The organism is Bacillota bacterium (genome assembly GCA_040755295.1).
Classification (GTDB): Bacteria; Bacillota; Desulfotomaculia; order Desulfotomaculales; family Ammonificaceae; genus SURF-55.
The window spans coordinates 173,015-230,685 of sequence record JBFMBK010000002.1 but is presented as its reverse complement, the minus strand read 5'-3'; the positions used below and the strand labels follow the sequence as shown (position 1 = coordinate 230,685).

Annotated in this window: 52 protein-coding genes and 3 pseudogenes (1 of these 55 cut by a window edge); 41 read left to right on the top strand and 14 right to left on the bottom strand. The window is 55.2% G+C overall.

Annotation, left to right across the window (positions count from 1 at the left end; genetic code table 11):
- Window positions 1–447 carry the 5' portion of an ABC transporter ATP-binding protein gene (locus AB1500_03005; GenBank protein MEW6182133.1) on the bottom strand. Its footprint begins 264 nt before the window's first position, so 447 of the gene's 711 nt are visible here — the first part of the coding sequence; it begins with the start codon at window positions 445–447; the stop codon falls past the left edge of the window.
- Window positions 448–589: 142 nt separating this feature from the next.
- Between AB1500_03005 and AB1500_03000 the strand changes: the two genes are divergently transcribed.
- The 3 genes from AB1500_03000 (at window position 590) to AB1500_02990 (ending at window position 5,275) form a co-directional block, all read left to right on the top strand.
- Window positions 590–1,273 carry a TetR/AcrR family transcriptional regulator gene (locus AB1500_03000; GenBank protein ID MEW6182132.1) on the top strand — a complete coding sequence of 228 codons (684 nt, stop codon included), beginning with the start codon at window positions 590–592 and terminating at the stop codon, window positions 1,271–1,273.
- Window positions 1,274–1,623: 350 nt separating this feature from the next.
- Window positions 1,624–3,420 (top strand): stalk domain-containing protein, encoded by a 1,797-nt coding sequence (locus AB1500_02995; GenBank protein MEW6182131.1) that lies wholly within the window; start codon window positions 1,624–1,626, stop codon window positions 3,418–3,420.
- 415 nt (window positions 3,421–3,835) lie between these two features.
- Window positions 3,836–5,275 carry a stalk domain-containing protein gene (locus tag AB1500_02990; GenBank protein ID MEW6182130.1) on the top strand — a complete coding sequence of 480 codons (1,440 nt, stop codon included), beginning with the start codon at window positions 3,836–3,838 and terminating at the stop codon, window positions 5,273–5,275.
- A gap of 144 nt (window positions 5,276–5,419) precedes the next feature.
- Here AB1500_02990 and AB1500_02985 read toward each other — a convergent pair whose 3' ends face one another.
- Window positions 5,420–5,977 (bottom strand): exonuclease domain-containing protein, encoded by a 558-nt coding sequence (locus AB1500_02985; GenBank protein ID MEW6182129.1) that lies wholly within the window; start codon window positions 5,975–5,977, stop codon window positions 5,420–5,422.
- Window positions 5,978–6,181: 204 nt separating this feature from the next.
- Between AB1500_02985 and AB1500_02980 the strand changes: the two genes are divergently transcribed.
- The 11 genes and pseudogenes from AB1500_02980 to AB1500_02930 all read left to right on the top strand — a co-directional run bounded on the left by AB1500_02980 (window position 6,182) and on the right by AB1500_02930 (window position 11,039).
- Window positions 6,182–6,790 (top strand): TetR/AcrR family transcriptional regulator, encoded by a 609-nt coding sequence (locus tag AB1500_02980; protein MEW6182128.1) that lies wholly within the window; start codon window positions 6,182–6,184, stop codon window positions 6,788–6,790.
- A 52-nt stretch (window positions 6,791–6,842) separates the two neighbouring features.
- A complete protein-coding gene (locus tag AB1500_02975) occupies window positions 6,843–6,986 on the top strand; it encodes a hypothetical protein (protein MEW6182127.1) in 144 nt (47 codons plus the stop codon).
- Between the two features lie 15 nt (window positions 6,987–7,001).
- Window positions 7,002–7,205, top strand: a pseudogene (locus AB1500_02970) (cobalamin-dependent protein).
- A 12-nt stretch (window positions 7,206–7,217) separates the two neighbouring features.
- The gene (locus tag AB1500_02965; GenBank protein ID MEW6182126.1) at window positions 7,218–7,682 is read left to right on the top strand and encodes a radical SAM protein; all 465 of its coding nucleotides are present in this window, start codon (window positions 7,218–7,220) and stop codon (window positions 7,680–7,682) included.
- A gap of 18 nt (window positions 7,683–7,700) precedes the next feature.
- Window positions 7,701–7,883 (top strand): hypothetical protein, encoded by a 183-nt coding sequence (locus tag AB1500_02960; protein MEW6182125.1) that lies wholly within the window; start codon window positions 7,701–7,703, stop codon window positions 7,881–7,883.
- A 12-nt stretch (window positions 7,884–7,895) separates the two neighbouring features.
- Window positions 7,896–8,150 (top strand): hypothetical protein, encoded by a 255-nt coding sequence (locus tag AB1500_02955; protein ID MEW6182124.1) that lies wholly within the window; start codon window positions 7,896–7,898, stop codon window positions 8,148–8,150.
- Window positions 8,147–8,482, top strand: a pseudogene (locus AB1500_02950) (PEP/pyruvate-binding domain-containing protein). The gene AB1500_02955 and the pseudogene AB1500_02950 overlap by 4 nt, the downstream one beginning before the upstream one ends.
- Before the next feature lie 46 nt (window positions 8,483–8,528).
- Entirely contained in the window at window positions 8,529–9,191 is a 663-nt protein-coding gene (locus AB1500_02945; GenBank protein ID MEW6182123.1) for a PEP/pyruvate-binding domain-containing protein, read from the top strand.
- Between the two features lie 84 nt (window positions 9,192–9,275).
- Window positions 9,276–10,271, top strand: coding sequence for a hypothetical protein (locus AB1500_02940; protein MEW6182122.1), 996 nt, complete (start codon window positions 9,276–9,278; stop codon window positions 10,269–10,271).
- Window positions 10,272–10,275: 4 nt separating this feature from the next.
- Complete coding sequence (locus AB1500_02935) at window positions 10,276–10,572, top strand: PEP-utilizing enzyme (GenBank protein MEW6182121.1); 297 nt, start codon at window positions 10,276–10,278, stop codon at window positions 10,570–10,572.
- Window positions 10,573–10,709: 137 nt separating this feature from the next.
- Window positions 10,710–11,039: a hypothetical protein gene (locus AB1500_02930; protein ID MEW6182120.1), complete on the top strand. Its 330-nt coding sequence runs from the start codon at window positions 10,710–10,712 to the stop codon at window positions 11,037–11,039.
- A 131-nt stretch (window positions 11,040–11,170) separates the two neighbouring features.
- Here AB1500_02930 and AB1500_02925 read toward each other — a convergent pair whose 3' ends face one another.
- Window positions 11,171–12,496 carry a radical SAM protein gene (locus AB1500_02925; GenBank protein MEW6182119.1) on the bottom strand — a complete coding sequence of 442 codons (1,326 nt, stop codon included), beginning with the start codon at window positions 12,494–12,496 and terminating at the stop codon, window positions 11,171–11,173.
- A 407-nt stretch (window positions 12,497–12,903) separates the two neighbouring features.
- Between AB1500_02925 and AB1500_02920 the strand changes: the two genes are divergently transcribed.
- Both AB1500_02920 and AB1500_02915 read left to right on the top strand, forming a co-directional pair.
- Window positions 12,904–13,290: a hypothetical protein gene (locus AB1500_02920; protein MEW6182118.1), complete on the top strand. Its 387-nt coding sequence runs from the start codon at window positions 12,904–12,906 to the stop codon at window positions 13,288–13,290.
- Between the two features lie 233 nt (window positions 13,291–13,523).
- Window positions 13,524–15,323 carry a chloride channel protein gene (locus AB1500_02915; protein MEW6182117.1) on the top strand — a complete coding sequence of 600 codons (1,800 nt, stop codon included), beginning with the start codon at window positions 13,524–13,526 and terminating at the stop codon, window positions 15,321–15,323.
- A gap of 99 nt (window positions 15,324–15,422) precedes the next feature.
- Here AB1500_02915 and AB1500_02910 read toward each other — a convergent pair whose 3' ends face one another.
- The 3 genes from AB1500_02910 to AB1500_02900 are packed head-to-tail and all read right to left on the bottom strand — an operon-like array spanning window position 15,423 to window position 16,768.
- A complete protein-coding gene (locus tag AB1500_02910) occupies window positions 15,423–15,854 on the bottom strand; it encodes a hypothetical protein (GenBank protein MEW6182116.1) in 432 nt (143 codons plus the stop codon).
- Window positions 15,826–16,191, bottom strand: coding sequence for a hypothetical protein (locus AB1500_02905; GenBank protein ID MEW6182115.1), 366 nt, complete (start codon window positions 16,189–16,191; stop codon window positions 15,826–15,828). The genes AB1500_02910 and AB1500_02905 overlap by 29 nt, the downstream gene beginning before the upstream one ends.
- 40 nt (window positions 16,192–16,231) lie before the next feature.
- Window positions 16,232–16,768: an RNA polymerase sigma factor gene (locus AB1500_02900; protein ID MEW6182114.1), complete on the bottom strand. Its 537-nt coding sequence runs from the start codon at window positions 16,766–16,768 to the stop codon at window positions 16,232–16,234.
- A gap of 651 nt (window positions 16,769–17,419) precedes the next feature.
- On the opposite strand from AB1500_02900, the gene AB1500_02895 reads away from it, so the two are divergent.
- The 3 genes from AB1500_02895 to AB1500_02885 all read left to right on the top strand — a co-directional run bounded on the left by AB1500_02895 (window position 17,420) and on the right by AB1500_02885 (window position 20,005).
- On the top strand, window positions 17,420–17,905 hold the full coding sequence (locus tag AB1500_02895; protein ID MEW6182113.1) for a hypothetical protein: 486 nt from the start codon (window positions 17,420–17,422) through the stop codon (window positions 17,903–17,905).
- Window positions 17,906–18,808: 903 nt separating this feature from the next.
- Window positions 18,809–19,117, top strand: a complete 309-nt coding sequence (locus AB1500_02890) for a protease inhibitor I42 family protein (GenBank protein MEW6182112.1) — start codon at window positions 18,809–18,811, stop codon at window positions 19,115–19,117.
- Window positions 19,118–19,294: 177 nt separating this feature from the next.
- Window positions 19,295–20,005: a thymidylate synthase gene (locus tag AB1500_02885; GenBank protein MEW6182111.1), complete on the top strand. Its 711-nt coding sequence runs from the start codon at window positions 19,295–19,297 to the stop codon at window positions 20,003–20,005.
- A 56-nt stretch (window positions 20,006–20,061) separates the two neighbouring features.
- Here AB1500_02885 and AB1500_02880 read toward each other — a convergent pair.
- From AB1500_02880 to AB1500_02865, 4 genes and pseudogenes are all read right to left on the bottom strand, one after another.
- Window positions 20,062–20,958, bottom strand: a pseudogene (locus AB1500_02880) (M14 family metallocarboxypeptidase).
- Between the two features lie 209 nt (window positions 20,959–21,167).
- Complete coding sequence (locus AB1500_02875) at window positions 21,168–21,362, bottom strand: hypothetical protein (protein MEW6182110.1); 195 nt, start codon at window positions 21,360–21,362, stop codon at window positions 21,168–21,170.
- Between the two features lies 1 nt (window position 21,363).
- A complete protein-coding gene (locus AB1500_02870) occupies window positions 21,364–21,576 on the bottom strand; it encodes a hypothetical protein (GenBank protein ID MEW6182109.1) in 213 nt (70 codons plus the stop codon).
- A 172-nt stretch (window positions 21,577–21,748) separates the two neighbouring features.
- Window positions 21,749–22,837: a M42 family metallopeptidase gene (locus AB1500_02865; GenBank protein ID MEW6182108.1), complete on the bottom strand. Its 1,089-nt coding sequence runs from the start codon at window positions 22,835–22,837 to the stop codon at window positions 21,749–21,751.
- Between the two features lie 382 nt (window positions 22,838–23,219).
- On the opposite strand from AB1500_02865, the gene AB1500_02860 reads away from it, so the two are divergent.
- The 6 genes from AB1500_02860 to AB1500_02835 all read left to right on the top strand — a co-directional run bounded on the left by AB1500_02860 (window position 23,220) and on the right by AB1500_02835 (window position 32,347).
- Entirely contained in the window at window positions 23,220–23,711 is a 492-nt protein-coding gene (locus tag AB1500_02860) for a hypothetical protein (protein ID MEW6182107.1), read from the top strand.
- Window positions 23,712–24,500: 789 nt separating this feature from the next.
- Complete coding sequence (locus AB1500_02855; GenBank protein MEW6182106.1) at window positions 24,501–25,724, top strand: hypothetical protein; 1,224 nt, start codon at window positions 24,501–24,503, stop codon at window positions 25,722–25,724.
- Entirely contained in the window at window positions 25,717–26,391 is a 675-nt protein-coding gene (locus tag AB1500_02850; protein ID MEW6182105.1) for a hypothetical protein, read from the top strand. The genes AB1500_02855 and AB1500_02850 overlap by 8 nt, the downstream gene beginning before the upstream one ends.
- 854 nt (window positions 26,392–27,245) lie before the next feature.
- Window positions 27,246–28,427 (top strand): PKD domain-containing protein, encoded by a 1,182-nt coding sequence (locus AB1500_02845; protein ID MEW6182104.1) that lies wholly within the window; start codon window positions 27,246–27,248, stop codon window positions 28,425–28,427.
- A 165-nt stretch (window positions 28,428–28,592) separates the two neighbouring features.
- Entirely contained in the window at window positions 28,593–30,635 is a 2,043-nt protein-coding gene (locus AB1500_02840; protein ID MEW6182103.1) for a hydantoinase/oxoprolinase family protein, read from the top strand.
- Window positions 30,635–32,347 (top strand): hydantoinase B/oxoprolinase family protein, encoded by a 1,713-nt coding sequence (locus AB1500_02835; protein MEW6182102.1) that lies wholly within the window; start codon window positions 30,635–30,637, stop codon window positions 32,345–32,347. Before AB1500_02840 ends, AB1500_02835 begins: the two co-directional genes overlap by 1 nt.
- On the opposite strand, the gene AB1500_02830 is transcribed toward AB1500_02835, so the two are convergent.
- A complete protein-coding gene (locus tag AB1500_02830; protein MEW6182101.1) occupies window positions 32,344–32,784 on the bottom strand; it encodes a hypothetical protein in 441 nt (146 codons plus the stop codon). The two genes, AB1500_02835 and AB1500_02830, sit on opposite strands and share 4 nt — an antisense overlap.
- Window positions 32,785–32,972: 188 nt before the next feature.
- Here AB1500_02830 and AB1500_02825 point away from each other — a divergent pair, with 188 nt between their 5' ends.
- Complete coding sequence (locus tag AB1500_02825) at window positions 32,973–33,758, top strand: DUF1189 domain-containing protein (protein MEW6182100.1); 786 nt, start codon at window positions 32,973–32,975, stop codon at window positions 33,756–33,758.
- Between the two features lie 192 nt (window positions 33,759–33,950).
- On the opposite strand, the gene AB1500_02820 is transcribed toward AB1500_02825, so the two are convergent.
- The 3 genes from AB1500_02820 to AB1500_02810 form a co-directional block, all read right to left on the bottom strand.
- Window positions 33,951–37,058, bottom strand: a complete 3,108-nt coding sequence (locus tag AB1500_02820; protein ID MEW6182099.1) for a DNA polymerase III subunit alpha — start codon at window positions 37,056–37,058, stop codon at window positions 33,951–33,953.
- A gap of 325 nt (window positions 37,059–37,383) precedes the next feature.
- Window positions 37,384–37,626, bottom strand: coding sequence for a DUF6504 family protein (locus tag AB1500_02815; protein MEW6182098.1), 243 nt, complete (start codon window positions 37,624–37,626; stop codon window positions 37,384–37,386).
- Window positions 37,592–38,110 carry a hypothetical protein gene (locus tag AB1500_02810; GenBank protein ID MEW6182097.1) on the bottom strand — a complete coding sequence of 173 codons (519 nt, stop codon included), beginning with the start codon at window positions 38,108–38,110 and terminating at the stop codon, window positions 37,592–37,594. The genes AB1500_02815 and AB1500_02810 overlap by 35 nt, the downstream gene beginning before the upstream one ends.
- Window positions 38,111–38,666: 556 nt before the next feature.
- Between AB1500_02810 and AB1500_02805 the strand changes: the two genes are divergently transcribed.
- The 15 genes from AB1500_02805 to AB1500_02735 all read left to right on the top strand — a co-directional run bounded on the left by AB1500_02805 (window position 38,667) and on the right by AB1500_02735 (window position 57,351).
- Window positions 38,667–39,557 (top strand): S24 family peptidase, encoded by an 891-nt coding sequence (locus AB1500_02805; protein ID MEW6182096.1) that lies wholly within the window; start codon window positions 38,667–38,669, stop codon window positions 39,555–39,557.
- A gap of 212 nt (window positions 39,558–39,769) precedes the next feature.
- On the top strand, window positions 39,770–40,831 hold the full coding sequence (locus AB1500_02800) for a glycosyl hydrolase family 18 protein (GenBank protein MEW6182095.1): 1,062 nt from the start codon (window positions 39,770–39,772) through the stop codon (window positions 40,829–40,831).
- 232 nt (window positions 40,832–41,063) lie between these two features.
- Window positions 41,064–41,843: a DUF72 domain-containing protein gene (locus AB1500_02795; protein MEW6182094.1), complete on the top strand. Its 780-nt coding sequence runs from the start codon at window positions 41,064–41,066 to the stop codon at window positions 41,841–41,843.
- 188 nt (window positions 41,844–42,031) lie between these two features.
- The gene (locus AB1500_02790; protein MEW6182093.1) at window positions 42,032–43,387 is read left to right on the top strand and encodes a TrpB-like pyridoxal phosphate-dependent enzyme; all 1,356 of its coding nucleotides are present in this window, start codon (window positions 42,032–42,034) and stop codon (window positions 43,385–43,387) included.
- A 3-nt stretch (window positions 43,388–43,390) separates the two neighbouring features.
- On the top strand, window positions 43,391–44,713 hold the full coding sequence (gene lysA, locus AB1500_02785) for a diaminopimelate decarboxylase (GenBank protein MEW6182092.1): 1,323 nt from the start codon (window positions 43,391–43,393) through the stop codon (window positions 44,711–44,713).
- Window positions 44,689–47,331, top strand: a complete 2,643-nt coding sequence (locus tag AB1500_02780; protein MEW6182091.1) for a CBS domain-containing protein — start codon at window positions 44,689–44,691, stop codon at window positions 47,329–47,331. Before lysA ends, AB1500_02780 begins: the two co-directional genes overlap by 25 nt.
- Complete coding sequence (locus AB1500_02775) at window positions 47,315–47,968, top strand: site-2 protease family protein (GenBank protein MEW6182090.1); 654 nt, start codon at window positions 47,315–47,317, stop codon at window positions 47,966–47,968. Before AB1500_02780 ends, AB1500_02775 begins: the two co-directional genes overlap by 17 nt.
- Window positions 47,969–48,198: 230 nt before the next feature.
- Window positions 48,199–49,170 (top strand): tryptophan--tRNA ligase, encoded by a 972-nt coding sequence (trpS, locus tag AB1500_02770; GenBank protein ID MEW6182089.1) that lies wholly within the window; start codon window positions 48,199–48,201, stop codon window positions 49,168–49,170.
- A 199-nt stretch (window positions 49,171–49,369) separates the two neighbouring features.
- On the top strand, window positions 49,370–49,864 hold the full coding sequence (locus tag AB1500_02765) for a DUF2953 domain-containing protein (GenBank protein MEW6182088.1): 495 nt from the start codon (window positions 49,370–49,372) through the stop codon (window positions 49,862–49,864).
- Between the two features lie 102 nt (window positions 49,865–49,966).
- Window positions 49,967–50,305: an Mth938-like domain-containing protein gene (locus AB1500_02760; protein ID MEW6182087.1), complete on the top strand. Its 339-nt coding sequence runs from the start codon at window positions 49,967–49,969 to the stop codon at window positions 50,303–50,305.
- Window positions 50,306–50,558: 253 nt separating this feature from the next.
- The gene (locus tag AB1500_02755; protein MEW6182086.1) at window positions 50,559–52,538 is read left to right on the top strand and encodes a PAS domain S-box protein; all 1,980 of its coding nucleotides are present in this window, start codon (window positions 50,559–50,561) and stop codon (window positions 52,536–52,538) included.
- On the top strand, window positions 52,499–54,532 hold the full coding sequence (locus AB1500_02750) for a response regulator (GenBank protein ID MEW6182085.1): 2,034 nt from the start codon (window positions 52,499–52,501) through the stop codon (window positions 54,530–54,532). Before AB1500_02755 ends, AB1500_02750 begins: the two co-directional genes overlap by 40 nt.
- A gap of 480 nt (window positions 54,533–55,012) precedes the next feature.
- A complete protein-coding gene (locus AB1500_02745; GenBank protein MEW6182084.1) occupies window positions 55,013–55,531 on the top strand; it encodes an MEDS domain-containing protein in 519 nt (172 codons plus the stop codon).
- A 150-nt stretch (window positions 55,532–55,681) separates the two neighbouring features.
- Window positions 55,682–56,677, top strand: a complete 996-nt coding sequence (locus AB1500_02740) for a sensor histidine kinase (protein MEW6182083.1) — start codon at window positions 55,682–55,684, stop codon at window positions 56,675–56,677.
- Between the two features lie 14 nt (window positions 56,678–56,691).
- The gene (locus AB1500_02735) at window positions 56,692–57,351 is read left to right on the top strand and encodes a response regulator transcription factor (GenBank protein MEW6182082.1); all 660 of its coding nucleotides are present in this window, start codon (window positions 56,692–56,694) and stop codon (window positions 57,349–57,351) included.
- Window positions 57,352–57,671: the final 320 nt, after the last annotated feature.

Here is a 57,671-nt window from a genome sequence, read left to right as displayed (position 1 = left end):
CCGCTGTTGCTCGCCCCCGCTGAGCTGGGAGGGGAAGTGGTCCATCCTGTCGCGCATGCCGACTTCCTCCAGGACTTCTTCCGCCGACAGCGGGTTCTCGGTCAGGTTGGCCGCGAGTTCCACGTTCTCCCGCGCGGTGAGGTCCGGGATCAGGTTGAAAAACTGGAACACGAAACCCACCTCGTTGCGCCGGAAGCGGGTGAGCCGCGCTTCGCTCGCGCTGCTGAGCTCCTCCCCGCCCGCATAAACCTGTCCGCTGGTGGGCGAGTCCATGCCGCCGATGATGTTCAAGAGCGTGCTCTTGCCGGAGCCGCTGGGGCCCAGGATTACCAGCAGTTCCCCCGCGAAAATCTCCAGCGAGGTATCCTTCAAGGCCTCAACGGCGACCTCGCCCATGATGTAGGTCTTCGTGACCCGGTCCATTTTAATTACGGTCCGTTCGTTCATACTCCCGCCTCTTAAAACAAGCTTTTCCGGTTAATTATCTGGTTGACCCTACAACCAATATCATAATAAAATACCTACAGTAAGTAAATACCTACCGTCGGTATGTACCTGCGGTCAAATGGAGCGGGGGGTGTGCGCATCATTGTGGATCTCGAAAGACGGTGACGTGCGAAAACGGGAACTGCTTGACGCAGCGATCGAGCTGTTTTACGAAAAGGGCTACGACAATACTTCCATCAACGACATCATCGACCGGGTCGGCGTCTCCAAAGGAGCGTTCTACTATTACTTTGCCTCCAAGGACGAGGTCTTAGGGACGATCGGCAAGGAATACACCGCAAAAGCGATGGAAATCGCCGACAACATCGCGGCCGACGAAAACTTAAACGCCGTCGAAAAGCTTAACGCCATGGTATCGCAGGTTGCAGAGTACAATTCCGCTTATGATAAGGAACAGACGATGTTCCTTAAAATCCTGTCCCGGGAGGAGAACCTCAAGCTCATCCGCACCATCTTCGTAAACATGATTGAGTCGGCGCACCGGCTGTACCAAAGGATCATCGAGCAGGGCGTTAAGGAGGGCGTTTTCAGGACCTCTTCGCCCGAAGAGACGGCGGAACTGTTCATTCACATGTCGATGATCATGAAATCCAAGCTGGCCCAGTGCATCCTGGAGCCCCAGGGCGCCGGCGTGTTGGAAAGGAAACTCGCGTTTTACGAGGAGGTCTTCGAGCGGATCCTGGGCGCTGAAAAAGGTTCCTTGAATTTTACTGAACCCGTCCTGAAGTACGCCAAACCGCGCCCCGAAACACCCCCCGGGGAGTGACTCCCCTGTACGGGTGTATTTTTCAGGATTTTTCAGGCGGGCTTCCGTACAATTCACCTTAAGGACCACGGCAGCCGGCCGTTTAGGCTCGGAATGAACGGTCCTTCACCCCTTGGCAGCCCTTTCTCCCTGTCTTAGATTGTCATAATAATGTTCTGTTGACAATGACGGTTGTAGGAAACTTGAAAGCCGCGCTGTGTTTCATCTCTTCATCGACCCTCCGCCTCCAACCCCCAAAAGCACGAACGAATCCGCCGGACGCATCAGGGACACGTAAATCTTCTCAAAGAGGAAGGTTTTCCGCTTCCGCTGCGCGAATTTATTATGCAAATTTTGTCGGAGGAGATTTTATGAAACCATGCTTGATTATCCTGTCTTTGCTGTGCGGCTTGTTGTTCGCAGGAATGGGGTTGACCGGGAAAGCCGAGGCCATCTACATTGTTCCGGTTTATAACATAGACATCGCCCAACCCAACGGAAGCACCGTCTGGGCGGCTGAGACTACTAATTCTATAACGGTGACCACAACAAACAGCAAACCGACTGGCTGGGTCAAGTTATACTACCGGACCGGCACCAAAGATTTCTGGACCTACATAGGGTGCGTGGACATGTCGTACAGTTTGATAGGAAACTACTCCTGGACCGTACCGCCGGTCCACACCGACAACGCCCAGATCAAGGCGGAGTGGGTGGGCGACTGCGGTTCTTCCAACGTACTCGCTTCCGATGTGAGCGACACTTTTTCCATAACAACCCCGACTATCGCCGTAACCTCCCCTTCGGCCGGCGAGACCGTGATCGCCGGATCCGGATACACGATAACGTATACGACATCGCCCGCGCCTGCCGGCGGCAAGGTCCGCTTCTCATACCGCCTGAACCCCTCGGACGGCTGGAGGTCTATTGGATGCGGCGATAAAACAGGCAGCTACGCGTGGACGGTCCCGTACGAAATAGACGGCACGCCGGTAAACACCGGCAGGGCTCAGATACTCGCCCATTGGGCGCCGGCCTGTGAGGGCGACTCATACAATTTCGTGATCAGCCCCGAATTTACCATCGCTCCGGAACCGCGGTCGATCCAGATTACGCTTCCGCAGCACGACGCGTACTGGCTGCCCGGCAGCTGGCAGGTTATAGCATGGGAAGCGTCGGGGGCGTCGGGTTCTTCCCCCGGGGAGGTTCAGGTCCTTTTCAGTACGGGATCGGATACGGAACAGGGAACGATCTGGGCGGACAGGGACGGGGTCCCGTACCTGTGGCGCGAGTTGGCCTGCCGGCAAAATCCGGCGGCGGGGGAGCTTCTGTGGCAGGTCCCCTCCGGGTTCGGCTGGAAACCGGCCTGGATCAAAGTCGAATGGTGGGACAGTTGTTCGGGCAGGTCGCACCTTTACGCCGGCGATGAAGAGACAGTGATAATAACCGCCCGTCCGAAGCCGCCGTCGAACCTCATGGCCGCCACCCTTCTGGGAACGGGGATCAAGCTGAGCTGGACCGACAACGCCTGGAACGAAGAAGGGTTCAAGGTCGAGAGGAAAAGACATTTCGGCGGAGGCGACTACGAGGAGATCGCGGAGGTGGGCGCCAATACGGCCGAATATACCGACACTTCAGGCCTCTGGCCTTCAAGTCAATACCGCTACAGGGTCTGCGCGTTCAACAGTTACGGCGAGTCGTTGTATTCAAACGAGGCGGAAGCAACCTACGGGTATACAATAGGGGAAAACGTGTTCGTGCGTTTCAGCATCGACAAGCTTACGTTTTACGTGGATAATGCGCCGAGGACGATGGATGCGGCGCCTCTCATCAGGGAGGGCCGGACGCTGCTTCCCGTGAGGTACGTCGCGGAAGCCCTCGGGGCGGCGGTCGATTGGGACCCCGCGCAGAAGAAGGCTACTGTGAAGTCCGGCAACAAGACCATCGAGCTGTGGGTGGGCAAAAGCACGGCCATGGTTAACGGGGCCGTCAAGTCGATCGACGCGGAAAACGCTAAGGTGACGCCGGTGGTGGTCCCGCCCGGAAGGACGATGCTTCCCCTTCGGTTTATAATGGAAAACCTGGGCTGTAAGGTGGACTGGGACGCGACTTCTCAAGAGGTTATGATAATGGGTCCTGCTGCCGCGCCGGGGGGAACGGGAGACTAATCCGCACCCGGCTGCCCCCGAACGGGATGACAGTATAATCGAAGAGAGCCGGCAAGCCGGCTCTTTTTATTAAAAGATCGTTCGCGCTCTGGACGCTTTGCGGGTACGGTAAAGGAAATATTTTTAAAAGAGTAAAAGAGGTGTTACTTTTCAGCCCCTGATGGTGTTTAAAAGATAGCGGTTTGCAGTCGAATGAAGAGGGCGGGCGCGGTGAGCCCCGCTCTGATCTTGGTTTAGCGGGGAGGTGTTAGCTCTAGTTTTTGTGTTGATGCGCCAAGGTCTGAAAACATAACCCGTAAGCGTGTTGCTTAGCTGCAGAAGAGTAGCATACACGGAACGCGACGAGAAGTGGTGCAGCAATGCGTTGCTTACTACGCGTCTTGCGAGAGAAGGCTTATTTTCAAGGAGGGATAACATGCGGAAAACAGCCGTGATGGCTGCGGTGTTGGTGATGATGCTTGCGGCGGCGGGCTCTGCATACGCCGCGCCGAGTGTCGTGGTGGACGATATGACGTTGATTCTCGATCAGCCGCCGGTAATCGAACAGGGACGGGTGCTGGTGCCGCTAAGGGCCGTTGCAACGGCACTCGGCGCGGAGACGCAGTGGGACGGGGCGGCGCGGACCGTCACGATCACCAAAGCGCAAACGACGGTGGCGGTAACCATAGGTATTACGGCGGCTTATACCGGCGGTACGCGCGTGGAGCTTGACGTTCCCCCGAAGATCGTTAACGGGCGAACCCTGGTGCCTTTTCGCTTCGTGTCCGAGGCGCTGGGCGCAGATGTGAACTGGGACGGCGACACGCAGACGGTTACGGTGACCGGCGGCGGTCTGGAGGCGGCGGTCAGTCTGACCGAAGCGGACGACGGCGGCAGCGTGGAGCTTAAGGAAGGGGATTTTCTGGAGGTGGCCCTGGACGGGAATCCGACGACGGGGTACACCTGGATGGCAGCGGTTGACGCGGCGGTCCTCCGCCAGGTCTGCGAGCCTATGTTCCAGCCGGAAACGGGGCTTATAGGTTCCGGCGGCACAATAACCCTGCGGTTCAGGGCCGACGCTGCGGGCGTGACGGAAATGGAGCTGGTTTACCTCCGCCCGTGGGAGAGCGTCATGCCGCTGAAGACCTTCGAGGTCACGGTGACGGTTTCCTCGCCCGAAAGCATGGCGACAGCCAGAGGGACGGGGGAGGCCTGCCGGTTTGATTTGAACGGGGACGGCGAACTTGACACGATTAAGTTCAACTGTCTCGAGGGTGGGGAAAGTTATACCCTGAACGTCAACAATCTTTCTGTGACGGGGCAAGGCGACAACCTGGACGGTTTATGTCAAATCGTCGACGTCGATTCCAAAGACAAGCTGAAAGAGATAACCGTAAGCGAATCAGGCCCGAGCGACGACTACGCGACCGCTTTCTACTACTATGACGGCGAACGGATCGTATCGATGGGCAGGGTTGAAGGCTCTGCAAGCACTTTTCTCAAGGTCGACGGTTCCGGAACGGTGGAAACGAAAACAAGAGGGGCGACAATCCATACCTGGTTCTACCCCGATTATTACCGACTGTCGGGGACGCACCTGCTGGAAAGGGTACCGCAGGAACTGTATGAAATGAATCATAAGGTAAGGGTGAAACGGGAGCTCGCGCTGCAAAAATCACGCGCTGGCGGAATAACGGGAGTGGTATTAATACCGGGCGAAGAGGCGGTGCTTGTCGGCAGCGACGACAAAGGCTGGTGCCTGGTGGAGAACTCTGAAGGGATGAGAGGCTGGTTTGCCTACGAAGGATACAATACCATCAGCGGCACGCAGTTAACCACAGAGGACGTTTTTGAGGGGCTCTGCTACGCGGATTAGGAAACATACGGAGAGCGGCGGCGCCTGTTTATCCGAGGTAACCGCCGGTTGTTCTACGGAAGCAAAAGGCTGCGGGAACGCGGCCTTTTGCTTTTACGGGGTAATACTTGTGGCGGCCGGCTGAACTTTTTCTTGCAGGGAGATTCAAGGACCGAGTCGGCGCGGCGTGATCCCCAGACGGCTCACAAGCTCCTTTAACGAGCCCGCGCGGGCTGCGAGGCAGGCTTTTCGGGCGATTTCGGCGGCGGCAAGCGCGTCCTCCAGGGCATTGTGGTGTTGAAATACAATCCCTAACTGACCGGCGACATAATCGAGACGGTGTGTGGGCCAGTGCGGCCAGATCCTTCGCGAGATGGACAGGGTGCACAGACAGTTGAAATCGGGATAGGCGATGTTATAGGTGTCGAGGGTGTTCCTTAAAACGCTCAGGTCAAAAGCCGCGTTGTGGGCGATGACGGTTTTTCCTTCGAAGTAACCTTTCAATTCCGGCCAGAGTTCATTGAAACAGGGTTTGTCAATCACGTCTTCCGCTCTGATCCCGTGGATGGCGATGTTGAACCGGCTGAAGCGCAACTCGGGAGGGCGGATAAGATAGGCGGCCCGTTCCAGGATCGTCCCTTTGTGCATCACGACGAGCCCGATCGCGCAGGCGCTCACCCTTGTCTGGTTCGCCGTTTCGAAGTCGACGGCAACGAACTCCATAATCGTGTCCTTCCGAAAACCTTAGGCTTTTTTTGCACAGGCCGACATGTAAAGATTATTCGACCGCGGTTTGTCTTCTCCTTTCCAAACCTTCTTTCTTAAAAGATAACCAGAAACTTCATCTTTGCTATTGACATTTCGCTAAAGAATGTCATTATTTAATATAGGTAGAATACAGTAATTATCTAAATTGGAGGAAACCGAATGGCCGAAGAAAAACTCAACCGTCGCTCCTACACGAGTCCCCTGCGGCGCCAACAGCAGGAGAATACCCGGTATCGGATCATGGAGGCGCTGGCGGCGATTATCAAGGAAGGCCGCATCCTTTCTTTCAGCGTAAAGGACGTGGCGGACCGCGCCGGCGTTTCCTACGGTTCGGTCTACCGCTACTTCCCGACGCGGGAATCGCTCCTCGAGTCCCTTTATGAACTGGCCGCGGAGGTCGCGGGACCGGGCATTTTTTTCATGTCCCTCTCGCTGAACCAGATTCCTGCCCTTGCGGGAAAGACGGTAGCGACGTTCGAGGAGAATGCGACCGTCCTGCAGGCCTTCACGATGGCCCTGGCGGCCAGTAATATTCAACCCCAAAGCAGGCACCGGCGGGATGAGGAGTATAAGAAAATGGTTGCGGAAAGCGCTCCCCGCCTGGAACCGGAGGTCGTCGGACAGGTCGCGGCGATAATCAGCCACCTTCACAGTTCTCTGACCTGGGCGGTCCTCAGGCAGCGGTTCGGGCTCAGCGCCGAAGCGACGGCCGATGCGCTGACCTGGGCGCTGCGGGCATTGGTCCAGGACGTGACAAGAAACAAGTAAGGCCAAAAAGATTTCATTCAATCACCAAAAAACGAGTAGGAGGCCGTATTCCGTGAGAGTAATGCTGATAGAATCGCCAAGCAGCAGCAAGTTTATGGATAAACTGTTCCTGCATGAACCGTTGGGTCTGGAGTACCTCGGGGCCGCGCTGAAAGAGGAAAAACACGCGGTGGTTTTACTCGACGCCCGTTTGTAGCCTGACTATGAATCCGCGTTCCGCTCTTTCAGACCCGATGTTGTGGGGCTGACCGGTTATACGACTCACCTGAATATCGTCAAGCGAATAGCCGCCGGGCTGAAGCGCATCGAGCCGCGCGTGTTTATTATAGTCGGAGGGCATCATGCGACGGTTAAGCCTGAAGATTACAATTGCCCGGATATCGATCTGGTGGTCCGGGGCGAGGGAATCGTAACGCTGAGGGAGGTAATGAAACGTCTTGAAGAAAGTCAATCCTTTGAAGGTATTCCGGGACTGGGCATTCCCGGCCACGAGATGCTTTTGACGGAAGCAATGCCGCACCCGAGTTTGGATTCCCTTCCTTTTCCGGACCGTTCCCCGACTTCAAAATACAGGAATTCGTACTTCAGCATGTGGATGAGACCCATCGCCTCCATTCGCACTTCGCAGGGATGCGTGGGGCGTTGCAGTTTCTGCGCCCTCTGGGCGATTACCGGCGGAAGGTATCTGCAGCGCCGGCCGGAAAAGATTATCGAGGAGTTAAATGCCATTAAGGAAGAATATGTGTTTTTCTGCGATGATGAGTCGATGTGTGATTGGCGAAGGATGGATAGATTGGCGGACTTGATTAAGGAGGCAGGCATAAGGAAAAAGTATTTCCTTTACGCTAGGGTGGACACCATCGTTAAACACCCCGGCCTGTTCGCCAAATGAAAAAACATCGGATTAGACATGGCGTATATAGGTTTCGAGAGCTTCACCGACGAGCGTTTGAGGGACTTGAAAAAGGGCATAACCGTGGAGCAGCAGGAGGAAGCGGCAAAGATTTTCAAGGATTTTGCCTCTTATATCCGGCGGCTCAAGCCGGCTTCCATCGGGATAACAATCTTAACGCCTTTGCCGGGAACAGAATAGTATGCGGACAGGGTGAACGATTTAACCACAGAAAAACCGGAGTTGTACGACCTTGTCCACGCCGTTTTGCCTACAAAAATGCCTCTTAAAGAGTTTTATGAAGCGTACGTAAAAATGTATTCAAGAATAGCCACCCCGTTCGATTATTTAAAGGTCATAAGTAAGTACGGAAGAGGCCGCAGGCTGTCGGCGCTGAAAGATCTTATGGCGAGCTTCAACGAGTTTAAGCAGGATGTATTCGGCGCAATTGCAGGGGGCTCGCGATGAAAAGCCCGGTTTGTTTTTTCAGCGAATTAAAGGCCGAGCATAGTAGTCCGGCCGGCGGTAAGGGCGGAACGCTCGCGCGCCTTTACCGGGAGGGCTACCCGGTTCCCGACGGTTTCGTAATAATGCCGGCGGCCTTCGATAACGACGGGCTGATACCGGAGGCCTGGACGCAGGTCCAGGCGTGTCTGGGCCGGATGCGCAGGGCGGGCGGCGAGGCTTCCTTTGCCGTCCGTTCATCCGCGCTGTGCGAGGATTCATCCGCGGCTTCCTTCGCCGGTCAGTTCCTAACGGTTTTGGACGTTCGCACCGACGATGAAGTACTGAGGGCGGTCGAAAGCGTGCGCCGGTCACGGCGCAGTGAAAGGGTGCAGGTTTACAGTGAGGCGAGGAGGCATCGACGCGGTCCACGATATGGCCGTCGTCGTGCAGCGGCTGGTCCGGGCGGATATTTCGGGGGTCCTGTTTACGGCGGACCCGGTTACCGGCGGTCGCAAGGAAATGACCGGCAACTTCATTTACGGGCCGGGCGAAGAACTGGTGTCCGGCCGGGACGATCCTCATACATTCAAACTGGTGCGTTCAAACGGTATTCTGCGAAGATGCCGCTATGACGGACCGCCGGAACTGAAGCGGTTTGCGGGCAGGCTTTACAGACTGGGCGGCCGGCTGGAGAAGGATCGGGGCTGCCCGCAGGACATCGAATGGTCTGTCGCCGGCGGCAAGCTGTACGTGCTGCAGTCCCGGCCGATCACGACGCTGACCGGGCACAATCCCGCCACCGGCGCGTGGAATGACAGCGTGACCGGCGAATACTTGTGGACAAACGTTAATTTCGGCGAAGCCGTATCTCGGGTGATGACCCCTTTATCCTGGACCGTGCTTCAACTGGTATTCGAATCGTGGACGTTCCTGCCCGGGTACCGGGCTTCCGGCAACATCGGCGGCAGGCCGTATCTCAATATAAGTGTTTTTGCCTCGGTTTTACGGGCTTTGGGAAGGAAAAGAAAAGATATCCTGCAGGTGCTGGAAGGCACGTTGTAACACACGGATTCCGGGGAAAAGGAAATTCCGATGGTTCCCTTGCCAAAACGGGCTGCTATTCCTATTCTTCTCAATCTTGTGAGAATGCAAATTAAGCAGAATAAAGCGGTAAAAGCGCTGCCCGGGTTTATCGCGGGAAATCCGGAGTGGTGCGGGGGGATGCGGGAAAGGATCCAGAACGCGACAACGAAGGCGGAACTGAAATCTCTGTGGAACAAAGAGATTAAACCCCACCTGACACACAGTGTCTGGAGCGTAATGGGCAGCGTGGCTCATTTTACGGATCATACGATGAAGCTGCGTCGCGAGCCGACCGGTTTGGTCGGGCAGGATGACGCGGATGCGCTTATATCCGGCCTGAACAGCGGCCTGGATACGGGAGACGGCTCAGGCCCGCCGGCAAGTCTCGGGCCGGTCCTGGGGATAGCCGGGATGGCGCGCGGGGAGATGGACCGTGCGGAGTATATAGCCCTGTACGGTCACCGGGGGCCGGACGAGTTCGAGCTGTCCGTCCCTCGTCCGGCGGAGAAGCCGGATTGGTTGGATGAACAACTGGCACGTTTTCGGGAGTCGCCGGTTGACGTAGAGGCTCTGCTGTCTGATAAGCGCGCGGAGTTTGCCGCCGCGTGGGAACGTTTCCGGGAAAAACACCCGAGGAAGGCACGATCGATGCGGCGCCGTATCGGTGAGGTGGCCCCGCGGGGCCGCCTGCGCGAATCCGTCCGTTCCGAGTACGTGCGCGACCGCTCGGTCGCCCGTGCCTTCGCCCTCCGCGCCGGTGAGTTGACGGGCCTTGGGGACGATATCTTTTTTCTGACCGTCGAGGAGGTGCTGAACGCTCTGTCGGGCGGCACGGACGCGGTAAAGTATATCCCCGCTAGGAAAGAAACTTACCGCAGATACCTGGCCTTGCCCGCCTACCCGTCGATCATCCGCGCGTTTCGACCCTTTCCAGTGGGCGGAGGATCCAAACCGGCGCTGCGATATCTACGACGCTTACGGCGCCGTCTCCGATTACGATTCCGGCGCCGCGAAAAGCGAGGTAATAAACGGTTCGGCGGGTTCTGCCGGCCGGGTTGAGGGAGTGGTCCGGGTCCTTGACAGCCCGGAGGAAGGAGCCCGGCTGCAAAAGGGCGAGGTCCTGGTCGCCTCCCAGACGGACATAGCCTGGACGCTGCTATTCCCCCGGGCGGCGGCGGTAATAACCGACGTGGGAGCGCCGCTCTCGCACGCCGCCGTCGTTGCCCGCGAACTGGGTATTCCCGCGGTTGTGGGATGCGGCGACGCCACCACGCGCCTACGAACCGGCGACCGGGTGTTTGTCGACGGCGGGCGGGGTATCGTAACGGTATTAAGCGACGCTGAAGCGCGAAGCGATTAAGGATTACACGGTAATATGTAACTTGGCCGGGGCCTCCTGACAATATAACGGTACGCCGGGAAAAAGGAACCCCGGAACGGGAGATGACATATTATAGGGCCAAAGCGTTTGTTAAAACATAAAGGAGGCCGCGGAAAGTGTTGAAAAATGTTCAAAATAGATATGCTCCGCGCAGTACACGAAAAGAGGGAAGCAAACGGGCCGGCTCCGGCGGGCGATTGGGTTTCTTCGGCTGGCCGGGGTTCGGTTTAAAACCGGGATCGAGCGGCAAGGAGGCGAGCGGCAGGCCGGTGTTCGGCAGGCCTTTTCCCGGATCCGGCAGGCCCGGCGCTCCCGGCGCCGGCGACGTCGGGCCGCGGATCGACCGGTTGAACTACCTGCTGGAGTTATTGCTGCGGAACTTTTTCGGGATCACGGTTGATGAAAAAACTGGCGAAGCCGCGAAGAAAAAACGTAGAAACGGCTGACCGCGCGGCTGAAAAAGACGGGAACGGGTTTCCTTAGAAAGTGTTTCAAAACAGCTTGACAACAGCAAACAGGACGCATCACGTGTCCTGTTTGTTTGTAACTAAACCCCGCCCGTTACAGCGTACCGTCGCTACCTCATCATCCAGTCCCTGTCGTAATTCCTTGCTTCTCTTTCCATCCTCCGGAAGTGGTCGGATAATGCGAGCGACTTATAAACACTGTTCAACCGCGGATTATTCATCTTATAGGTGAACCTCAGGGAATGGCCGATATACCTGCCGGAGTCCTTCATCTTTTTTTCCGCTTCCGTCCCCGCGAGAGGGATGAGCTTTGCCGCCAGGTCGTAGTAGAGCCTTTTCTTTGGCATAATCTTATCCGCCTTGCGAACAAAGGACATGTTCTCGTCGACTTCCTGCAGGGTCGTTTCCTGGTCCAGGGTGATGAACCCCATGAACACAATCAGATCGAGTTTCGCCAACACCTCCAGCACCTTGAGGTTCTCTTCCACCGTCGTGTCTTTCCGGAACCGGTCAAGCTGCGACTGCGACCCGGATTCGATGCCAAGGAAGATTTTACTCAGCCCCGCTTTTTTCAAAACCGCGAACATTTCCTCGTCCACATCGTCCGGCCTGCACTGGATAGAAAAACGCAGGTCCATGTTCCTTTTCAGTATTTCCTCGGCTATCTCCCCGGCCCGTTTTAAACCGCGGCCTTTGCCCCCGATAAAGTTGGCGTCGTTGAATTCGACATTTCTTACGTTGTATTTGTTATAAAGGATATCCAGCTCCTCCATCACGTTATTACTGCTGCGCAGTCTGTATTTAGGCCCAAACTTCAAGAAAAACGGGACAACGCTGCAAAAGGCGCACCTGCCGTAGCATCCGCGCGAGGTGAGCATAGGGGCGAAGTTTGTCTTCGCAAGCACCTCCGGCAAAAGATCGCGTTCGGGGAAGGGTATCGTGTCCAGGTTTCTTATCAGCGGTCTCGGCTCCGTTTCAATGATTTCACCATTGTCGCGGCAGGCTATCCCACTCACCCGCCGCCAGTCTTTACCGTTGAGTATGGCTTTGACGAGTTCGACAAAAGTCTCTTCACCCTCACCCAGGACCGCGGTATCTATCTCCGGATACATGCTCATTATTTCTCTATATGAAAAAGTGGGGAATATCCCGCCGATCGTCACATGGGCGTCAACCCCGTCCTTTTTAAGCCGGGAGATGAGCTGCACGGCGAGATTCCCGCTTTGCTGAAAGGGTATACTGACACCCAGCACCTTGCAGTTGCATCCCTTGATCTCAGTCAGTGCCTGGGGTACCGTCAGGTAGGTCGTATTTAAAATCCTAACACTGATGCCGTGTTTTCTGAGACAGGCCGCCAGGTAGCCTAAACCGAGATGTTCATAGATCTCCTTCTTTTTTGAGGGCGGGTTTATCAGTAAGACGTCGTGGTAATCCATGCATGTCCTCCTTATAAAATACTTCTTCTTTCGGAGGGCGTTGCGATAAGCATCGCATTGCTGCGTCAGCCGGTCGGAGCCAAAAACCCTTATGTACCTCTATGTACACTCCGGTTCGTCTCCAACGTTCTTCCTTGCCCTGCGTCACTTCTCACAACGTTTCGTCCGTTCTACGTTACTGCTACTAAGCACCACAGCTTCGGGACCTTGTTTTCATTCTTCGTTGTGCCGTAGCGCGGCATGGGTGGCTCCTCTGAGAATGCTTCTTTCGGAGGGCGTTGCGATAAGCAACGCATCTGTATTACTTCCCGCCGCGTTCCGTTTATGGTACTCTTTTGCATATATGTAACCGTTTCATCCTATGCTTGATGTGAAGCAAAGGTACGTGAGAGGGAAGTGATTATCAGGTGTTGGTGAAATACGCGCTCGCATGGATACCGATGGTGCTGATAGCCGTCCTCAACGGGGCGCTTCGCGAAGGATGGTATGGGAAGCGCATCGGCGAATTACGCGCGCACCAGGTTTCAACCGTCACCGGGCTCCTGGTGTTCGGGGTTTATATTTGGGGAGTCACGCGCGTTTGGCCGCTGGAATCGGTGGGAATGGCGCTTGCCGTCGGGCTCGTCTGGCTGGCGCTTACGGTTGTGTTCGAGTTCCTCTTCGGACATTACGTTGCAGGGCATTCATGGCAAAGGCTGTTGCGCGACTACAACCTTTTTGCAGGCCGTCTGTGGGTTCTGGTTCTCTTATGGATCACCGCGGCGCCGTATGTTTTTTACCGGCTGCAGGGATAGGGAAATAGTCTGCGCGGTTCGCATATGGTATAGCATAAAGCCTCGGTTAACCTGTCGGGTTTTAAGTAGTATGTTTTTTTAAGACACCATAGGATTTCCTTGACAGTACATAATAACTGTCTTGCCATGAACAAAACAGAAGAGTAGACTTAAATTTATGGGGAATTTAGGTTCGCCCGTCATCTTTGTCGGTTAAAATACAATTTTCGTTAGGACATAAACCTGGAGGTAATTTGCCAACACAGGGTGCAGACAAAAACAATATTAAAGCCGATGGTTCGTTGATCCGCGGGTCGTTTTCCCTTACATCCTTTATATTGATGCTGAAGACGTCCGAAGCGGCGCAAGGATTCCTCCTGGCCGTCGTTGTCGGGGTTGCAGCGGCTTTGGGGGCGGTAGCGTTCCGATGGCTGATAGGCGGTTTCCACGGCCTTTTTTTCGACGGAGGGCGCCACGTCTTATCTTTCCTTGGACGGTTCTACGTTATCCTAATACCCGCGGCGGGTGGGTTGCTGGTAGGACCCCTCGTCTATTGCTTTGCCCGCGAGGCAAAGGGACACGGTGTACCGGAGGTGATGGAGGCGGTGGCGCTGAAAGGCGGCAGGATACGCCCCCGCGTAGCGGTCGTGAAAGCGCTGGCGTCATCGATCTGCATCGGGAGCGGGGGGTCCGTCGGGCGTGAGGGCCCCATCGTGCAAATCGGATCGGCAGTCGGTTCGGCTATCGGTCAGTGGCTGAGGCTTCCGGACGAGACTGTGAAAACCCTTGTTGCCTGCGGCGCCGCAGGCGGTATTTCCGCTACTTTTAACGCCCCCATCGCCGGGGTTTTTTTCGCGCTTGAGGTTATTTTGGGAACCGTTATTACGCGAAAGTTCGCCTATGTCATAATAAGCGCGGTTACCGCCGACTTCTTATCGCAGGTATTCCTCGGAGATAATCGCGCATTCGCTGTTCCGCACTTCGGCATTACCAGCGGGTGGGAATTCTTTTTCTACGTGATACTCGGGGTCCTTGCCGGCCTTGCCGCCTTTGCGTTTATCCGCACGCTGTATAGTTTCGAGGACCTGTTCAAATCCATCAAGATGCCCGAATATATCAAACCGGTATTGGGCGGTCTCGCAATAGGAGTTATCGGACTGTACAGCCATGACCTCTTCGGAGTGGGGTACGAAGGCATTACGAAGGCATTGTCCGGGCAAATAGTGTTCGGTGTGCTACTGGCGCTGTGCCTGCTGAAGATACTGGCCACCTCGTTGACAATAGGCAGCGGCGGAAGCGGCGGGGTCTTCGCGCCAAGCCTGTTCATCGGCGCTATGCTGGGAAGCGCTTTAGGCGCGGTTGTCCATAGTCTTTTCCCCTCCATCACCGCACCTGCCGGGGCTTACGGTATCGTCGGCATGGCGTCGGTTTTTGCCGGAGCGGCCCGCGCTCCCTTTTCCGCAATACTGATCATTTTTGAGATGACCAGAGATTACGCCATCATCCTTCCCTTGATGATGACGGTGGTGATCAGCACGGTATTCACCCGCGCCTTAATGCGCGAGACCATTTATACGCTCAAACTAAGGCGCCGGGGAGTCGACATTGAGCAAGGAGAGCTGGCCGACGTTATGCGGACGATAACCGTGAAGGAAGCGATGACGCGGGACTTTCCCGTGGTGCCTTCGACGATGCGCATGGAAGAGTTCCTTACGCTCTTTCAGAATGCGGGATCCCACAGTTTCCCGGTGGTAGATGAAAAGGGTTTGCTGGCAGGGATTGTGGCGTATGCGGATGTTCAGCGGTCGTTGGGCAGGGAAAAAGAGCTTACCGTCGGCGACATCGCCACCAAATCGCCCTTCGTTGTTTATCCCGATCAGTTCCTGGATAAGGTACTGAAGGCGGCCGAAGAAGATTACGGCCGCATCCCCGTTGTGAGCAGGGAAGAAGCCTATCAATTAGTCGGAATATTACGGCGCCACGATATAATTAGGGCATACCGCAGCAGGGTGAGAAAAAGCCGTGCGGGCGGGAACGTATCTGCGGGGTATTGAGTTCGTTTTTAGAGCTTAGGGTGATGGATCTTTAGGTATGTTCAAAGTTCAAAGCTTACGGTTAAAGTTACAGGGTTAAAGTTACAGATTATGCGATTTTTAATAGATCGATCCGGCGACCCTGAGCATCTCGTTAAGGGTCAGTTCGCCGCTGTCGTTTGATACGATGTATGCTATACCGTTATCCTCCCGGCCGCCGCCGTTAAATGATACGACGGAGTATTCGGCCCATCCGGCGTCCTTACCTGCGACCTTAACCTGTCGCAGTACCTTTCCGGCTTTGAGAAACTGCTTGTTGTCGGAGACGAATAGATGCAGCATCCTGTTGCCGGCTGCCTCGCATAACGCTTCGACCGTTTTGAAGCTTCCCACCGTTTTCCCGTTAACCGTAGTACTTGGTTCATCGCCCGACATGGTCGTCAATTCGTAGCCCCGGGGCAGGTAATCGGGCAGGCGGAACGGTAAACCGAAGAGGGTCTCCATGCCTTTTGCCGCTGTGTGCCTAGAAGCCTGGTCCTCCTTTATTGCCATCGGGGTCCGCGCCTTGATAGGCTTCATTCACCTGTGGGAGTCCGAAAACCCTGGCCACCGTATTTTTTGCCCAGGTCTGCGCTTCCGTAGAAAAGCCGGCGGCAAAGACTCCCACGAACAGTACGCCGCCCAGGACTCCTGCCGTTGCTTTTTTCCAACGCCGCTGACGTAAAAGCAGGTTTTTGAACGTTTCGTGAAGGATTGTTCCCCCCTTTTCTTGCCGGTCGATATTATCCTTCGTTCTCACGGCCGGAACATATGGCAGTGTATGCTCGATCACCGGGGCTTCACCCGCGGGTGTGTCGACCTGTCGCTCGTCAAGCCGTAAGCGCCTCATCAGTCCGCACTCCTTTATAGTGTCATATGTCGTAACGGCTTCAATCAGTTATCCTTGCCGGCGCGAGTTTCATTTCGTTGACCAGTTGTTTGTAGGCGCGGTTCAGCCGGGACCTAACGGCGCCTTCCCGGCACTTGAGGATCACAGCGATTTCTTTGATTGAAAAACCGTTGCAATGAAGGACGACCGCGGTGCGTAAAGCGGCCGGGAGTTTTACCAGCGCCGATCTGATAAACCGATGCGTTTCATTATCGTTAATACCGTCTGAAGATCCGCCGGCTGACCGCCGGCTTAACCCGGTCAGTATTTCGTAAAAACGGGGCTCAAAGACATCCGCTGAGCGCCGAAGTCCGATTTCACCGTAGAATTTGACAAACGCCTCTTGGGCCGCGTCTTCGGCGGCCTTTCTGCTGCCAGTAATGAGGTAAGCGATGCGCAGCGCTTTGTCGCTGTGTTGAGCGACGAGATTATCGAAGTCGTGAAGGTTGTCTTTGCGGCTATTTACTAAATCAACCCTTTCTATGTCGACTCCCCTCTCCACAGAGTAAGCACAGGTTCTATACGGCGAGTTTTCCATTGTTGAATCCGGTGTGTTCCTGACCGAAAGGCTGAAGAAAAAGGTGTTTATAAAACCGGCGCGTGCAGCATGTCGCACCCCGACGATTGATGTTAAACGTGAGCCGGAACGGTTTCTTAATCGTAATTACGTTGCTGCCGGCCGGTTTTAAGGGGTGGGCGGGAGCGACCTTTGTAGCTAATATTTACCTCGCCAGACTTATACTGGTATATTTTTAACCCGGTGCGGTTTATTTTGGTACAACAGGGGTTAAAAATAGATATGGGCGAAATGCTAAAGCCGGACAGGCGGCAAGGAGGCTCTTGTGTCAGTGTTGCAACAACTGGTGGTTCAACACCCGGCATCAACGGCAATTATCTCTTTTGTGATAAGTTTTTGTGTTGGGTTCATAATCGTCCTGGTAAGCGCGAAGAGACGGAGGGTTTCCTGAAAGAATAAGGCGTCGGAAATACTTGGTTTGTGATTTTCATCAATCACGCCGTGACAGGCGTCACCGACTTTACTTCTTATTCAGGCTCCATAAAACCGGGTTGACGCGAAATGAATTCGAACCGGGTGTACCTGTTATCCTTCGGGAAATGCGGTGTTTAAACTAAAAGGTGCTATAATTAGAATCAGTCAGTTAGTCAACCAACTGGGAGAGATACCGGAATGAGAAGTTTTCTAATGGGCGTTATTGTATCGCCGACGTACAGCCCATCGCTGCTCCTGCAATTCGAGAATCGCGTCCTGCCGGACGGAACCCCGGGTTGCCGTATAATTTGCCGGAGACCGGCGCCCAAAGACCGTTTGGACCTTCTCCCCCGCGAGTACGTCTTTGACGGAGAGAATGAATCAAACTATGAAGCCGCCGAGCAGGAAGAATGGGAGGGGGTGGTCCCTAACGAACGCGCCCTGAAAATTATTGAACTCATCGGTGATGCCCGCAAGCAGCCGTTAACAAGAGAAGTCATGGGCGGGCCGGGCGGAACCTTATACGGGGTGTTTTTCGATGAATCCGCAGCCGGGGGGCTTTTATGCTGGCTGACCGAACCGCCGCGACAATGGGCGCGTCTGGGACGGGCCGCGGACGAGTTGTTGTATTTGGCAAAGACCGCTTACGTAAAAAAGTACAGTCGTTTTTTTGATTTGCTTTAACTTCTTACCCCGCAGCAACAGCCTCTTATACTGTTAGCCGAAAATCCCGGTCAGGCCTTGCCCAGAACCGGGTTTTCTTGCTTTTACCTTGCTACAGATAGATAAAGGTCTGAATTAAAAAGCTTAGGCGTTCCCGGGCCTTTACGGGTAGGTCGAAGCAGGGTGGATTTTGCCGACATTTTCTTGTTAGGCAGGTTAAGCCGTCCGAGATTCGTTATCGTAAATAAACACCGGGTTACACGTTAAAATTCTATTGGCGGGCGGGTCGGGCGAGGCTATAATTAAGAAAGGGGTTCCATAAATACCAATTATTCGACACAATGGCAGTGGACCTCTTCCCGCAGGGGGCTTACCTCCCGCATACAGCCCGGTCGTGCCAGGGTGCGAAGCACGGCGGTATGGGTTATGAAAGATGCATGTTATAACGAGGGGGCGCTTGAGGTTCTGGTGTCACATTTTGGCGCCAGGCGGTGTTAAATCACTATAAAGACAACGGGGTTGGGAGGCAGAAACGCGGGCGTTTAAAAAAGCACTTTCGGCAAAAGCAATCCTAAAGGAGTCGCCCATGCCCAGCACTGAGAAGGTATCTGATTCTGATAGTCGGTACCACGGCTTTGGTTCTTCGGCGTCATCTGTTAACAATTACGAATGTTGGACTGAGTGTCGGACAAAACGAAGAATGGAAATGGGTGACCCGTAAGCGGACTTAGGCGCAGAAGAGTAACATAAACGGAACACGGGTAGAAGTGGCGCAGTAATACGAGCTCATCGCCGCGCCCAAGAAAGAACGATTATTTCAGAGGAGGCACTAATATGTCCCGCCCGGCTTGGTTATTGATCGTATTTGCAATAGTTGTATTATTCACCGGTGCTTGCGGACGGGCTCCTCAAGCAGGTATAAGATTGACCGAAAAGGACTCAGGAAGAACCGTCGAGCTGCAAGCGGGAAATACGCTGGAAGTGGTGCTTTCGGGTAAGCCGACCACCGGGTACGGGTGGGAGGTTGCGTCCGGGGACGAGGCGGTTATCAAGCAGGTCGGCGAACCGGAGTATAAAGCCGACACCGCGCGCATCGGCTCCGACGGCAAAACAACCTTTCATTTTAAGGCCTCCGCCCCGGGCCGGACGGAGCTGAAGCTGGTTTACCGGCGTCCGTGGGAGAAAAACGTCCCGCCTGAAAAAACCTTTGAGGCGACCGTCGCCGTCCGATGACGATGTGAGAAATAATTGGTTTCAGCCGGTTTTTCGGGCCGCGCCGGCCCGAACGGATAAGTGAAGCCCTGCGTGAAACGGGGCTTTGCTTTTTACCGACGCGGCGGAAACTATTCTGCAAAAGTTAAAGGTTGCGGATGAGCGGCATTTTTGTTTAATATGGACAAAGGAGGGATTATGTTGAGCAGGTTGGACAAGGGTCAAAACTCAGAGCAGGGTCCGGTTGTTATAAACGCCTTCGACCTGCCGGACGCGTGGTTTCAATTGCTGTACAAGATATTTGACAACGGTCGGATTTATACGGTGGAACGGGGGAGTTTTGCGGGCAGCCGGCGGCTGGAGTTCGACTTTATAGCGCTCCGGGTGCAGAACCCGAAGGTCCGGCCCCTGGTGCCCGATATCCCGCCCGACATCTCCGTGCCTGCGCCGAGCGACCCGGAATACACGGTGGAGTATTTCGCACGGTACCTCATGAGCACGGAACGGGCGGAAAACGAGCAGTATACCTACGGCGAGCGCATCGTTCCGGGGGTGGAGAAGGTATTGGAGATGTACCGGCGGGACGGTTTTGGAACCAATCAGGCATGCATCGAGGTGGCCCGGCCGGAAGACATCGACCTCGATGACCCGCCCTGCCTCCGACTCGTTGATACTCGGATCAGAAACGGCCGTCTTGACTTTTACGTCTACTTCCGCAGTTGGGACCTCTGGGGGGGATTGCCAACCAACCTTGCCGGACTCCAACTGGTCAAGGAGTACATGGCTGACGAACTGGGTGTGGAAGACGGGATGATCACCGCCTGTTCAAAAGGGCTGCACCTGTATGAGTATGCTTGGGAGTGGGCCAGGCAGCGCATCCGGAAAAGGACGCCGGCCGAAGAGGGGTAGATCAATACAGATATTTGGTTCCGGTTTGTGTCCGGGTGAGGGTCTGTTCCGTTACATTACAGTAGCGGCGCCAGGAGCATAATCTCCTCGTTCTCTTCGTAAATTCCGGGAAGCTGGGAGATGGGCAGCGGATTTTTACCCGAGCCGACTTCGATGGTGAATCCCGGCCGCCGGTATTCCTGGATGAACCAGTCTTTGTAACCGGCATAGGCCTCCGCCAAACCGGGCTCGGAAACGGCGTATCCGCTGATGTTCGCGAACTGTTGCGCGATCTGGAGCGACTCGGGAGGGGCAAGGTTCTGGAACCGCCAGTAAATAACCCTCCCCTGGGAATGGTAAGCGATGACGAGCCGGAAGTCGTGCCGGCGGGTAAAGTCGACCATAGCGCTCGACTCGGGTTCGGAGAGCGGTGCGGGGCCGCCGTATCCGGTCGGCGCGGGACCGGTGACACCGAACTGCGTTTCAAGCGCCTTCGCTTCTTCCCAGCCGGCGGGGTAGTTTAAGTTCAGGTCGACTCCCCTGATGTTGGCTTCCCAGACCTCCGAGAACGGCAGGCCGGTGTTGTTCCAACGCAGCAGATCCTGGTAGAACGGGTTGTCGGTGCTTAAACCGTTGATCACAAGGTCCACCCCGTCCGGGTTGACCATGGGGACGATGAAGATGCTTGCCTGGTCCCAGATGTACGGGATGCTGTAGCCTTTAATGCTCCCGCCGACGGCGTAGGCGGCGGCGTAATTTTCGACGAACTTCATCAAGAGCGGCGAGGTAATCCATTCGAGGGCGTGGTGTGCCCCGTTGTAGAAAACCTGTTTGGGGCCGTACCCCAACCGCACGTAATAAAGGATTTTTCCGAGGACGCTGCTTCCGGCAGAGCCCACCTCGATGAAAGGATACGTACCTTTGAGCGCCCAGACGTTGCTTTCCAGTACGTCGTAGCTGTAAGGGATGTCGGTGGGGACGATCTGGCGAGTTTCCACCTTTTTCACACCCGCTTCGTTTTTTTATAAATTATATTAGGATCGAATGTTTGGTGTTCCTCAGGGCTGGACGCGTTAGGGGCTGCGGGAGGGCTTTGGGCGCAATTCGCCGTGGCCGGCACATTGGGCAATTGGTAAAAAGGGGGCTCACCACGGGAGTATTTCGGCCGTACAACGAGCTTGGCTCAGTATAAAACCTTCCCGCCGAATTTCAGCACCATTTCCGCCGCCGCTTTGCTTTCCTGCAAAGCGTCCCCGGCCAGTTTTCGGAAAGCCTTTTCCAGGTCGTTGTTTTTGATCCGGGAAGATACCGTGGCGTACCCTCCCGCGGCAAGGTTGACGCATGTGTAGTAATCAAACAGCATGTCGAGATCGTACAAATCAGCCGCCCCCGATTTTATCTAACATCTTCCTCAGGTCGTTGGTTACTTTTTTCATCATCGCCGCGCGCACTTGGAAGAACTTCCTTACCTCTTCTTCCTGGGCCAGTCCCTGATATAATTCCGCTTTTTTGGCCGTCAACTCGGTCTGCGCGATGGCGCTCAATAAGGCTACCTCATCGTTAGCCTGCATTCGCGTGTGGTCGTCTATCACGAATCCGGCCTCCCCTGGTTGTCATTTTTCCCGCGTGATTAGTATGAGCAGGTTGTGTACGGACATATCCGCTTCACGAGCAGGATTCATCAACTATTATTCAGGGGAGTTGTGCAAAACACCTGTTGAGTGCCGGGTGGTTCCGGCTTGTCCGGATTCGGCGGGGACGGGGTCAAATATGGTACCGTAAACTGTTCAGGGTTTCCGCGTTCAGGCCTTTCACCACGGACGTAATCAGCTTTACGGCGTTTTCGTAGTCGTCGATATGGGCGATACCGGTGTGATCGTGGATGTAGCGCACGGGGATCCCGATCACGATGGAGGGAACACCGCGCCGGTGAATGTGGATCCTTCCCGCGTCCGTGCCGCCGCCCGCCATAACCTCGATCTGGTAAGGTATGTTGTTTTCCTCGGCGGTTTTTATGACAAAATCCCGGAAGGGTATGTGCGGGATCATGGTGTTGTCGTAAAACCCGATTGCCGGCCCCTTGCCGAGGTACATTTTAACCGGGACGTCGTCGGCGGTTATCCCCGGGGTATCGGTGGCGACCGTGACGTCGGCGACGACGGCCACGTCCGGATTAACGGCTTCGGCGCTTGTGACGGCGCCGCGCAAACCGACTTCCTCCTGGACGGTCATGACACCGAAAACGGTGCCGGGAAGCTCGCACGGGTTCAAACGCTGGAAGAGTTCCACCACCATGGCGCACCCGGAGCGGTCGTCAAGCGCTTTGGCCATGAGGGTCCGTGCGTTCCTGCAGACGGTAAAAGGACTGTAAGGAATAACGGGGTCGCCCGGTTTCACCCCCGTCCGTGCCGCCTCCTCCCTGCCGGTGGCCCCTACGTCGATGAACATCGACTTCATTTTCACAGGCTGTTTCCGGTCTTCGGGGGAAAGAATATGCGGCGATTTCGCCCCGATAACCCCCGGAACGCTGCCGCCCGAAGTCAGGATATCCACCCTCTGGGCAAGGAGGACCTGCTCCCACCACCCCCCGAGCGTCTGGAACTTGACAAACCCTTCATCGGTGATCTGGGTGACCATGAATCCCACTTCATCCATGTGCGCGGCGACCATGATCCTCGGTTCGGCGCTGACACCCTTTTTAACGGCGATAAGGCTCCCCAGTCCGTCAACCGAGATTTCGGAGGCGAAGGGGGTCAAACGCTCCGCCAGCACCTTGCGCACAGGGGATTCGAAACCGGACACCCCGGGAGTTTCGGTAAGAGCTTTCAATAGTTCTATGGAGTTTTCTTTCATGATTGAAGCCTCCTTATCTCGAAAATAATGAATAATGAATGCGGAATGATGAATAGAGCGGGCGCCGATCGGTTTTAGTTTATGCTTACGTTCAGAATTAATATCATGGTGCAACGGTTCTTTTACGCTGAGACAAACGCAAGACGGGAGGCTATAATAAAAAGAGCCTGTCTCCGATACGATATGCGCTGCCGGTGGCGGCGATCAGCCGAATTAGGCGAAGTAATACTGCGAAAGTCTGGTTCACTTTTTGAAAAACTGCTGTATTTATAATGTAGAGGTATTATTTTGGTAATTTTAATTAGTTTATAATTTTAATCGGTCGCCTTACAAGACGAATTTTTGGTAAAAAAGCGGAACTGCAAAAGAGGAGATGAGACTTATGATTAAACGGGTGATAATCACGATATTGGTAATCTGTCAATCAGTTGTTTTACCGGTGTATGCCTATGCGGAACTATCTCGAGCGATCAGCGGGGAAACACCCTTAAGCGGCGATGGGGAAAAGGTTTTTGTCGCTTCCGGACAAACGGTCAAAAAATCTCTTGAAATGCCGCGTGGGGTACTGCAGGCCGCCTTAGGCATTAATTGGCGCGGCGGCGATTTTGGCCTAACCCTTGTTCACCCGGACGGCTATGAACTTACTCCGGGATGTCCGGACCACGATTATGATTTCCGAAAAGCTTCCACTTATGCTTTTTATATTGTGGATAACCCGGAACCGGGAAACTGGGTCCTGAAGATAAAGGTTCTTAATGTGCCTCCGGAAGGGGTGAACGTTGTTACAAGAGATGGCGACATGGGTAGTTCTATTAATCACTTTGCCTGCGTTCCGCTTTTCTTGCCCATAACAAACGCTTCTCCGACAATATAAAGGTTGAATAGAACACCTGGGGCAAGGTACCACCAGTACTTTATAAAAAATTTACTCACCCCCTCACTGTAATTGTAGGACTCGTTCGCTGCACCGCTGAATCGCAAAGACAACCCAAAGGCAATAAACAAACAAACAAACAGAAATAACCATATAAGCTCTTGCCCGTTTATACTCCCCGCAAAAAGCCTGGCCAAGACCGGGAACCCCAAAGGAAAGAAATCCGCTTATAATACCCTTATCGTCCGGAGAAATGATTATTATTTTGTTCTCCATGACGCGTCCCTGATGTTGAATATAAACAAAATTGTAAAAACGATAGGACCGTGTAGAAAAGAAGCCCAAGAAGATTAGAGTTTTTATGAAAGCTTTGACAAATCACCAAAAAAACGGTCCCGAAATCCTTCCCCGCCTGCCTTAAAACACATCCGACATCCAAGATCCGACGTTAAAATAGAGAATAAGAGGATAATGTCTCAATAAGCGCGAAGGCGCTAAAACAACTCGTTGGGTGCTTATTATTTTTATGTTCAATGGGTAATGGTTCTTTTTGCTACAATTTTTATTGACAGCTTGGTTTATTCGCCGGTAAAATGGGAGCAAACCATGTATAAATATAACATTATTTAGCAATCTATGCAATACAGAAGCGGCTGATTAGTTGATGACCTTAGGATGATTCTGATTACTCGGGGTTTAAGGGGAACTAAATATATCATGGAGAAAGGGGGGTGAGTTCTAACGAAAAAGGCCACCCTTAGGTAACTAACCGGTAAAGGAGGAGACTCAATGCGAAAACGAAGTTTTATCTGTTTTATTATTATGATTTTAATGATTTGGGTCGTATGCGCGGAAAACGCCGCCGCCGAGCCTGCCGTCGATAAGGCGCCCGTAACCCAGGAACCTGCCGCTACTACAACGCCTCCGGCGGATTATATGCCGGTTGCCTCTCCACCTGAAACGCATCAATCAACCCTGAACGGTGAAGTAAGTATTTTAGCTGATCAGACGGCAACGGCACTGCTGATTCAAGATTACTATCCATGGGACCGAAACTCCAACGAACAGGTTTTGCAGGAATTCGGCATAACTTATGACCGGATAAACTCATCTCAACTGGGTGGATGGGATTTGAGCCCGTATCGGTTAGTCATGTACGCCTCGGATCAGCCAACGTCTTATTACTATAATATCTATAATAACTTGGGTAAAATATCGGCTTACGTGGAAAACGGCGGACTCTTAATCGCTCATTGCTGCGACTTAGGATGGAACGATGGCTACTGGTACTACATTACGATTCTACCCGGCAATATTCCTCATTCCGGCGTGTATACGCTGTTCCAAAACCTCCACATTGAGGACCCGAGCCACCCCGTGGTGGAGGGCTTAACCGACTCTGCGCTCAGCGACTGGAACTACTCCACGCACGGATTTTTCCCAACCTTGCCCGCGGGCGGCAAAGTAATTGTCTCCACGAACTATGCGGGACTCCCGCAACCTACTTACATCGAGTATCCTTATGGAAACGGCAGGGTGCTTGCCACCATGCAGACGGTGGAATGGGGCTACGGCGACTGGGGCACCTACAATTGGTACGTTAACGGTCCGGAGCTCCTGAGAAACGAGGTCAGGTACGCCCAAACTTGTCAGCAAGGCGTTATCTCAAGCGCGGCGCTGGACAAGAGGGAATTTGACCCCTCCGGCGACTACGAGGGAGAAGATCTATCGAAATGCACGGTTATGGTAACAACATCCGAAGCGGCTTATGTTACTATTGATATAGTCGGGGCCGGCGGGGAATTGATAACATCTCTGCTCCCAAGAATGGCAGCCGCCGGTACGCCGGAGGCGTTCACCTGGGCCGGCGACCGGTACGCGCCAAACCACCAGATTGTGTACGAAGGCTCGTACACGATGTTTATCCGGGCGCGGAGCGGGCCTTCCGCCGATTCGCCGCTATTGGGCGAGGTTTCCCGTTGGGTGACAGTAAAATGGCATATGGATGGTTGAGGCCAAGATGACACGTCTAAGTAAGATTCTTATAGGTGCGAGTATTTTTATTGTCGTTTTCCCAATTGTCCTTATCGGGGCATGGGGTTTGTATAGACATTCGAAAATTGAGGACAGAGTAGGCTATAGAATCAAATTGGAAAGCTTCGGGGCCAAGGATGTGGTTCTTAGGGTCCCTGCACCTTACATCAACGGCAGGTTGATGAGCGAACTAATAGATGAAATAAAGGTTGATCGACAGGCAGGGAAGCAGGTTGATTATTCCAAGAGAACTGTTAATACTCCTTACGGCAAGATGCTTGAAATACGGATTCCGAACCTTTCGGAAGAGATTACGCTTTCAGGGGTGCTGATCGATAAAGGCGGTAGAATGGTTAAGTCGAACAGGGACATAAACCTATGGCTTAACCCATATTACATTAATGACAGCAGAGTCCCTTTTGATAAGGCAAAGAACATCCAGTTCGGTTTAAAAGGCCAGGAGAAAACATATGTTTATTCCCATTTTACTGGCGAGCCAGTACAAATTGAAAAACTTGAGTTTGGTGCAGCCGACGATTCGTTTCTGGGGGCCCTATATTATGGGTACTATGTACGGAATGTAGTGCTTATTAATGACGGTTGGCAAGTCGTCGAGCTGCAAACAGGGGGTACTACCTCTTACTAAAATGTTTAGGAGGCGAAATTTCGATGAGGCAAATAAAACTGATCGTACCGATTTTACTGATGCTTATTCTAATCTGTCCCTTGAATGCCTTTGCCTGGGGTCCGCTTACCCATTCTATTATAAATAAGCAGGCTTATAATCGGACCTTTGAGTATCCCTTTACGGATTCGTATTTAAAAACCTTTATGGACGCCGGGACCGCTCCGGATATAATTGCCAATAGAACGCTTCTAACCGGGGACAGGAGTTTTGAGTATGTTCATAACCTATATCCTGATCCCGATAACGGGGACCCCCTTTTTGGAAGCTGGATGATACGTAGAGCTGAAAATAGAGGCGGCGGCTTCTTTTCTCCCAGATTCAACTATCCTAATGTTATAAGGGCTTACGGCTGGACAAGCCACCAGTTAGCCGATAAGATCGGTCATTACCCAAAGTTCGGCTATTGCGAAATAAAAAGACTTCCTAACATCCCCGATTGGTTGAAGAATAAGATAAAAAAGGTGGAACACGGGGTGGCAGAGTTTGGGGTGGATTGCATAATGTTCTCTGAACACGAGGATTCACGCTCTATCACCTTAAGTTTTAACCCTGCATTGATACACGAAACGGCAATAGATTTTTACAATAGTGGCAAATTTGATAACGATGAATTACCTCAAAATTATCCACCGCAAAAAGTCATTTCCTGTCTTCAGGCCAGGTGGTGGGGTAGTGTTTATGCGAGAACGATTGCAACAATTGAGAATACAATCGAGGATTTACCCTCATACCTAAAATCACAACTAATTAATTATTATGGTGATTTTGATGATGACAGCATATATACCGGATATGGATTTAATCGTTCGGTTATGGAGGTAACAAATTTTCTTGATAATATATGGCGTTATGATCCGGAAACGCTGAGCCTAAGCGCAGGCAGCGTTTCAGATGATCAAAATTCTGCAAATGAACAAAACTCTGAAAATGATCAAGACGCTGCGAATGATCCTTACTACTATTTCTTCGCCAACGTGGCGGAAGAAGCAGAGCAACTTGGCGCCCTGCGGGTGACTGAGGATGTTTATGATCCCAACCCGTATCTTACCGGGGACCAGACCATCACCTATACGGTAGAACTTGTGGATGAGAACCTCTTCAGGCAGGCGCTTGAGAACGTAATCGAGCGCGAGACCATGCAGCCGGCTTCAACCGATAATTGTTTCTTTGCCAACATCATTAAAGGGTTATATGAAGGACAAGCATCCACTTTTGAGGAGGTTATCCGGCAGGCGGCAGCGGCCATGGATACCACGCCGCCGAGTGTTGGACCGATCATGGCCCCGATCGATCCGGTGCTGGTCAACACGGAAATCCAGGCCGGCGCAAACTTTACGGACCCGGATAGTGATGCGCACACGGCGGCCTGGGATTGGGGTGACGGCACCGCCTCGGCGGGCATTGTCAGTGAAGTGTATGGGTCCGGATCGGTGAGCGGCAGCCATGCCTATACCTCGGCCGGCGTTTATACCGTGGGGGTCACGGTTACCGACCCGGGCGGTAATACCGGACAGTGCTCCTATAATTATATCGTGGTTTATGACCCAAGCTCGGGTTACGTTACCGGCGGCGGCTGGATCAACTCGCCGGAGGGCGCTTATGCGAGCGACCCGGCTCTGACGGGTAAAGCCAGCTTTGGGTTCGTCTCCAAATATCAGAAGGGCGCCATCGTGCCCACCGGCCAGACGGAGTTCCAGTTCAAGGTTGCCGATTTGAACTTCCACAGCGACAGCTACGATTGGCTCGTAATTGCCGGGGCTAAAGCGCAATACAAGGGTACGGGCACGATTAACGGCGCCGGGAACTACGGTTTTATGCTTACGGCCGTTGACGGGCAGATTAACGGCGGCGGCGGGGCGGATAAGTTCCGGATCAAGATATGGGACAAGAACAACAGCGATGCCGTTGTGTACGACAATCAAATCGGGGATAGCGAGACGGCGGACCCGGTAACCGCCTTAGGCGGCGGAAGTATTGTCATCCACAAGGAATAAGCGTAACTAACACATATGTTCAGTTGGGGCGGGGCCGAGAGGCCCCGCTTCTTTTTGCGGTTGAAGACTTTTTAATTGAAAACGACCAAGGAAGTGAGCGATTATCGGCGAAAATCTGAATTATACGACAGCGTGAAGCTGACTGATTTTTGAAAGGAATTGTCCATGAAAGGGTACAGGCTGGCGGTTGACACCGGGGGAACATTTACGGATTTCTGCCTGCTGGGGGAAGACGGCGAGCTGTATGTAACGAAGGAGCCATCAACACCCTACGACCCTTCCCGGGCGGTGCTGGAGGGGATCGACAGGATTGTGCGGGAAAAGGGCATTCTCCCCGGGCGGATTGACCTGCTTTTGCACGGCACCACGGTTGCGACCAACGCCGTTTTGGAACGAAAGGGAGCGCGCGTGGCGCTGATAACCACCAGGGGGTTTAAAGATATCGTTTTTATCGGGCGGCAGAACCGCCCACATCTATACGACTTCAGGGCGCTGAAGCCCGATCCGCCGGTATCCCGGGAAATGGTTTTTGAGATCGACGAGCGCATTACGGCCGACGGTTCAGTCAGACTCAAGCCGCAAGCCGCCGAGATGGAGACGGTCGCCGGAAATATTAAGAACAGCGGCGCCGAGTCGGTAGCGGTTTGTCTGCTCCACGCCTACATCAAATCCGCCCACGAGATAATGCTCAAAAAGGTATTGGAGCAGGTCCTGCCCCACCTGTCCGTAACAGTTTCTTCGGAGTTGGTTCCCGAGTTCAGGGAATACGAAAGGACCAGCACCACGGTCATCAACGCGGCGGTGCGGCCGCTGATCGACGGTTACATCGGAAGGCTGGAAGCGGCGCTCGGTTCCAGAGGTTTCGGAAGCAAGCTTTACATAATGCAGTCCAACGGCGGTGTGATCACCACAAAAAAGGCGCGGGAACAGAGCGCCCGGACGGTTTTGAGCGGGCCTGCGGGCGGTGTTATGGCGGGGCTGCGCCTGGCGGAGCTTACCGGGTATAAAAATCTGATAACCGCGGATATGGGCGGGACGAGTATGGATATCAGCCTTATCCACAAGGGCGAACCCCGGTTTTCCACGGAAGGAGTGATCGGCGGCTGCCCGCTGCGGCTGCCGATGCTGGATATCCATACGATCGGCGCCGGCGGGGGAAGCATCGCCTGGGTGGACGCCGGCGGCGCCCTGAGGGTCGGCCCGGAAAGCGCGGGCGCCGTACCGGGGCCGGCCTGCTACGGCCGCGGCGGCGCCGAGCCTACGGTGACGGACGCGAACCTTCTGTTGGGCAGGTTAGACCCGGCGGGGTTTGCGGCCGGCGGGGAGCTTCTGCCGCAACTTGCGGCGGGGAGCATAAAAGAGAGGATCGCGGGACGACTCGGGCTTGCGCCGGAACAGGCCGCCGAGGGCATCATCCGGGTGGTCAACGCCGGCATGGTCCGGGCGATGCGGGTGGTGTCCGTAGAAAAGGGCTTTGATCCGCGGGAATTCACCCTGGCGGCTTTCGGCGGCGCGGGGCCGCTGCATGCCATGGAACTGGCGCGGGAACTGGGCGTCCCACGCGTACTGATCCCTCCTTTTCCGGGCGTGACGTCCGCCTGGGGGATGCTATCCGCGGACGTGCGCCGGGATTATTCGCAGACCTACGTGACGGACATGAACCTCGAAGCGTATGCGGTTGTAAAGAACCTTCTGGGGCAAATGGTGGAACGGGGGCGTCAAGATCTGGCGCGGGAGGGGTTCGGCGCGGAAGAGATGAGGTTCGACAGTTGGGTGGACCTTCGTTACAAGGGACAGTCATATGAGCTGTCCCTCCCGGTTCCGGACGGACCTCCGGACGAAGCGGGGGTTGAGGCGCTGGTGGAAGGTTTCCACAAACTGCACCGTTCGTATTACGGTTACCGGCGCGACGGTGCAACCCTGGAGGCGGTTACGCTGCGTCTGGCCGCCACGGGCATACTGCCGGGAGTGCAGACCGGAACCCTGGGGAAAGACGGGGTGGAAAAAGCCTGTGGGAGCAGGCGGGTTTACTTATCGGGAGCGTGGCAAATGGTGCCGGTGTACGACAGACGGCAGATCGGTCCGGACTGGACGGCGGAGGGGCCGGCCGTCGTTTCCCAGGCTGATTCCACTACGCTGATCCAGCACGGCGGACGGGCGTCCTGCGACCCCTGGGGCAACATAATCATCGAAACGGTGGTGCAGTAATGAACACAGATCCGGTTACCTTGGAGGTTTTGCGGAACGCTCTTCAGTCCGCGGCGGAGGAGATGGGCGTTACGCTTACCCGCACCGCGCTTTCGCCTAACATCAAGGACAGGCGGGACTGCTCCACCGCGGTTTACACACCGGCGGGAGAACTGGTTGCTCAGGCCGAACACATCCCTCTGCACCTGGGACTGATGCCGGCGGTGGTAAAAAAGGTCCTGGAGTATTACCCTTTGGAAAAACTCGAACCGGGGGACGCCGTTATCATCAACGATCCGTATATCAGCGGCTCCCACCTGCCGGACGTCTGCATCATTACCCCGGTTTTCACGGGAGGCGCACCGGTGGCAATAGCCGCCAACCTGGCGCACCACGTTGATATCGGCGGTATGGCGCCGGGAAGCATGTCCACCGCGGCTACGGAAATCTTTCAGGAGGGCATAAGGATTCCCCCGGTTAAAATCAGCAGCCGCGGGCGGTTGAATACAGACCTTCTAAGGTTGCTGGCCTGTAACGTACGGACGGCCGACGAGTTTTACAGCGATATCCAGGCCCAGCTTTCGGCCAACGAGGCGGGCGGGAGTAGGATTATGGAACTGGCCGAGAAATGGGGTACCAACATGCTGCGGTTTTACATGGAAGAGATAATTAATTATGCGGAACGGCGGTTCCGCGCGGCTTTAAGGGAAATACCCAGGGGTTTGTACAGCTTTTCGGATTTTTTGGAGGGCGACGGCATCACGCCGGATCAAATCAAGATTGCGGCCGGGGTTGAAGTCTCCGAGAAGGGGGTCAGGGTGGATTTTACGGGTACCAGCCCGCAGGTGAGGGGCCCCGTAAACGCCACCCGCGGCGTCACCCTGGCCTGCGTTTATTTTGCCGTTAAAGCTGTCGCCGACCCGGACCTGCCGTCCAGCGAGGGCATCGCCCGTGTGGTGGAAGTGATAACCCCGCAAGGCTCTCTGGTGAACCCGGCTTTTCCGGCGCCGGTGGCCCATGCCAACATCAATACCGCCCAGAGGATCGCCGACGTGATACTGGGGGCTCTGTCGCAGGCGGCCCCCGGCAGGGTAACGGCCGCGGGAACCGGCAGCATGAGCAACTTCACCATCGGGGGCAGGGACGCCCGGGGACGGTATTACTCTTACGTGGAGACATACGGGGGCGGTCAGGGGGCCAAACTGGACCAGGACGGCATGGACGGGGTGCACGTCAACATGACGAACACCCGCAACACGCCGGTGGAGGTTATCGAAATGAACTATCCCCTGCTGGTGGAAAGGTACGGTCTGGTGCGCGATTCCGGCGGGCCAGGTGAATTCAGGGGCGGGGCCGGGCTGGTGCGAGGGATCACACTGTTGGAGGACGCCGCCGTTTCCGTCAGCACCGAGAGAAACGACGTGAAGCCCTGGGGGCTGGAGGGCGGTAATCCGGGAAAGAGCTCCCGCTGCTCCATAAGAATGCCCGGCGGCGCGGCCGAGGAGGCGCCCGGCAAGTTTACGCGGGAATTGCCGAAGGGTGCGACGATTATACTTGAAACGGCCGGGGGAGGCGGGTTCGGCAGCCCCTGGACGAGGCGGCCCGAAGCGGTGCGCCGGGACGTGAAAAACGGGCTGGTATCCAGGGACGCGGCGTTAGAGAGTTACGGGGTGGTTTTAAACGAAGCGCTGGAGGTGGATTGGGAGAAAACGCGCCAAAAAAGGGGACCTTAGTTCAGCCCCAATGCTTTAACAAGGCCGGGCGGCATTTTTTGCAGCGGTGTGCCCCGTCTCTCCTGATAGTAGTAGCCGTTTTCGAACTTCAGGACCACGTAGCTCACCGAGCCCGTTTTCCGCCACACGGAGACGACATAACTTTGTTCGACGCTGCCCAGCGACGAACGGAAAACGCCGTCCTTGGCGACAATCAGCGCGTCGAACCCCTTTACGACGGCAAGAAGCCGTTCCTTGTCCGTAATCAGCACCTCCGTCGTCTTCACCCCGTTTCCGATGACGTTCACCCTGGCGTAAAGAAGCTCGTTTTTCAATAAAGCGTACGGCTTCTGGTACGTAACGGAGTAACCCTCTACGCTCCGGTTGACGACGAAACCGGTGCTCAGCAACACAAACGACGCAGCGAGATAAACAAGCAGGGGTTTCAAACGTTCCATCTTATCTCTCCCATCGATCGAATCATTATTATAATGTCTGTTATCCTTGGAATTTAGAGACCGGGGGTGGAAAGCGCCCGGCGGGCGGAATTAGTCTTTTCGAAAAAGGAAACGGTTCCGCGGCGGCGAAAAACTTATCTTTATAAAAGGTCGCATCTTGTATCGAGGGCGAAGGGGGATTTAGGCAAATGGGTTTTTTTACCCGGATAAAGGAGAGCATCTTTAACTTTGATGCATACCCGCGGTTTGCGCGGGAGCCTTTTGACAAGGCGTTCGGTTATCTGGTGTTGATGACCCTTTTGTTCGGGACCGTGTTTTTGGTCTATACGGTCATTCGATTAAACACAGGCATAAGCGAGATGGTGGGAACTTTCAACCGTTCGTGTCCCGATTTTGTTTTACAAAACGGGGAGCTGACGGTCGACGCAGACATGCCGATAACCATAGACGGCGGGGACGAGGACGGAATGATAATCATCGATACCACGGGCCGGACGGACAGGAGTGTGCTCGATAAATACGAGCAAGGGGTCTTTGTATCAAGGACCCAGGTAGTAAACAAGAAAAACCGCATCGAAACGCAGGAGATGAACTTCTCCGAACTAAAGGGCTTTAAAATTACAAAGGCCGATGTGGAGCAATGGCTGCCCAATCTTAAGTTTTTCAGCGTGTTTATCATTATATTCGGGCTTATTTACATGATTGTCGCCAAACTTCTCGGCGCTGTTGTCCTGGGTCTTTTCAGCCTGTTGATTTCGGCGGTGCAGGGCGCCGGTCTGGATTACGGCAGGGGGATCAGGATTTCCGTCTACGCCCTGACCGTACCTACGCTCTTCCAGACGGCGCAGAAAATAGTCTCGCCGGGTTTCCCCCATCCGGGCGTGGTGTATTACATTCTGGCGTTGATTTACTTGTGGTTTGCGGTGCGGGCGGGTAAAAGCGAGGGCCGGCCGGCAGTAGGCGGTAGTCAATAGGCAGAATATAGAATATAGAATATAGAAGGCGGAAGGCAGAAGGCAGTGGGTAGAAGATAGAAGAAGGTAGAAGACAGTAGTCATAAGGTAGAATGTAGAATATAGAATGTAGAATATAGAATGTAGAATATAGAATGTAGAAGGGTGACCCGTGACTCGTGACTGAGGACTCGATTCGCGACTCGTGTTTTGCTAACACTCTTCTAAGAACGGTGTGTCGATCTGGAGCGGGGTTAACGGCTCTATTTTTTTTGCGGTGATGCTGACCCCGTCACCCCGGCGGTGCAGGACACCGGTAACTTTCAAAGGGCCGGGTTCCGGTCCGAAAATGAGGTGGCCGTACCGCTGGTAGACGTCCTCAAAAACGGTAGTATCGGTCATGCCGGTTTCGTCCTCAAGGGAAAGGAAGACGACGATCCTCCCGCTCCTCGTGGGAGGGCGGTGCGGCCTCAGGGGCAGGCCTGCGGCCTTTACCCACGTCCCGCCGGGGAGGCGGCGCAGCCGGTCGCTCGTAAGATAGCCCTCCTTCCGCAGTTGGCTCCGCCGGAAGCTCATGTAGTGCCGGTCCACCTCAAGCCCGAGGACCTGGAACTCCAGCCCGTACTTTTCCACGGGCGAGAAGTCGGTAAGGTCGACGGGGGACTCGGGATTCAGCGTTTGCTGCCGGGACGGGGCCGAAACGACCGCGGGCAGGCAGGCCAGCAGTTCCCGCCGGTTCGGATGCAGGGAGTCACACGCGCCGCAGAGGACCAGGTTTTGAAGGATGTCCCGGTCCACCCGGGTGCGGCGGTAAAAATCCGCGAGCGAGACGAAGGGTTCCCGGGCGCGCGCCTGGATTACGGCGTTCAGGGCGGTCCGGTTCATGTTCTTCACCCGGCTGAGGGGGATCCTGATGCTCCCGTTTTCGACCGCGAATTTCTCGCCGCTGATGTTGATATCGGGAGGCAGGAATTTCAGGCCCCTGGCGCGGGCCTCGTTCACCAGCGTGGCCGAGGAATAAAAGCCCATGGGCTGGTTGTTTAAAAGGGCGGTGAAGAAGTGGACCGGGTGGTGGGCTGAAAGGTACGCCGTCCAGTAGGCGGTCGTGGCGAACGCCGCCGCGTGGGCCTCGCAGAAGCCGTAGCTGGCGTAACCTTCCAGGGATTCGAAAACGCCGCGGGCCTTTTTCTCGTCTACGCCTTTTTCCACCGCCCGGCGGACGAACTCCTCGCCTACGGACTGCATCTCCCGGTGGGAGCGGGTGTGGGTCATCAGGCGCCGCAGCCTGTCGGCCTCGCCCGGGGTGAAGCCGGCGAGTTCGGTGGCGATGGCGATCACCTGCTCCTGAAAAAGGACCACCCCGTATGTTTTCTCAAGGATGCGGGCCAGTTTCGGGTGGGGATACGCCACCGGTTCCACGCCCTGGCGGCGGGCCACAAAGGGGTCCACCATGTTCCCTTTGATGGGGCCGGGCCGGATGAGGGCCATGCTGGCCACCACGTCCTCGATGTTATCGGCTTTAAGCCTGGCCTGCAGCGCCCGCTGCGCGGGGCTCTCAAGCTGAAAAACCCCCACGGTTTCACCGCGGTTGAGGAGGCGGTAAGTGTCCTTATCGGTCAGGGGCAGTTCCGCGAAACTGAAACCGGGCCGTTCGGCGGAAATCGCCCCGGCGGCGTCTTCGAGCACGCCCAGCGCCTTGAGGGAAAGCAGGTCGAGTTTTACCAGGTTCAAATCTTCGACATCGTCCCGGTCGAACTGGGCGATGCGCACCCCCTTGGCCGCCATCTGCAGCGGCGTCACCTCGGTTACCGGGCTGCCGGTGACGATCAGGCCCCCCACGTGGGTGCCGAAAAACCGGGGGAAGCCGGCGACGCGGGCGCAAAACTCCAGAAGCCGCCGGTAACGCTCCTGTTTCCAGGGACCGCGCCGCAGCTCGGGAAAGCGCTCCAGGGCGTCGGAAATCCGGTCCGCTTTGATCGGGGGCAGGCTCTTGGCGAGGGTATCAATTTCTTTCGCGTCGCAGCCCAGCACCTTGCCGATGTCGCGCACGGCGGACCGGGCCAGGTAGGTGGTGTAGGTGGCCACGGCGGCCACATTTTCCTCCCCGTACTTTCGGTAGACGTACTGCGATACCGTATCCCGGTGGCGGGAGTCGAAGTCGATGTCGATATCCGGCTTTTCCGCCCGTTCGAGGCTGAGAAAGCGTTCAAAAATCAGGTCGCGTCCTATGGGGTCGACTTCCGTGAGGTAGAGGCAGTAGGCGACGGCGCTGGCGCCGGCCGAGCCGCGCCCCGCGCAGCGGATCTTCCTGGAACGGGCGAAATTAATCACGTCCCAGACGACGAGGAAATAGTCGGCGTAACCGAGTGCGGCGATTATGCCCATTTCCTTCTCAAGCCTTTCCCGGACGGCCGGGGTGATTCGCCGGTAGCGCTCGTCCGCGCCCTGGTAGACCAGGCTGCGCAGGAAGGCGTCCGGTGATCCGCCTTCGGGTAAGGGAAACTTCGGATAGCGGTTTTCGTCCGGCAGCACCGGCCCGCACATTTCGGCGATCACCGCGGTGTTCGCCACCGCCTCCGGGCACCGCCGGAAGAGGGCGCGCATCGCTTCTGTGTCTTTGAGGTGGTTTTCGTCGTTCAAGGGCCGTTCCGGGTGGACCTCCTCGACGGAAATCCCCAGGCGCACGCAAGTGAGGATGTCGTGTACCGGGAAGTCTTCCGGGCGCGCGTAATGCGCGTTGTTGGTGGCGACCGCCGGAATCTTCAGGGCTTGCCCCAGTTCCAGGAGACATTTGTTCAAAAGGCGGTTGCCGGGCAGCAGGGTGTCCTGCAGTTCCAGATAAAACCGCTTCCCCCACAGGGCCAAACAGCGCAGCGCGGCCTGCTTCGCCTCCTCGTATCTCCGGCCGAGGATCAGCGAGGCGATCTCACCACGCCGGCAGCCGGAGAGGGCGATCAGACCGTGATGGTGTTCCTCAAAGTCGCGCCAGGCGCACCGGGGTTTGCCGCGGGGGTTGTTCAGGTGGGCGCGGGTGAGCAGCCGGCAGAGGTTGGCGTAACCCCGCGCGTCCTGGGCGAGGAGGGTCAGGTGGAAGCCGCCGGCGGCGGTCACTTCCGCCCCCTGGATCGGTTTGATGCCGGCCTTTTTCGCCGCCCGGGCGAAGCGTACCGCCGCGCTGACGTTATTGTGGTCGGTAAGGGCCAGCGCCGGCATAGACAGGTCCGCGGCGCGTGCCGTCATCTCCTCGATGGCGCATGCGCCGTCGAGGAAGGAGAAGGGGGAGTGGACGTGGAGGTGAACAAAGGGCGGTTGAAGAGTCATATGTTTCCAGTCCTAAGTCCTCAGTCGTTAGTCCTAAGTCAAGAGTCACGAGTTACGGGAATCGAGTCCGCGGTCCTCGGTCATAAGTCCTTAGTCCGGGATTAGGAGCGACAAACAAGAAGGCGAGATACGGGTTGCGACTCAAGTCCTCAGTCCTTAGTCCTCAGTCACGAGTCAGGAGTCAGGGGTCGCGGGTCTATGAAAATAGCTGGTTTGTTTTTTGACTCGGGACTCGGGACTCGGGACTCGGGACTCGGGACTCGGGACTCGGGACTCGGGACTCGGGACTCGGGACTCGGGACTCGGGACTCGGGACTCGGGACTATCAATCGTAGACCTTGTAAAGATGCCATTCGTACCGGGCGGTATCCAGGTAAATCTCCCAGAGGCCGCCGCCGGTAGTTTCGACCCGGAAGAAAAACTTGGGCGCCTCATCCTTCCACCACCGGCCGGTGTCTTTCCAGGCTTCAAGTACCGTTCGGATGGAATAAGACCCGCCGCGCCAGCAAAAGGACCGGGGCACGCCGTTTTCTTCATTTACCTTGAGCTTTCCTACCGGTGACTTCAACGGCTTTTTCCTCCTGCCGGTAAGGGTCGTAAAAGGTGAGCATCCTTTCTCGCCGGTCGGTTTCAAACGAAGATGCCGAAGTCAACGCGTGGCTGCGGTTTATCTCATCTAACACCCGGTGGACACGCTCTTCCCGTAAAGGATCCCTGCCGTCGAAGAGGTTCAGTTGCTCAACCGAGGCCCGTGCCAGTCCCGCTACCGTAACCGTAAGGCTTTCTACGGGTGCGTGAATGCGCAGGCGGGAGGCCATCCGGTTCAAATGCAGGCGCAGGTTTACCGGCACCTGGGAGCGGGTGAATCGGCCGGCGGTTTTCACGGCGCCGTCCTCCGTGTCGGCCGCCAGGGATACCTCTTGATAGACCAGACCTTTGGATTTAAGTTCCGCGGCAAGGGAATCGGCCAGTTCGCGGCAGGCCGCCGCAAGGGTCTGACGGTCGGTGGCGCCGCCCAACGGTAAGAGCTGCGAAAGAGATTTCGATTCCACTGTAATCAGCCTCCGGAATTAAGTAGCCATGAGTTAAGTCCTCGGTTCTAAGTCCCAAGTCGTCAGTCCGGGAAACAAAAGTCGCGGGTCACAAGTCTCGGGTTCTGACCCCCCTGACTTCTGTATCCCTTACACTACTGACTACCGTATACTGTCCTAAGTCCTCAGTCCTTAGTCGAAAGTTCTTGGTCCGAGGAAAAAGTCACGGGTCACGGGTCGGGAGTTGAAAATTTAACCTTCCGAAAATCCTCCGTTAGTATTTACACCAATGGTGTAAATGTGTTATGATTGGTATGCCGTAAATGTACAGATGATATTCAATGACGGCAATATTAAGTGTACACCACCGGTGAACTTAATGTCAACCCTCAAAGGGTGTTGTGGTGATTATAGGTTTTGCGAATGCCGGGGAGGTATTCTTGAAAAAGTCACGAGTCGAAAGTCACTAGTCCTTAATCCGGGAACGGGAAGAAACAGTTGAAAATCATAGTCCCTGTTTCCGGACTTAGGACACAGGACATAGGACTCCGGACTCTGCTTGGGGGGTGTTTTATTGGTGGCGGACCGGAAGGACACCGGAAGCGCGGCCCTCGGGCAATACCTGGCGTCCAAACGGCTGTCCGGGGGCATGTCGTACCGGCAGATGGCGGCGCGAATCGGGAAGGCGCCGTCTACGATCCAATCGTGGGAGCAGGGTAAACGCCTGCCGGACCTGGACGATCTCCTCGTGCTGGCCAACGTTTTTGATACCGATGTTAACGAATTGGTCGCCCTGGCCGCCACACCGGCAAGGGACTTAAAAAGGCGGCTCGCCGCGGCGGAAGACCGCCGCCGTAAAGCGCTGCGGGAGTCTTCCCGGGCGGATAGAGGCGGAAACAACCGGGCGCGGTCGGCGCTTACCGAATCCGGCCGGGAGGCGGCCTTCCTGCAAAACCTCATCGCTCAAAGGGAAAGGCTTTATCAAGCATCGAAACCGCAAAACATGGAACCTGTACACACCCCGGATATGGCGGGCGAAGTTCCGGGTTGGTCCCTCAGGGCTTTGCCGTTGTACGACCTGAAAAAGGTGCCGGTCGTGGGCGGCATCAGGGCGGGAAAGCCGCTGCTGGCGGTAGAGGAAACGCTCGGATACACCGGCGCGCCCCGCGAACTGGACGTGGACTACGCCCTGACGGTTGAGGGCGACAGCATGGCAGGCGCAGGCATCGACCCCGGCGATATCGTCTGGGTGAAACAGACCGATTCCGCCGATCACGGAAGCACTGTGGTGGCGTTGCTCGGCGGCGAGGAGGTAACCGTCAAACACCTTGTCAGGGAGGACGGGCGTTACCTTTTGCGCGCCAATAACCTGAACCGTGATTACCCCGATATCTTGCTTGGACCGGACGACCGGATAATAGGCATCGTTCAGCGGGTGGTGAAACGTCCGGGCCCGCCGCCGAAGTGAGAGGTTGGGAATTGGGAGGTGAGAGGTAAGGAGTTAGAGGTTAGAGGTTAGAGGTAGGAGGTTGGAAGATAATGCGGTCTATAAGGACCGTTTTTTTGGTTATCGCCGGCGTGTTCCGGGGAAAATAACCTGCAAGAGACCGGTGAACCGGCAAGGCATAAGACAGGCTATGGTTTTGAATCCCTACAACACGCATGCGGAGGGCGGACGCGATGGAAAAAAATAAACTTCTGTACCTTTTGGCAGGGTTTCTTGGTTTGGTCGTGGTAATCGGCGTCGGGATGAACGCGGCCCGAAAACCGGCATTTCTTTATCATCCCAAGGTCGTCGGTTTCTACGTGGATCAACCGGGACCCACGGATTCATTCGGTTCCCTTAAAACCCACGGCAAGCTGCTGGACGATGTCGCTCCCCTGTGGTACAGCATCATGCCCGACGGGAGTCTCGACGTGAAAGTCAACCGGGAGGCGTTGCGGATAGCCCGGGACTATAAGCTAAAAATAACACCTTTGATCAACGTAGGGAGGAACGATGATACCTTTCTGCAGGATCCCGCTACAAGAGACAGGGTAATCGCCAACATCGCGTCGGTGGTTAAAGCGGAGAACTATGACGGCGTGAACCTGGATATACAACTGCTGCCGGAAGACGACGGACGGGAATTCTCCGGGGACCGGGACCTGCTTACGGATTTTGTAAAGCGGCTGCGCGACAAACTCAAACCCATGAAGAAAACCCTTGCGATATCCGTGATCCCCAAGGTTCAGGTGCCGAAAGAGGTGGAGGGGATATATGATTACGGCGCACTGGCGGGACTGGTCGATTACGTATCGCTGATGACGTACGACAGGCACCAGGATTCCGGACCTCCCGGACCCGTGGCACCGTTCAGCTGGGTGGAGCAGAATATTAAAGAGACGGAGAACCTGGGTTTCCGCCGGGACCAAATCTATTTAGGGATAGCCACTTACGGATACGACTGGCCCACCGGCGAGCCGGGCGGGTTTTCAAGGCCGACACGCGAGATAGAGGAGCGCGCCGCCCGCACCGGAGTAACCGTCGAATGGAGCGACCGCTACCAGGAGCCTTATTATATTTACACGGCGCCCAACGGCCGTCAACGCGAGATCTGGTTTGAAAACCACGCTACCATGCGGCAGAAGATCGATCTTATGAAAAAGCACCGGTTGGCCGGGATAGCGATCTGGCGGCTTGGTTTTGAGACGCCCGGCTTCTGGGATGTGTTGCGTAAGGAGTTTCCGGGCAAGAAGTAAGCAGTAGTCAGTAGAAGTTACCTTGTATGGTGGGCTGTGCCCACCTTTTAGAAAGTCAGAATAGAAAATAATTGTGAATTGCGGGATAATACGGCCGTGCCGGCAGGTGCGGTCGTATTCTTTTTCTGTGGCACGGACGGTATTGCAGGGACGGCCGGAGAGGAAAATTTCTTGAAAAGCGGACGGCGGAAGGGTGATAATGTTATTGACATTCTCCCAAAGGAGACTTACGTTGAACGCGAAAATCTTCACCGGGACCTCCGGCTACAGCTACGATGACTGGCGCGGCGCGTTTTACCCGCTTCGGCTCGCCAAAGGCGATATGCTCGTCTACTATGCTCGGGAGTTTTTCTTTACGGAGGTCAACTCAACGTACTACTACATGCCGCCGCCCCGGATCCTTGCCCGGCTCGCCGAAAAAACGCCGGAAGATTTCGTGTTCAGCGTGAAGGCGCACGGGTCGCTTACCCACGGGCGGGGGGACGGTTTTAACAGCGACGCCGAAAAGTTCAGGCTGGCGCTTCAGCCTCTCCGCGAGTCCGGGAAGCTCGGCGCCGTGTTGTTCCAGTTCCCTTACTCCTTCCGTAAGATACCGGAGAACGAAAAGTACCTGGTCCGGATAAGGGACGCATTTCCGGCCGATCCCGCCGCCGTGGAATTCAGGCATTCCGGCTGGGTCGAGCAGTCCACCTGGGAACTCCTCCGGTCGCTTAATTTTGCGTATGTTTGCGTGGACGAGCCCCGTCTCAAGGGTCTGGTCGGACCGGTTGCGGTCCGGACCGCTTCCTTTGGTTACGTGCGTTTTCACGGGCGAAACGCTGCGAAATGGTGGAAACACGGTCAACCCTGGGAGCGTTATGACTACCTTTATAGTGATGCGGAACTCACCGAGTGGATTCCAGGCGTGCAGGCCGTCGCCCGTGAAACCGACCGGGTTTTCATCGCCTTCAATAATCACCCGCGCGGTCAGGCGGTACAGAATGCCCGGGTATTCCGGAGCATGATAGGATAGGTAATACTTGCTGAAAGGAGTATTTTGTCTTAGAATAATTCTATATGTTTTTTAATGGCCGCCGGTAACAGAGTGAAATAGTAGCGGCGGAAAGGGAGAGGAGTTGAGATTAGGGGAGACGAGAAAAACAACAAGAGAGGTGCCGCAGTACAAACAAAATTTTCTTATTAGAGAGGAGTAGAGTATTTTTGGAAACAAAAATTCTGCTTTCCGAAAAAGAAGTTCCAACCGCATGGTATAACATCATGGCGGATATGCCGAATCTGCCGAAGCCGCCCCTTCATCCCGGGACCAAAAAACCGGTGGGGCCTGACGATCTTTCACCGATTTTTCCCATGGGACTGATTATGCAGGAGGTTACCACCGAACGGTGGGTACCCATACCCGAAGAGGTTCTCGAGATTTACCGGCTCTGGCGGCCCAGCCCGCTCATCAGGGCGCGGCGTTTGGAGAAGGCGCTCGATACCCCCGCGCGTATATACTATAAATATGAAGGTGTCAGCCCGGCCGGAAGTCACAAACTCAATACGGCACTACCCCAGGCCTACTACAATAAGCAGGAAGGTATCAAGCGTCTGGCCACTGAAACCGGGGCCGGACAGTGGGGGAGCGCTCTTTCGATGGCCTGCAAGTTTTTCGGGCTTGAGTGCACGGTCTACATGGTTAAGGTCAGCTACCACCAGAAGCCGTACCGGCGTGTTCTAATGCAGCTTTTCGGCGCCGATGTGTTTGCAAGTCCGAGTGATCATACGCAATCCGGCCGCGCCATCCTGGAAGCCAATCCCGACTCGCCGGGCAGCCTCGGCGTCGCTATCAGCGAGGCGGTCGAAGATGCCGCCACGCATGGGGATACCAACTACTCGCTCGGCAGCGTGCTGAATCATGTGCTTTTACACCAGACGGTGGTCGGCCTTGAAGCGAAGGCGCAGATGGAAAAGGCCGGTGAGGCGCCGGATGTGGTCATCGGCTGCGTGGGCGGCGGGTCCAACTACGGTGGATTCTGTTTCCCGTTCTTACACGATAATTTTACCAAGGGAGCGAAGACGCGCTACGTAGCGGTCGAGCCCACCGCGTGTCCCACGTTAACGCGGGGACTTCATGCCTACGATTTCGGCGATGTGGCGGGGTTGACGCCGCTCGTTTACATGTATACCCTCGGGAAGGACTTCATGCCGGCAGCGATTCACGCCGGAGGGCTTCGTTATCACGGAGACGCGCCATTGCTTTGCCAGGTGGTTGCGGACGGTTTCGTCGAGGCGCGGGCTTACAAACAGAAGCAGATTTTCGATGCCGCGGTGCAGTTTGCACACGCGGAAGCGATTGTTCCGGCGCCGGAGTCGGCGCACGCCATCAGGTGCGCGATCGACGAGGCGCTGGCAGCCCGGGAGGCGGGCGAGTCGCGGGTTGTGCTTTTCAACCTCAGCGGCCACGGCCATTTTGACCTGGGGGCTTATGACGACTACCTTGCGGGGCAAATCGAGGACTATATCTTACCGGAGGAAGAACTTCGTCAGGCGCTGTCGAAGTTACCCAAGGTGGAGTAACAGATGCGTTTACGGGGCACGATGCGTATTAACGAAGAAGGGCATCTTGAGGTTGGCGGGGTTTCCACTCTCGATCTGGCGAAGGAGTTTGGAACACCGCTTTATGTAATCGACGAAGCCCTTTTTCGCGAAAACTGCCGGCGTTATCGTGCGGCGTTCGGTCCTGATAACAGGGTGGTTTACGCCGGCAAGGCACTGATGTGCGCCGCCATATGCCGGATGATAGACGAAGAGAGTCTTTACCTGGACGTGGTATCGGGCGGAGAGCTTTACACGGCGCTTTCCGCCCGTTTTCCCGCTGAGCGGATCTACTTCCACGGCAACAACAAGTCGGAGGATGAGATACGGCAGGGAATCTGCGCCGGTGTAGGAAGGTTCGTGGTCGACAGCCTTGACGAACTTCACATCCTTGACCGCGTGGCCGGGGAAGAGGGGGCGCGGCCGGAGGTGCTGTTGCGGATTACGCCTGGCATTGAGGCCCATACCCACGATTACATACGGACCGGACAGATCGATTCGAAGTTCGGGCTGCCGATCTCCACGGGACAGGCGCTGAAAGGAGTACGGCGGACAATGGATTCGCACAACGTCAAGTTGGTGGGGCTCCACTGTCATATCGGATCGCAGATCTTCGACCTCGAGCCTTTTCGGGAGGCGGCGCGGGTTATACTGGGGTTTGCATCCGAAGTTCGGGATTCCACCGGTTGGCTTCCTGAAGAGCTGGATCTGGGTGGAGGTCTGGGAATATATTACGTCAGCGGTGACGACCCACCGCTTATCGAGGATTACGCGCAGGCGATCACCGGCGCCGTCAGGGATACCTGTGCACTGTTGGGAATGCCCCTGCCGCGCGTGGTTGTCGAGCCCGGCCGATCTATTGCAGGGCCTGCGGGCAGCACGCTGTATACGGTGGGTGTGGTTAAGGAGATTCCCGGTGTCCGGCGTTACGTTGCGGTGGACGGCGGGATGGGCGACAACCCGCGGCCGGCGCTTTACCAGGCGCAGTATGAGGCGGTGCTCGCCGCCAGAATAAAAGATAACTCCGCCGTTGCCGTCACCGTCGCCGGCAAGTGCTGCGAGTCGGGGGACGTCCTTATACAAACCGCGCACCTTCCTTGCCCCGAAACCGGCGACCTCCTGCTGATACCGGCAACCGGCGCTTATAACTATACAATGTCTATGAATTACAACCGCCTGCCACGACCGGCGATGGTACTCGTCAAGGACGAAAAGGCCGAAATCATTGTGGCGCGGGAAAGCTACGAGGATCTCGTGCGCAACGACAGAGTGCCGGAGTCTTTATGGAAATTATCACCACGCACCTGATAACGGATTTTGACGGTCTGGCGTCAACTGTAGCGGCAAAGAAGCTTTATCCGGGCGCGCACCTTGTGCTGCCGGGCAAAGCCAGTCGCGGCGTCGAGGAGTTTCTTGCCCTCCACCGGGACGTCCTGCGCATAGAAGACCCCAAGAACATCAACCTCAACGCAATCCGCCGGCTCATTATGGTTGACACGCGCAATCCCCGGCGCATAGGTTTACTGAGCGCGCTTCTCGATCGCTCGGACGTGGAGGTTCACATTTACGACCACCACCCCGTGGACGAGGGCGACGCCCGCGGCACGCTCGAGGTGGTTTCGGTTGTGGGGGCGACCACAACCCTGCTGGTGGAAAGAATTAAGGAAGCCGGACTGGAGGTCACCCCGTTCGAGGCTACGATCTTTGCGCTCGGGATTTATGAGGACACCGGGAGTCTGCTATATCCCAGCACCACCTGCCGGGATGTTGCGGCGGTGGAGTACCTGATCGCCAACGGCGCCAACCTCATGGTGGTGGCGAACTTCCTGGGCCGCCCACTTTCCGATGAACAAAAGGAACTGTTAAAAGAACTTATTATAAATGCGGAACGTCACTTTATCAACGGCGTGAAGGTCCTGGTGACCATGGCACGCACCGGAGAGTTCTTTGAGGGTCTTGCGCTTCTCACCCATAAACTGGCCGAGATCGAACAACTCGATGCGGTGTTCAACGTTGTAGAGATGGAAGGCCGGGTGTACATCATCGCACGGTCCGCGCTGCCGGAGGTTGATGTAAGGATGGTCCTGCAGCACTTCGGCGGCGGCGGGCACCCCGCGGCGGCTTCGGCTACGCTTAAAGGGGCCGTGCTGGAGCAGGTGGTAAAAGAGCTTATACCCGTGCTGCAGAACACCATTCGCGCACCGCTTACGGTTGCGGAAATCATGAGCATACCGGTCAAAACCGTCGGGGCCGAGACCAGCGTGTCGGAAGCGGGCCAGGTGATGCTGCGTTACGGCCACAGCGGCCTTCCGGTGGTCCGGGAGGGGCAGCTTGTGGGGATAATCTCGCGCCGTGACGTGGAAAAAGCCCAACGCAACGGATTGGGTCACGCGCCGGTAAAGGCTTTTATGAGCAACCAGGTGGTGACCGTAGAACCCTACCTTCCGGTTACCGAGGCGCAGACCAGTATGATCGAGCACAATATCGGAAGGCTGCCGGTTGTAGAAGGCGGTCGCCTTGCAGGCATCATCTCCCGCACCGATATATTAAGAACACTGCATCGCGATTTCAAGCCGCAGTTTAACCTTCTGTACGCGGCGACGGCAACCCAGACCGGGCGCCGTAATATCGCCGCTTTAATCCGGACGGGCGTACCCGCTGTGACTTTGGCCTTTCTCGAGCGGGCCGGGGTTCTGGCCGCACAGGCGGGAACTGCAGCCTACCTCTCCGGCGAAGCGGTCCGGGATTTGCTGATGGGGTTTCAGCGGCGGGACGTTACGGTGATCGTGGAAAGTGACGCCCTCAAATTGGTTTCAGAATTGGCTGAGGAGTTCGGCGTCCATTTAAGGATAAATCCAAAGGTTACCGCGGCCGCCGTGAGCTTTCCGGACGGAAGCAAGTGTAAAGTGGTGGAAGCGCGCCCGGACTTTTTCGAGTATGCGCTCGGAGTAAAATTAGAAGACACCTCCCTGCGCCAGGAGCTTTACCGGCAGGATTTTACGGTCAACGCTCTTGCCGTGGAGTTGAACCCGGAGAGGTTCGGGTTGATTATCGATTATTTCGGTGGAAGGGACGACCTTCAGTACGGTCTGGTCCGGGTGCTCCACAGCCGCAGCTTTATGGAAGAGCCGCTCCGGATTCTTAGGGCGGTGCGGCTTGCCGAGAGCTCAAACATGCAGCTGGAGAGGCAGACGCTGAGGCTTTTGCGCGACGCGGTACGCGAAGGGGTGTTAAGCAGGGTCCAACCTGAACTGCTCTGGAAGGACGTTCGGTCCTGCCTGGATATGGACTGCGCCTCGCGGTTGCTCGGGCGCTACGCGGAACTGGGCATCTGGCCTTACGTCTTTCCGGTGGCGAGCCACTGGGAGGTTGAAGCGGTCCTGACCTATCTGCCCCAGGCGATTAAAACGATCGAGTCGTGGGGTGTGGTGTTCGGAGAAAGGTGGCTGAGCTACTTCATCGCTGCGGTGCACTGGACCAACGAACCTTCCGCACAGGCGCTGTGCGAACAGTACCGCTTCGGGCGGAACACCAACGAAAAGGTCATAACAGCGCTTCGCTACTGGCACGACGCACTCGGTAAGCTGGCGGTGCGGGAACCTGCGCGTATAAGTTCACTGGCCCGTGCGGTGTTGGAACTTCCCCGCGAGGCATACCCGCTCCTTTTTGTTCTGTTAAGCGAGGAAGGCCACCAGGACCGTTTCCGGGAAGTGCTGATAACGGTGATTAATAATAAACCCCGGTTGACGGGTAAGGATATTAAGGGAATGGGTTACCCTCCCGGCCCTTTGTACCGTGAAGTGCTTGACGCGGTATGGCGGGCGAGGCTGGACGGGTTGCTCTTGAACCGCGAGGACGAACTGGCCTTCGCCCGGGAATACCTGTCAACAAAGGCGGGGGAAGAGAGGGGTGGCACCCGTGATTGACAGTGGTGCGATTTTAGACGGGGTCGCGCTGGTGATTGCATTTGTAGTGGGCATCACGTTCCACGAATTCGCGCACGGGTGGGCGGCGGATAAGATCGGCGACCCCACGGCGCGTCACGCCGGGCGGTTGACGTTTAACCCGCTGGCGCACGTCGACCCTGTGGGAACCCTTCTGGTCCCGGCACTGCTGTTGTTTTCCGGGAGCAGGTTTGTATTCGGCTGGGCTAAACCCGTGCCGATAAACCCGTACAACTTCCGGGACCGGCGTCGTGGATTGATCCTGGTATCGCTTGCCGGGCCGCTGGCAAACGTTGTTGTGGCGGTGGCTGCGGCGTTGCTGCTAAGGGTTTGGGGCGCGGCGACGCAAGAGGTGGTTTACATTCTGGTGCAGATAATCCTTATAAACATTTTTCTGGCGATTTTCAACCTCATCCCGGTACCGCCGCTGGACGGATCAAAGGTACTGGCAGGGCTTGTCCCGGGGCGGCAGGAGTGGATGGTTCAGCTTGAACAGTACGGGATGCTTATACTTTTGCTCCTGATATTCACCGGGATGATTGGCTGGATAGGTGAACATCTTGTTGTACCGCTTGCCCGTCTTCTGATTAATTTTGGTGCCGGGACAACGATAATTTGAAAGAGTGTGAGAAGGTAGAAGATAGAATCCGGAAGGTAGACTGTAGAATATAGAAGGTAGAATATAGAATACAGGAGTCAGAATACAAAGTGGTTTCTTTATTCTAACTACTAACTACTAACTACCGACTACTAAAAGGGCATTTACCTGTTATCCGGTATTTATTTTCTTGATTCATGGCGTCCTTGGCGCCTTGGCGGTTGATTCTATTTTCAGAGGGAGGAGATCTTTTGAGGATTCTTAGCGGCATGCGTCCGACTGGGCGTCTGCATCTCGGGCATCTCAGCGTTTTGGAAAACTGGCTGAGACTGCAGGAGAATAACGATTGCTTCTTCTTTGTCGCCGACTGGCACGCTCTGACCACCGAGTTCGAGAATCCGGGCGACATCAAGGGTTTCATACGCGAGATGGTGGCGGACTGGCTGGCGGTCGGGATAGATCCGGAGAAGAGCGTGGTTTTCGTTCAGTCCGACATACCGGAGCACGCCGAACTGCACCTTATTTTTTCGATGTTCACCCCGCTTTCCTGGCTGGAAAGGGTGCCTACTTACAAGGACCAGGTGCGCAAGCTTGCGGAGCAGGGAAAGGACATCACCACATACGGATTCCTCGGATACCCGCTCTTACAGGCCGCCGACATATTGATTTACCTCGCGGACGGGGTGCCCGTCGGTGAGGATCAACTGCCGCACATCGAGCTCTGCCGGGAGGTGGCGCGGAGGTTCAATCACCTTTACGCCCCGGTGTTTCCGGAACCGCAGGGGATTTTGGCGGAAATCAAGCTGGTCCCGGGAATAGACGGGCAGAAAATGAGTAAAAGCTACCATAACGAGATTCCCCTGACGGCTGCCACCGATGAGATAGGTCGATTGACAAACCTGATGGTTACCGATCCGGCCCGTATTCGTAAGGACGATCTCGGCCACCCGGAGGTCTGCACCGTGTTCAAATACCACGCCATCTACAACACCGAAGTGGCCGGGATCGAGGCCGAATGCCGCGCCGGTAAGATAGGATGCGTCCCCTGTAAAAAGCGTCTGTTTCAACTTACGGAAGGTGTCCTGGGGCCTGTTCGCGAGCGGCGGGCGGCGCTGACGGCGCGCAAAGGCTACGTCGAGGAAGTGCTGCACGAGGGACGGATAAAGGCGCAGCGGGTAGCGGCGGATACCCTGGGAAAGGCGCGGGCGGCTTTAGGTATTTAGGCGCTTAAGGCGGTGGGGATTCAATCTTTTTATTCCGGCTTGTCCGGGTTAGGCTGAAAATACTAACGTCGAGTTGGTGCTGAGTTTCTTGTGGGTTGTAATAGCGCTTGTATCTGTAACCATAGTGGTTTTATTCCTTGCCTTTAGCAGAGTGCGCTTAGGCATTGAGTACAGACGCCGCGGGCATGAAGACTGGTTCATGTTCGAGACATCCGCTTTCTGGGGTCTGTTAAGGTACCGGATCGCTCAACCGGCCATTAAACCGGACGTCGAAGGGGGCGCTTCAGGTATACGATTTGAGGTTACCACCGGAGAGGACCCTGAGAGGCATATATTATTTGAAGGATTTAATGACTTATTTCGCCTGTTTCTATATATATCGCGGCGGCTGGGACGTTACAAACAACCCGTTTTGTATTTACTGCGCCGTGCGAAGATCACGCGTTTCGCGTGGCATACCTCTTTAGGTACCGGCGATCCCGGTACGACGGGTATCGCCTGCGGCACGCTGTGGATGGCGATAGATATACTGCTCGGCCGTTTTTCCCCCATCCTTAAAACCTCCGCCGACGTCAGCGTGAACCCGTCCTTTTTCGTTCCACTGTTCGGCACCTCTTTGCAGGTAAACGCTTCCGTAGATTTGAGGCACCTTTTCGGCGCAGGTGTTTCTTTCTTTTTGTCCCTCCGGCGATAAATAAACAGGAACGTATACAGTCGGGCCGTCAACCCCGGGACATTGACGCCCGCAAAACCATGGATTATGATTTTTATGGTATTTGCTTGGGAGGAATCGAGTGTGAAGATAAGCGGCTATGTTTTCGGCGAGATAGTGATCGGCGGGAAGAGGTACACCGAGGATGTCGTTATTTTTCCGGAGAGGGTTATGTCATGGTGGCGTCAGAAGGGCCACGTGGTCGAAACGGCGGATCTCAGCGAGGTGGCGCGGGCGAAACCCGAGGTGGTGATTTTGGGGACGGGCGCCTACGGGGCGGTTCGCGTTCTTCCGGAGGTGGAAAAGTATTTTAAATCGCAGAACATGCGGTTGATCGTCCTGCAGACCGGGGAAGCCTGCGCCAGATACAACGAGCTGTATGAACAGAATTTTGTCGTTGCGGCGCTGCACCTCACCTGTTGAAAACACCGTTGTAAAATGCCGTTTAATAAAATATGTTGTTTAAAGGGAAATTTTGATAGCCGACGAAAACCTAAAGAGAGGGTGTCCATCTTCCGATAGAACAGTTAATTACGGTTGACTTATTGGAGAAGTCATTCAGAGCAGGTGCGCCATGCAAGGCCGAGTGCCGGGTATGCGACAAAAGGCCCTTATAATCATTGGTGCAGTAATAATATGTTTGATCGCAACATTGTATATAACCTCGCAGAGAATCGTGCTAAGAGGGTTTGCGGTAAACGAAAGGGAGCATGTCCGTGTTAAGGTGGAACAGGCTCAGTTCCACCTGCTCGACGACCTTTCAGCCCTCGGTATGGTCGCAGGCGATTGGGCCGCGAGGGAAAGAAGCAGGGACTTACTGGACAAAGAAAATGAAAAGGATTTTCATTCCTCCCTTCAGACAAAATCATTCCAAGAATTAAGGCTCAACCTCATCCTGTATCTGCGCCCGTCAGGCAGTGTCATTTCCGGCACCGCTTTTGATTTCATACAAAAGAAAAAAGAGACGATTCCGCAAGGCATAAAAACCCACCTATCCCCACAAGGTCCCCTCATGCGTTGCAAAGATGAAAGCGGCATGACCGGAATTATCAGCCTTCCGGATGGGATCATGATGGTTGTTTCGAGACCCATGATGAGCGAGGATCGAACCGTTGAGGGATACCTGGTCATGGGGCGTTACCTGGATGCCGCTGAAATCGAGCATATGAGTAAAATGACCCATCTTTCGGTGGCGGTGCAAAGGTTCGACGACCAGCGTCTGCCACCCGATTACCGGACGGCGCGTTCTGCGTTGTCGGGGAAAACGACTGTTTTTGTAAACCCCCTGAGCAAGGATACCATTGCCGCATACGCGGTTTTAAACGACATTTACGGGAAGCCTGCCGTAATACTGCGAGTGGATGACCGCAGGACCTTTTTCATACAAGGGAAAACCACGGTATATTATTTCCTCCTATGGCTTCTGATAATCGGCCTGGGTTTCAGCGGAACAACCCGGTTCCTCTGGCGGAAACTGGTTTTGTCACAGCGCGAAAAACAGGAGAGTGAGGAACGTTATCGCGCCGTGGTTGAGCAAACCGCGGAGGGCATCTTTTTGGTCGAAGCGGATACGAGACGGTTGCTGGAAGCCAACGCCGCGTTTCAAAACCTGTTCGGCTATATCGCGGATGAAATTCCCGGACTTATACTTTATGACTTCTGTATGTGCGGCCGAGAGGACATCGACTTTGTAGTCCGGAGCATCATCACGGAAAGGCGGCATATCTTCGGCGAAAGGCAGTTTAAGCGTAAAGACGGTTCGGTAGTTAATGTTGAGATCAGTGCAAACATGATTTCTTATGGGGGGAAGGAGGTCTTGTGTTTCACCGTTCGAGATATCACCAAGCGCAAGCGGGCGGATGAGGCGCTAAAGGCCAGCGAGGAAAAGTTCCGAAACCTGTTCCATAACGCCAGCGACGCGATTATCCTGCACCTCTTGACGGAAGAGGACATGCCCGGGCGCATCATCGAAGTAAACGACGCCATGTGCCGGCGGTTGGGTTACAGCCGGGAGGAACTGCTGGCGATGACGCCTTTGGACGTCGACGACAAGGAGCGGCTCGGCGAACTGCCGAGAGTTTATAAGGACCTGTTGTCCCAGGGTCACATAACATTTGAGATGACCCATGTTACGAAGAAAGGCCGCAAGATACCGGTCGAAATCAGCACCCATGTTTTTAAGCTGAACGGTGTCAAGGTTGCACTTTCGATATCGCGCGATATTACGGAGCGAAAACGGGCGGAGGAGGCCATCAAGCTCGCGTGCCTGGAACTCAATCAGATATTCAGCACCGCGGCCGACGGAATGCGGGTGGTCGACAAGGAGTTCAATGTCCTCCGGGTAAACGAGCGGTTTTGTGCCATGGCCGGTATCAGCATGTCCGAGTCTTTGGGCAATAAGTGTTATGAGGTTTTCCGGGGCGCGGTCTGCCATAGCCTTGACTGCCCGTTGAACCGCATCCTCCTTGGAGAGGAACGCGTTGAGTATGACGTGGAAAAGGAGCGCAAAGACGGGAATAAGATCCTCTGCACCCTCACGGCGACACCTTTCCGGGGTCCGGACGGAGAGCTCGTGGGCATCGTGGAAAACTTCCGGGACATTACCGGGCGAAACGGGTGGAAGAAGAGCTGCAGAAGGCGAAGGAAGCCGCAGTAGCCGCGAACCAGGCAAAGAACGAATTTCTTGCCAATATGAGCCATGAAATCAGGAAGCCTATGAACAGCATCCAGGGTTTGATCGAATTGATTCTCGGTACGCAGCTTGACGACGAACAGCGTGAGCTTGCCAGCGTCATCCGTTATTCCTCCGAGGCGCTGCTTACCGTGATAAACGATATCCTCGATTTTTCCCGCATGGAAGCCGGAAGAATTACACTGGAGGCCGAAGACTTCGCCCTGCTGGCGGTTGTGGAAAACGTTGCCGGACTTATGACATCGGCGGCGGAAGAAAAACACCTGCGCCTGATGACCTTCGCTGCTCCCGAAATACCGCCGCTTCTACACGGAGACCCCGGACGCATACGGCAGGTTTTACTGAACCTGGCGAGCAATGCGGTGAAGTTTACGGAATCCGGCGAGGTGGTAATAAGCGCGGTGGTTGAATCCGAAGACGAGTCGCGCGTAAACGTCCGTTTTGAGGTAACCGATACCGGCGCCGGCCTTTCGGAGGAGGAACAAAAGCTGTTGTTCCATCCCTTCGTGCAGGTCGACGGATCTGCTACTCGTAAATACGGCGGGGCCGGACTTGGGCTTTCCATTTCCAAACGGGTGGTAGAACTCTTGGGCGGCAGAATCGGCGTAGAAAGCGAGCAAGGCAAGGGCTCAACCTTCTGGTTGAGCGTACCCATAGAGCGCTTTTCAGGAAACGAGAGGCCCACGGCTCGCGGCGGCCCAGACCTTAAAGGTTTAAGGATTCTTGTTGTAAACGACAATGCCAGCGAACGGGGTATTATCATCCGTTACCTTTCCGCGTGGGACGCCTATGCGGAAGGTGCGGCGGACGGGAGGGAGGCGGTGGATATCCTCCGCCGGTCGGACGGCGCCGCTTCGTATGACGCCACCATCGTTTCCTGTCCCTTAACCGATGTCGATGTTTTTAGGCTTGCACGGACGATCAAGTCGGTCAAGTCGGATTTAAAGATGGTATTACTCACCGACTTCAGCGACAGGGCAAAGGGCAATAAAGGTTTACAATGCTGCTTTTCGGCCCATCTTATCAGACCCTTAAAGCGTGCAAAGCTGCGTACTTGTCTTGGAAAGATCGTTGAGGAGACGGGGCTGTCTTTCATACAAAAGTCCGGTTTCCCGCATTCAGCGGATGACAGGCCGGCGTCCGCCGCTTCAATAATTGACACGAGTAGACAGGTGCTTGTGGCGGAGGATAACCCGGTGAACCGAAGGGTTGTAGCGCTGCAGTTGAAAAAAATCGGAATCCCGTTTGCGTCCGTAATGAATGGGAGGGAAGCAGTAGAGGCGGTTTTAACCGGAACTCCTTACGCGATGATACTGATGGACTGCCAGATGCCGGAAATGGACGGCTTTGAGGCAGCGCGAGCGATCCGCGAGGCCGAACCCGCGCTTGGTCGCCGCATTCCCATCATTGCGTTGACGGCACACGTCACAAAAGGTTGCCGCGAACAGTGCCTGAGCGCGGGAATGGATGATTATATCAGCAAGCCGATCAGTCTTGATGAATTGAGGGAAACGCTTACCAGGTGGCTGCCTGCCCGAGGGGTACCCCAAAAGACAGCCACCGCCGGTTCGGCGTCAGCCGTTGAGACTGTAACCGCGGCGGTTGATTTCGAAAGACTGGAGGAGTTATGTTCGCTCGATGCGGGCAGCGAGTCAAACATACTTTCCGAGTTGATTAACATCTATCTCTCCGATACGCCGCCCAGGTTGGCCGCCTTGTGGGAAGCGGTCGCAAAAAAGGACGCGCGGGTCATCGAGGTACTGGCGGATGCCTTAAGGTCGAGCAGCGGCAACATGGGTGCGTATGGCCTTGCGGCGATGTGCGCGGATTTTGAGCAGATGAGCCAGGTTGAGGATGCCGCCGGAATAGCGGAAAAAGTCGCCGAAATAGATGATGAGTATGCAAGAGTACGATCAGATCTTTTATTCGTTCTAAATGCAAAGGGAAGACATCATTAACGCGGTACGACTCGCTTACGCTTCTTAATGTTCTTTTATCGTTAGACAAGAAATGTGTTGTGCCTTAGACACCTGCAGGCGAATTCGAGAGAGATCTGACAAAGTATATCATTTAATAATCGGGTTAACGGTATTTTGGCTAACCGGCATCTCCTCCACCCACCTGCCTTTTTCTCAGCCTCACGTTCAAATCTCAGGAATTTAGAAGTTTAAATTCAGGGATGTCCTTATTTAACCGCCACTATATAGACAGATTAATATTATTGAAGCAGTTAATCTTTATTACGGTATTTTGCGGGCGCCTGAGGGGTTAGGCGGTATTCTTTTGGTATGGGATAATGTGGGTGCACTTCATTACTTTAAACTAACCATATAATCACTTCGTTGACATGTTTTAAATGCTTGCGTACTCCCGGGCTCTTCTCCTAGTACTGGTTTTGTAAAGGGGGTTGAAACAATCTCAGCTAAGGGGAAGGGTTCGTGGAGGGAAAAAACAAAACCGGCATCGGTGTTTTAGGAAACATGCCATGGGGCAGTCACTTTTGCCTGTTCTACCGGGAAAAGCAGGATCTAATTGATTCCATGGATTCGTTCTTTAAGGAAGGACTGGAAGGCGGAGAGTTTTGCATCTGGGTTGTATCGCCGCCTCTGTCGGTTCAGGAGGCCGAAGGAGCGATGAAAGAAGTTTTGCCCGGGTTTGAGCGGTACCGGATGAAGATAGAGATTCTGCAAGACGCGGGGTGGTACCTGAAAGACGGTTCGTTAGACGCAGAGGAAATGTTAAAATCATGGGTGGAAAAGCATGATCGGGCGATCGCCGGCGGTTTCACAGGGCTGAGAGCCGCTGGTGACGGCACCGTTTTCAAAAAGGACCACTGGGTTGATTTATGCGCTTACGAACACAGCGTCAACACGCTCATCACCGAGCGCCGGATGGTTGCCGCCTGCACGTACCGCATTAACGGGTGCGGGGCGCAAGAGCTGATCGACGTTATTTAAAGACACCAGTGGGCGCTGATTGTTCGAGGAGGGCGCTGCGAGATCTTAAAAGGGACCGGGGAAAACAGACGCGAGGTTGATGATGCGGTTGCAGGCGAGCATGAAAAGGCCGAGGAAGAGGCTGGGTTTCTCGAAAGGCATATCGAGCTGATGACGACCGTTATGAAAGCCGGTTACAGCATAATGGATTCCAATTATAACGTCCTGCAAGTGGATGCCGCTACGCGCAAAATATACGGCAGCCATGACGGGAAGAAGTGCTATCAGTATTTTAAAGGCAGGGAAGACCTCTGTCCCGACTGCGCTATGGCTGAGGCAAGGCGGTCAAACGCTCCCGTTGTCCGGAATGTCCGGTCCGGGAGCGGCGGAAACCTGCAGATAACCGCAGTACCCTTTCAAAATAAAACCGGGGAATGGTATTTTGTAGAGGTCACGTCCGACATTGCCGAGCGCAGGCGAACGGAGAAGCTTATTCAAACCTACCAGGAGAAACTCGGCGCGCTTGCCGCCGAATTGTCCCTCGCTGAGGAACGGGAGCGCCGGCGCATTGCTACGGAATTGCACGACCTGATCGGGCAGACGCTCGCGGTGTCTAGGATAAAACTCGGAGCGTTGCGGGAGATGCTTTCTTCCGCCAGGTCGGTAGGAATCCTCGACGAAGTCCGCGAACATATGGAGGAGATGATCCGGCACACGCGGTCGATGGTCTTTGAGCTGAGCCCTCCCGCTCTGTACATGATCGGCCTCGGTGTGGCATTGGAACAGCTTGCCGAGCGCACTCAGGAGAAACACAGCCTCCAGGTTGATTTCATTGACGACGGTCTGCCCAAGTCAATCGCGGACGAGACGCGCATCACTCTTTTCAGCGGCGTGCGCGAGTTGCTGACCAACGTTGTTAAACACGCACAGGCGAGTAAAGTCGAGATTTTACTAAAAAGAAAAGCCGACAATATCGTAGTCGAGGTCAAGGACGACGGGGTCGGATTTACGATAAGGACGGACGGTTTCTTTGCCAAGGGGCACTACGGGTTCGGCCTGCTCAGTATCCGGGAGCGGCTGAAGCACCTTGGCGGGCGCCTAAAAATCGAGTCGCGGCCGGGTGGGGGAACCCGAGCCGTGATGTATGTTCCTGTAGAAAAACGGTAGGAGACAAGGTAAAAATGAATAATACCAGAATTGTCATAGCCGACGATCACAAGATTGTGCGCGACGGGCTAAAAGTCTTACTCTCAAGAGTTCCCGGTTTTGAGGTCGTCGCCGAGGCCGAGGATGGTCAGGCGGCGGTCCGCCTTGCCCGTGAGCTGGCGCCTGATGTTGTTGTCATGGACATCGGTATGTCCGGACTGAACGGGATCGAGGCCACCCGGCAGGTCGTGGCGGAGTCTCCTTCCATAAAGGTGGTCGCTCTGTCAATGCATTGCGATAGCAGGTTCGTCACAGGCATGCTCAAGGCGGGCGCCGTGGGTTACCTTCCGAAGGACTGCGCGTTCGAGGAACTGTCCGCCGCCATCCGCGCCGTAACGGCGGGCAGTACCTTTCTGAGCCCTTCCGTAACCGGATTGGTGGTAAAAGAGTTCCTGAACGGCTCGGGGAGTAAGGAGGAGTCGGTGGCTTTTTCGGTTTTGACGGCGCGGGAGAGAGAAGTGCTCCAGCTTCTCGCAGAAGGTAAAAGCACCAGAGAAATCGCCGCGTTCCTTCACGTCTCTGTAAAAACAGTGGAATCACACCGCCAGCAAGTTATTAAGAAGCTGGATATCCACAGCGTAGCCGGCCTTACAAGGTTCGCGATTCGTGAAGGGCTGGTTTCCATCCATAAGTAAGATATCGCTTTTACCCCCCGGAGCATTATAAAGACATCCGCACCTCCCGATTGTTCAGGCGCGGTTTAGCTGTGCCTCCCCGGATGATTACCATCCTCGTTTTTCCCTTGGATAACATCCAGAGAATTCGAATGGTCAAATTAGGGTTAACCCTTATATTTTTATGCCTCCACGGGACGGATGCATTTGTTAAGGATAAATATACCTGAAGGCCGAGAGTGTGTTATAACGGTCATCAAATAGACGCAATAAAGCGTTAACAGCTGGTTAACAAAAGCGGTTATCCCAAAGTACCACGGAGCGCCGGGCGAGCACCGCCC

Coding starts and splice junctions, on each gene's coding strand:
- AB1500_02840 (MEW6182103.1), top strand. CDS start 28,593: ATGAAAGGGTACAGGCTGGCGGTTGACACCGGGGGAACATTTACGGAT.
- AB1500_02855 (MEW6182106.1), top strand. CDS start 24,501: ATGCGAAAACGAAGTTTTATCTGTTTTATTATTATGATTTTAATGATT.
- AB1500_02800 (MEW6182095.1), top strand. CDS start 39,770: ATGGAAAAAAATAAACTTCTGTACCTTTTGGCAGGGTTTCTTGGTTTG.
- AB1500_02885 (MEW6182111.1), top strand. CDS start 19,295: ATGTTGAGCAGGTTGGACAAGGGTCAAAACTCAGAGCAGGGTCCGGTT.
- AB1500_02865 (MEW6182108.1), bottom strand. CDS start 22,837: ATGAAAGAAAACTCCATAGAACTATTGAAAGCTCTTACCGAAACTCCC.
- AB1500_02900 (MEW6182114.1), bottom strand. CDS start 16,768: ATGGAAAACTCGCCGTATAGAACCTGTGCTTACTCTGTGGAGAGGGGA.
- AB1500_02995 (MEW6182131.1), top strand. CDS start 1,624: ATGAAACCATGCTTGATTATCCTGTCTTTGCTGTGCGGCTTGTTGTTC.
- AB1500_02850 (MEW6182105.1), top strand. CDS start 25,717: ATGGTTGAGGCCAAGATGACACGTCTAAGTAAGATTCTTATAGGTGCG.
- AB1500_02940 (MEW6182122.1), top strand. CDS start 9,276: ATGCAAATTAAGCAGAATAAAGCGGTAAAAGCGCTGCCCGGGTTTATC.
- AB1500_02740 (MEW6182083.1), top strand. CDS start 55,682: ATGACGACCGTTATGAAAGCCGGTTACAGCATAATGGATTCCAATTAT.
- lysA (MEW6182092.1), top strand. CDS start 43,391: ATGCGTTTACGGGGCACGATGCGTATTAACGAAGAAGGGCATCTTGAG.
- AB1500_02820 (MEW6182099.1), bottom strand. CDS start 37,058: ATGACTCTTCAACCGCCCTTTGTTCACCTCCACGTCCACTCCCCCTTC.
- AB1500_02780 (MEW6182091.1), top strand. CDS start 44,689: ATGGAAATTATCACCACGCACCTGATAACGGATTTTGACGGTCTGGCG.
- AB1500_02765 (MEW6182088.1), top strand. CDS start 49,370: ATGTTCGAGACATCCGCTTTCTGGGGTCTGTTAAGGTACCGGATCGCT.
- AB1500_02735 (MEW6182082.1), top strand. CDS start 56,692: ATGAATAATACCAGAATTGTCATAGCCGACGATCACAAGATTGTGCGC.
- AB1500_02965 (MEW6182126.1), top strand. CDS start 7,218: ATGAAACGTCTTGAAGAAAGTCAATCCTTTGAAGGTATTCCGGGACTG.
- AB1500_02990 (MEW6182130.1), top strand. CDS start 3,836: ATGCGGAAAACAGCCGTGATGGCTGCGGTGTTGGTGATGATGCTTGCG.
- AB1500_02905 (MEW6182115.1), bottom strand. CDS start 16,191: ATGAGGCGCTTACGGCTTGACGAGCGACAGGTCGACACACCCGCGGGT.
- AB1500_02960 (MEW6182125.1), top strand. CDS start 7,701: ATGGCGTATATAGGTTTCGAGAGCTTCACCGACGAGCGTTTGAGGGAC.
- AB1500_02845 (MEW6182104.1), top strand. CDS start 27,246: ATGGAGGTAACAAATTTTCTTGATAATATATGGCGTTATGATCCGGAA.
- AB1500_02830 (MEW6182101.1), bottom strand. CDS start 32,784: ATGGAACGTTTGAAACCCCTGCTTGTTTATCTCGCTGCGTCGTTTGTG.
- AB1500_02835 (MEW6182102.1), top strand. CDS start 30,635: ATGAACACAGATCCGGTTACCTTGGAGGTTTTGCGGAACGCTCTTCAG.
- AB1500_02925 (MEW6182119.1), bottom strand. CDS start 12,496: ATGGATTACCACGACGTCTTACTGATAAACCCGCCCTCAAAAAAGAAG.
- AB1500_02985 (MEW6182129.1), bottom strand. CDS start 5,977: ATGGAGTTCGTTGCCGTCGACTTCGAAACGGCGAACCAGACAAGGGTG.
- AB1500_02980 (MEW6182128.1), top strand. CDS start 6,182: ATGGCCGAAGAAAAACTCAACCGTCGCTCCTACACGAGTCCCCTGCGG.
- AB1500_02860 (MEW6182107.1), top strand. CDS start 23,220: ATGATTAAACGGGTGATAATCACGATATTGGTAATCTGTCAATCAGTT.
- AB1500_02910 (MEW6182116.1), bottom strand. CDS start 15,854: ATGGCAATAAAGGAGGACCAGGCTTCTAGGCACACAGCGGCAAAAGGC.
- AB1500_02895 (MEW6182113.1), top strand. CDS start 17,420: ATGAGAAGTTTTCTAATGGGCGTTATTGTATCGCCGACGTACAGCCCA.
- AB1500_02825 (MEW6182100.1), top strand. CDS start 32,973: ATGGGTTTTTTTACCCGGATAAAGGAGAGCATCTTTAACTTTGATGCA.